The following is a 57,671-nucleotide window of genomic DNA, read 5'->3' on the forward strand; positions in this document are numbered from 1 at the left end:
AAAACCATCATTTAGCACTTGCTCCATGACACAGTTGCTCCTGTTGGAGAAAAGAAAAACTTAACCACCTGTCTCCGCCAAGGCTACGCCACGGCACGGCGGAGTGCACTGAGACACGGAGAAAAAGCATAAATGGTTATTCCCACATTCCCTCAGTCCTCTAGCGAAGCGGGGTTCCTCCTGTCTTGGCCTGAGCAATCTCGAAGGGTTCAAAGCGTTTTCCTAAGGACCTGCTTTCAGTTTTTTGCGTAATTCTGCGCATTTCGTAGTTAAACAATTTTCTTAGAAGTTTCTTAACCACGAATCAGAAGGTAGGGACTGGTCGCCGAGTCCGATATGCTGAAAGCTTGGTTCGTGCATTACCAATCAACTTAAAAGATGCCAAGCTGGGGCTTCCGCCTCCTAAGACATGCGGCGCGACGTATCCGCCTAATTCAAATACTGCGAAACAAGTGGCGTTCCCGGGGGGAATGCAGTTTCCAGGCGCCGTTGAATAGGAGTTCGACAAAACTACCCTTTCGAAGCTAAAACACAGCTTTTCAAACAATATGCCCCATAAACTGCTCCTATCACTTTTTTTTCTCCTAACACCTTTCGCTGTGGCACAGCAGCGCGAAGCCTGGACGACTTCGAATATCCACGGTTCACCCGAGCCCCCTCCTCCTTATGTAGCTGAAGCTGTCTGGCCGCATATCACGTTTGACGATCCGCTCGACATGACCTTACTCGATTCGGAGGACAGACTCTTTATCACCGAACGCGACGGGAAGGTGTTGTCCCTGCCAGCCGATCTTCGAGCTCGCCCCGACCAGGCTGATTTGATGTTCGATGCCCATGGAATGATCCCTGATTTACTGCGTCTGCTCGGTTTGGAGTTTCATCCGGATTTTGAAAACAATCGACAGCTTTACCTTTATTACGCGCTCAACACCACGACGAACAACAAGTTCGAGCTGGTGCTGAGTGAGTTCACCATGGATGCCGATTGGAAGCTGGTTCCCGGAAGCCAAAAGGTGTTTCTCCATTTTCCAGCCAGTGGACACACAGGCGGCGATATCCAGTTTGGACCTGACGGGATGCTCTACATACCCATCGGCGACCTGACCCCACCTTCTCCACCCGATGCCAATCTCTCGGGTCAAAATCTAAGCCACATCGCATCCAAGATTCTTCGTATCGATATCAATCGCGAGGACCCTGGACTGCCTTACCATATTCCGGAGGACAATCCGTTTGTGAATCTTCAGGGTGCTCGTCCGGAAATCTGGGCCTATGGGTTTCGCAATCCCTGGAAGCTGTCGTTTCATCCCAGTACCGGTGATCTCTGGGTTGGCGATGTCGGCTGGGAGATGTGGGAGATGGTATACCGCGTCGAAAAGGGTGGCAATTACGGTTGGTCCACCATGGAAGGTCCCATACCGACCAATGGAGGTCAGGACAACGGCCCCTCACCGATCAGTCCCCCGGTTGCTGCTTATGATCATGTTCAAGGGGCCTCGGTTACGGGCGGCTATTTCGTAACCAGTCCCCGCATACCCGAGCTCCAGGGAAAATACATCTATGGCGACTATGTAACCGGCAAAGTCTGGGCTCTGGATTGGAACGGCGAAAAGCTCGTCAGCAACCGAGAGATCGCCGATACGCGCCAAGCCATCGTCACCTTTGGTCAGGACAAGCAGGGAGACCTGCTTTTTGTAAAGCTTGCGCAAAAAACCAGTCTGCAACGCCTGGTGCCCAATCCTGCCAAAGACAGGTCGGATGATTTCCCGACCCAACTGAGTAAAACTGGAATCTTTACAAACGTTGCAACCGGGGATGCCGCCAAAGGTGTCTACGATTTCAAAATCCACTCCCCCATATGGCTCGACGGTTACGACGCTGACTACTGGGTGGCCATGCCAGATAAAACAGGCATTTCAACGCTACTGGATGAGCGTCGAGGTTCCCCGGTGTTTAATTACTCCAAACCCAAAGACATGGTGCTTGCCAAAACCATCCACAAAGACGGCCACAAAGTGGAAACCCAAATCCTGCACTTCGATGGTTACTGGAAAGGCTACAGTTACCAGTGGAATAAAAAACAAACCGATGCCACACTCGTCCGTAAGGAAGGCCTCGATACAACCGTTTCGGGCAAACCTTATCGCTTCCCCGGCCGCGATGAATGCATACGCTGCCATGGCAGTAATTTCAATCGACCCCTTGCCTTCTTTCCCGGTCAGATGAATCGCGATGGCCAATTGGAGAAATTCCAGTCGCTTGGAATTGTAGATGATGTATTTGTAGATATAGCCAAATCGCTCCCCCTCACCGATCCAAAAGATGAGACCCAACCCATAGAGCTGCGGGCCCGGTCCTGGCTTCACTCCAACTGTTCCCACTGCCACAAAGTTTCAGGGGGTTCGGGCCTAACCAATCAAATGAATTCAGCCGTGCCGACTTCCAGGATGGAACTTATAGGCTACCAACCCTATAAAGGTTATTTCGGGCTGGAAGGTGCACCGCAGATTGATCCCGGCGATCCCTACAACTCTATTCTGTACTACCGGATTGCCACCAAGGCCGCTGGACATATGCCGATGGTGGGAGCCAAGACGATTGATAAGGCTGGGGTTCAAGTCATTCATGACTGGATACTCTCGATGGATCCAATGGCAGAACGGACGAAACTCTCCACATCCCCCAAGAACGTCCAAGAGGCTCTCGCGCTCTACCACGCTATACAGTCTGGTGACTTGTCGGAGAAAAAAGCCAAACTAGCCATTGCCAATTGCATGAAATCCACCGACCCTTTTGTGATCAATCTCTTCGTTGGATTTGAATTTAATTAGACCCACCCTTTATGCCCCGAATACTCCTGATACTCCTGCTCCCCATCCTCACAACGCACGCCTGGTCTGCAGACCGTGAGGCGTGGACGACTTCAAAGATCGTGGGTTCGCCGGAACCGCCGTTGCCTTACAAGAGCGAAGCTATCTGGCCGCATATTACCTTTTCGGAAGCCGTGGACATCAGCTTATTGGATTCGGAGAAGCGATTATTTATCAGCGAAAGAAAAGGCAAGATCTGGTCCTTACCGGCAGACATGAATGCCAGTCCTGCGAAGGCGGATCTCTGCAGCAACTTGAATCTTATAGTTCCCAATCTGGGAGCTATATACGGGCTGACTTTCCATCCGAATTTCAAAGAGAACCGGCAGTGCTTTCTATTTTATACGATTAGTTCTCGTGGCGAAGATTCTGAATCCAGAGTTAGCAGATTCCTGCTGGATAAAGCCCTGAAACTCATCCCCACCAGCGAGGAAATAATCATTACGACAGGCGCGGGTGGTCACAATGGAGGGGACATGCATTTTGGTCCTGACGGCATGTTGTATTTTACCGTGGGCGATCTGGCTCCTCCCTCTCCGCCGGATCCGGAAAATGCCGGTCAGGACATGACTAACCTGGCCTCGACCCTTGTCCGCATTGATGTGGACCACCAGGACGCCGGCCTGGCTTACCGCATTCCGAAGGATAATCCATTTATCAATGAGGAAGGAGCACGCCCGGAAATCTGGGCCTACGGTTTTCGCAATCCCTGGAAATTTTGTTTCAAACCCGGCACGGACGAAATCTGGCTCGGCGATGTTGGTTGGGAAATTTGGGAAATGGTTCATCGCGTCCAAAAAGGTGGTAACTATGGCTGGTCGATTATGGAAGGCCCTGCGCCTCTCAAACCGGATCAGAAACAGGGACCCACGCCGATCTCTCCTCCCATCGCTTACTACCCGCACACGCTGGGTGCCTCCTCCACAGGCGGTTACTTTGTCACCAGCCCCAGGCTTCCCGAACTTCAAGGCGCATATATTTACGGCGACTATGTAACCGGTAAAGTCTGGGCATTGAATTGGGATGGCGAACGCGTCACCAGCAACCGCATTATCGCAGACACCCGGAAGCAAATCGTCAGCTTCGGTCAGGATAATAAAGGAGACCTGCTCTTTCTTGACTACCCGAATGATAACCGTCTCTACCGGCTGGTTCCCAACACGGAAGATCAAGAAATGGACAACTTCCCCAAACAACTGAGTGATACCGGCCTGTTTACCGAGTTAAGCAAGGAGACCCCGTCACCCGGCGTTTACCCTTTTTCAATCAATGCGCCTACCTGGCAGGATCGTTTTGAATCGAGGTATTGGATTGGCCTGCCGGGCAAAGGTCGCATGGACGGCGTTATTGCCATGCGCAACGAGCTTCCGTTACTCAGCTACGACAAACCCATCAATACCGTTTTAGCGAAAACCATCCACAAAGACGGGCACAAAGTGGAAACCCAGATCCTTCACTTCGATGGTTACTGGAAAGGCTATAGCTACCAATGGAATGATGCGCAAACAGATGCTCAGCTGGTGCAAAAGGATGGACTGGAAACAACGATCAAAGGTATGCCCTACCGCTTCCCCAGCCGGGATGAATGCGTGCGTTGCCACGGTAGTAACTTCCATCGCCCGCTGGCATTTCTACCGGGTCAGTTGAATAAAGGAAATCAACTTAAACAGCTCCTTGAGCTAGGACTCGTTAATGAAACATTTAAAACGATGGCGGCCAGAGAATTGCTGGTTAATCCCTATGACGAAAGCAGATCGATCGAACAAAGAGCACGCTCCTGGATCCATTCCAACTGCTCCTTCTGCCATCGTGTTTCCGGAGGTGCAGGCGTTACTTCGATGATGAATGCGACCGTGCCCAACGACCGTATGCGCCTGCTCCATTCCACACCCGAAAAGGGAATGTTTGGTATGAACGAAGGACATCTCATAGACCCGGGAAATCCTTACAACTCCATCCTTTACTATCGCATCGCGACAAGGGCTGCCGGGCACATGCCGATGTTTGGGGCAAAAACCATGGACAAGGAAGGCATTCAGGTGGTGCACGACTGGATACGATCCCTCAATGCTGCCGCTCCTGTTCCCAAGTCAACCCTCGCACCTCAAAATGTGGAAGATGCATTGGCACTTTACCATCGGATCCAGTCCGGTGAGCTGTCCAGAGAGGAAGCAGAAAAAGCAGTGGCAGCGTGTTTGAAATCGACCGACCCCTTTGTGATCAATTTGTTTGCGGGGTTTGAGATGAATTAAACCTCATTCGAGTTCCGTATAAATCGAATGAAGCGTATCCCGGTCCTAGATTTTCGCTGGGTTGACTAAAGAGCATTAATCGTAATTTTCATTGTATGGCACTCAATGTACTCGGAACTGATTTAATCTCATGCAGCGAATCACCCAGAACCGGGTTTTTCAGAACAGGGAAATGTGATACCTGCGCAGAAGATGTGGGGATGCACACGATTTGCGTTCAGGTAAATGACGAATTCCTGAAATTCAGTGCTGAGCACGGAAACGATTTGTCTACCCCTATGCCGGAATACCAGTTCCCGGGTCTGGTAGCCGGTGACTTTTGGTGCCTTTGCCTCGGACGTTGGATCGAGGCGCATCAAGCCGGGGTCACCGCCAAGGTAAAACTGGAAGCGACGCATATCTCGGTCACGGAATTTGTAGACGTAGAGGTGCTCCAGGCATCGGCGGTTTAAAAATAGGACAGCACTGGCTTTCCTTCCAGTTTCTCAGCACAAAACGGGTGTTCACAATTATTGGCGTCGGACCCATGCTATTTTAAAACTCGAATCTGGGCTTTCCAAAAAGAAATCACCAACTAAGGTTTTTCCCATGAAACGGATACCCCAATCTCATTTTCTTCGCTGTCTTCGGATACCCTTATGCGCATTTCTTTTTATGATTAGTCAACTCGTTGCTCAAGAAGACCCCTACATCTGGATGGAGGAGGTCGAAAGCGAGAAGGCACTGGCCTGGGCCAAGGAAATAAGTGATTCCACGACGGCTGAGTTGGAGGCGGTGCCTGAGTTCAGCGACATTCAGGAAACGCTTATTGAAATTTATAACTCCAAAGACCGGATTCCTGATCCCGCCTTTCGCGGAAATTGGATCTATAATTTCTGGCAAGATCCCGACCATGTTCGTGGGATCTGGCGAAGAACTACGCTTGAAAGTTTCAAACAAATCTCACCCGAGTGGGAAACAGTCCTGGATATTGATGCGCTGGCAAAAGCTGAGGAAGAGAATTGGGTGTGGAAGGGAGCCACATTCCTACAACCGGAAGGCCGTCATGGCATGGTAGAATTGTCCCGCGGCGGGGCGGACGCAACGGTGATTCGTGAATTCGATGCGGTGGATAAAGCTTTCGTCAAAGATGGTTTCTACCTGGAAGAAGCAAAGTCGAGGGTTTCCTGGTACAATGAAAACACTTTACACGTAGGCACGAATTTTGGCGAAGGCTCTTTGACGGATTCCGGTTATCCAAGAATTACCAAACTATGGAAACGCGGCAAACCACTGAAGAAAGCCTCCACGGTTTTCGAGGGTTCTGTTGGGGATGTGGCGGTAGGTAGCTACAGTGCGCATACGCCCGAAGGCCGATTCGACCTGGTGTATGTCACACCAGAGTTTTTCAAAGGCACCAATTACATCAAACTGGGCAAACGACTAGTAAAACTGGATATTCCAGACGATGCGAAACTCGAAGGTATTTATAAAGAAAAGCTGCTGATCTATCTGCGTTCCGATTGGACCCTGAGTGGCAACACCTATCAGGGAGACTCCCTCCTGGCAATTCAACTGGACCGCTTTCTGCAAGGGAACCGGAGTTTCGATATTCTCTTCGAACCCAAGCAACGAGTGGCCTTCAACCAGATAGCCACCACGAGGGACCACCTCATTTATTCGACCTTGGACAATGTGAGAAGCCGCCTTTATCGCTTGAAATATTCCGATGGTTTGTGGATTGAAGACGAAATTGAACTACCTGGACTAGGAACGGTTAGTCTCGGAAGCACCAATGAGTCGAACAACAGCTTCTTTTTCACCTATACCGATTTCAAGACTCCTTCCAGCCTCTACCTGGTGGAAGACGGCGGAAAGCCCCAAAAGCTAAAGACCTCACCTTCGTGGTTTGACGCCAGCGGGGTGACGGTGGTGCAGAATGAAGCCGCCTCCAAAGACGGCACGAAGATTCCTTACTTTCTGGTTACACCTCAAGGCTTCAAAGCCGATGGCAACCACCCGACTCTGCTCTACGCCTATGGAGGATTTGAAATATCTCAAAAGCCTCAATACTCGGGCTCCAATGGGACAGCCTGGATTGAAAGAGGTGGAGTTTATGTACTGGCCAATATCCGCGGAGGCGGTGAATTCGGGCCCAAGTGGCACCGCGCGGCGATGCAGGAAAATCACCAGAACAACTTCGACGACCTGATCGCGGTGGCAGAAGATCTGATTGCCCGCAAAATTACTTCGCCCGAACATCTCGGAATTCAGGGAGGCTCCCAGGGCGGATTACTTGTGAGCGGAGCTTTCACCCAACGCCCGGACTTATTCAATGCGGTTGTGAGCGCTGTCCCACTGGTTGACATGAAGCGCTTCAATAAGCTGTTGGCTGGTGCCAGCTGGATGGCTGAATATGGGAATCCGGATACAGACGACTGGGAGTACATGAAACTTTGGTCCCCCTACCAAAACCTGGATCCCAAGAAAGACTACCCCAAGGTTTACTATTGGACTAACACCCGCGACGACCGTGTCCATCCGGCCCATGCACGAAAAATGGTTGCACGCATGCAGGAATACGGGAAGCCGGTTTATTATTATGAAAACACGGAAGGTGGACACGGCGGTGGTGCCAACCTGAACCAACGAGCTTACACCGCGGCCTTGTCCTATGCGTATCTCTGGATGATGTTGCGGTGATCCACCTCGGGTATCCATTGAAATTCAAATTTGCCTACGAAAGCATGAATTGCTTTCTTGTGTAGGAGCTTCTTTAGCTGCGATTGTTATACGATATCATCCGGTTCGCAGCTAAAGCAGCTCCTACATTTTTCACCCTAAAATATCCAATGAAAATTCTCCGTTTAAAGCTCCTGCTCTTTCTTCTACCCTGCTCCTTTCTTCTTGCTGATTCCCGCCCCAACATACTGTGGATCATTATCGATGACATGTCGGCGAATTTCTCTTCCTACGGGGAGACGTTGATAACAACGCCACATGTCGACAAGTTGGCCGAGAATGGAGTCAAATTTACCAAGGCCTTTGTTACGGCACCGGTATGCTCCACCAACCGTTCGGCCTTCATAACAGGGATGTATCAGACCTCGATTGGGGCCCATCAACACCGGAGCGGACGCGGGGAACTCAAGATTAACCTTCCAAATGGAATACGTCCTATTCCTGAGCTATTTCAAGAGGCTGGTTATTATACTGCGATCACGGGTTGGCCCAGCAAGAGCCGCACTACGATTGGAAAAACCGACTACAATTTTGAATGGGATAAAGCCATGTACGAGGGAGCCGATTGGTCCAAACGAAAGGAGGGTCAGCCATTCTTTGCACAAGTGCAGCTACCCGGAGGCAAGCATCGGGGTGGCGACCTCGAAGGCAGCAGGAAGTTCGTAGCACAGTTTGAAAAGTTGATTGGAAAAAAGACGAACCCGAAAGACGTAAGCTTGCCTCCCTACTATCCCAGAGATCCGGCTCTGCTGGAGGACTGGGCGGCTTACCTGGATACGGTTCGCTACACCGACCACTTTGTCGGAGAAATAGTTCAACGCCTTAAAGACGAAGGAGACTATGAGAACACCGTGGTGCTTTTTATGACCGACCACGGGATAAGCCATGCGCGGGGAAAACAATTCATGTACGAAGAAGGACTGCATGTGCCTCTCGTGGTTGCTGGTCCGGGCATCAAGCCTGGACAGGTTCGAGACGACCTGGTCGAGCACATAGACATCGCTGCCCTCTCGTTGGGATTGGCGGGAATTGATATTCCAAACTACATGCAGGCGAAAGATATCTTAAGCAAAAGTTACAAGAAACGGTCTGTCATTTTTGCGGCCAGAGACCGCTGCGACGAGACCGTGGAGCACCTGAGAGCCGTCCGTAGCGATCGTTACAAATACATTCGCAACTTTCTTGACCAGCGGCCGCATATGCAACCCAACCGCTACAAAGATAAAAAAGACATCGTAATAGCTTTGAGGACAGCCCATGAAAACGGTTCCCTGACTGAGGTGCAGGATAGAATCTTTAATCCGACCCGCCCGAAGGAAGAACTCTACGATTTGAAAAACGACCCGTTCGAAATCAACAATCTAGCAGACGACCCCAAGCATCAAAACCGCTTATTAAAATTCAGAAAACAATTGGAAAGCTGGATGAAAGAAACCAATGACCACGGTCCCGAATCCGAGGCGATGTACGACAGCGACATGGCGGTCTACACAAATTCCAGGAATGAAGATCCGGAGGCCGGAGAAACCCTCGTTCGCAATATCGCTACGATGAAACAGTGGGCCGCAGAAGGTAAGTAGTTCCATCCTTCATGTATACTCCTCCTGCATTTAAGATCGATGACCCCGAATTGATCCGGAGCTTTATTAAAGAAAATAGTTTTGGGATTTTGGTTTCGTCTGTCGACGGTTCGTCGATTCAAGAAACTCATACGCCTTTTCTCCAATCTCCCGGAAACGATTTTTTATTGGGCCATGTTGCCAGAGCCAATGACCACTGGCGTGATTGGAACAAGAACCCCAAGGTGAAGGTTATTTTTCATGGGCCGCATTGCTACGTCTCACCGACGTTTTATAAAAGTGATTTCAATGTGCCAACCTGGAATTACAGCACGGTTTCCATATCTGGCACCATTGAGATCACAGACTCTCTCCAAGAACAGAAGGCATTCATGCATGCCTTGGTCGACGCAAATGAATCGGCGTTTTCAGAGCCCTGGTTTCTCGACGAAGGCAATGAGAAGCTTATGAAGCTTTTTTCAGCCGTAGTATTTTTCAAGGTGCGTATCCATGAAACAACGGCTAAGTTTAAATTGAACCAAAACAAGTCCGAAGAGGACCAACGGGCGGTTATAGAAAAACTGGAAGTCAGCGGGTCACCCTTTGAACAGGCAGTCGCTCGTTTAATGAAAGGGGAATAAATAGGCGACTATTTTACGATTCTCATTTTGCCAGTCGCAACGCCTGATAAATCCTGTCCTTGAGCGCCGTTCTCTCAAACTTCATCTTCTCGATTTCTATATCGGAGATGGGCAGTTGCTTTTCTTCGAGTCTGCGAATTCGATTATCCAATGAATCATGTTGTTCCACCAATTCCTTGAATCGCTCATCCTTCGTGGAAAGCGCTTCAAGCTGGGCGTGGTATTCAGGGAATTCACGGTCGATATCGTGGTGTTCTCCTAACATAGGTATATATTTTTTATGGTTAATTCGAGAAAGATTACCTCAAAAAGGAAGCTCAAAATGTAATAAATCTCCAGTGACTGCGCCAGCTTTAATAATCGCTAATGAGCTCTATAAGTAGAATAAATAGCCTAAAACAACTGCCAAGCAGATCCGGGGTGAAAACTCGGAGTTTCAACGCCTTTGACAAAGTAAATTACCGACCACACCATTTAGTTTGGTGGGGACACAGTTTTCTCAATGTAGGCTTCAATCTGAGACCTTAGAAGTTCCAAAGGAAGACCCCCGTTTTCAAGAACCGCGTCGTGAAAATCGCGGATATCGAATTTGTCGCCCAATGTTTTCTCTGTGTGCGCACGAAGCTCCCAAATAGTCATTTCGCCCATTTTGTAAGCAAGGGCTTGTCCCGGCCAGGCAATGTAACGATCCACCTCGGTACCAATCTCGTGAAGCGACAAAGCCGTATTCGCTGCGAGGAAATCGACCGCCCGTTGTCTGCTCCAGCCAAAGGCGTGAATCCCCGTATCCACCACAAGGCGACAGGCCCGCCACATCTCATAGGATAGTCGACCAAAATGCTCATAAGGCGTTTTATACATTCCCATTTCAACTCCGAGTTTTTCGCTGTACAGGCCCCACCCTTCACCGAATGCGTGCGGATAGTATTGAGTCCTGAACTCCGGAGCGTCTTCGATTTCGTAGGCCAGGGATATTTGTAAATGATGCCCCGGGACACCCTCATGCAAGGACAAGGCCGTGAGTTGATACAGAGGCCGGGTCTCCAGAGCGTAGGTGTTCACCCAGTATTGCCCGCCTCTGCTACTTCCTGGCGGCGCACCCGAATATCGTCCAGCGGTGTAATTCGCCTCCAACTCCTTTGGCACCGGTTCCACCGAATACGGCTGCCTCGGTAGCTTTCCAAAAAAAGCCGGTAATTTTCCATCCGTTTGTTTGGCGATCCAGGCGGCCTGTTTAAGCAATTCATCACCCGTCTTGGGATAAAACTGTGGATCCGTTCTGAGGAATTTTAGAAACGCATCAAAGGAACCTTCGAACTCAAGACCCTCGATAATTGTGTCCATTTCTTTTCGAATGCGCCCTACTTCCTCCAGCCCTTTTTGGTGGATTGATTCCGCGGTAGCATCCTTCAAAGTCGTGTAGTAGCGAACAAGAGCCGCATAGTAATGTTTCCCATCTGGCTGAGCACTGGCACCCAGGGTTTGCCGGGCTCCAGGGATGTATTCCTCGCGCATAAACCGAACCAGCGCCTGATGTGCCGGAATGACTTCGTTTATTAACAGCGTCCTTCCAGCGTTTCTCAAAGACTTGGCGAGGGGTTCATCCATGAAACTCGGCATGGCAGCGAAAGGAGCATAGAACGGGTGTTCTTCGACATGCTCTTCTGCCAACGCTTCAAAGGAGGGAAGGACGTTATTCAAAATAGCTTGAGGCTGAGTAAACCCCACCTTCAACCCGGCACGCATGCTTTCGACATTCTGCTGATAATACCCAGGCAGAGCCTGTAGGCGATTCAGATAGTTTCGATAATCCTTTTCATTCTTGAACGGAGTCGCGCTCAGCACGTAACCGAAGTTATTATGAAATCCCGAGTCGGAAACAAACGGAATCCGCCACCCTTCAAATGCGTGCAGCTCAATCGCCTGATCCAGAATAAAGGCAAGTATACCTGCGGATGTGCGATCATTGGCAGAGACTTCCGAAAGGTCTAGAAGGTCCAACTGTGTTTTAAACTGCACTCTCTGCTCCAAGAGTTTCTTCTGTGAAGCAGGTGATACATCCGGAACCCGGTCATTGTAATCCCGGATACCGGAGCCGGTAGCGGAAAACGGATCGTGCTTCATTTCCGAAGCCCAATAGTCTTCAAATAATTGTTTTAGTTCATCAGTCGCGGCAGAGGACAAATTCACCACGCTGAAGGAAAACACAACAGTTGTAGCGCAGAGTATACCAAGGAATCGAAAAGTCATGATATGGGCGAGAATCCTCATGGACATGAGTCCATCTTCTCGTAATCGAGATGTCCGATTTGTAAAAGTGGATGAACTGGTTTTGAGAAGTACATGGTCAATGGGGAAAACTGTTTTACTTGTGGAGATCTATGAGGCTGAACGCAAAAAGGATGTACAAACTTGATTCATTCTTCTTTCTTTTTCTTAAACCACCAGTCTCCGCCAAGGCTACGCCACGGCACGGCTGATGGCACTGATAGGCACTGATTTTTCTGTTCGAATCATCCGGATCGTATCTGTGTAAATCTGAGTAATCTGTGGTTGATATTCTTTTCTCCAACTACTCTGAACACCTACTGAACCAATACTTTCGGTTGAGGAAGATCAGGGTGAGATTTATAAAAGGTTTCCAGTTCCGGGGTCGGGTACTGAAACAGTTGTTGGTAGGCGATCATGAGTTCGGGCGGATATGGTTTTGGTTTTTTCCCACTTTTAAAAAACTGCATTTCTTTGGCGATGGCGTTTTTCACCATACCGCCCTTACCATCAACCCCGAGGTAATTCATGTTCAAACCAAGGCCATTGAAAATGACCGGATCGGAAATGGGATGCGCTAGATCGCCCATGTTAAAACCTCTCTTTTTATCGCCCAATGATTTTCCGTGAAACACTACATGGAATAAGCCGGCTTTCTTATCCTTCAACACGCATTCAATTCCGTTGGTGGTTTCATCCAGGATTTTTTGTAATCTATCACCTAGAAGCGTTCCCTGAATTTTTTGATAGTCCGGAATCTCCATTTTGACATAAAACGAAAATTGTGTGCCTACGCTTCTGGCGGCCTGAACAAGGGTATTTAAACGGGTGTTGTGGTGATCATGATCGATAAATATGTGTCCACTTTGTGGGGTCAGTCCTTCTACAGCTTTGACCTTTTCAGGATCGGCCGCAGCGATTGCGGAAGAGATGGCCTCCGCCTCGGATTGGGTTTTCACACCATCCACATACACGACAAAATTTTGCCAGGAAGGCGTGGCGGCCGACAACATAAGAAAGGGAGTCAAAAAGAGAATCATTAGAATTTGCAGGCGAATAAATAGTCTCATCCGAACACGCTATCTTTGTGGTTCTTCTTATCAAACTCTAAACGTTCAGGTACCCGCCAATGATTGATTAAGGTCGCAGATTCGGCAGCAAGCTACCTCCTACACTTCGATTTTAGACTCATTGATGTAGGAGGTAGCTTGCTGCCGAATTCTTTAGAATATCTCTTTTGGCAACCATTCAGATTCTCCCGGTAAAAGCCTAAAGGATCCGATCGGACTTCTCGAAAGGATTGATACCCATTCTGATTTGGAAGGTATGCGCAATACTCATGGCGACGGCTTTCGCTTGTTCCGCTTTCGGCCCGGAAAATAGTTGATCTATCGTTTCTATAAAAAGCCCGACCCAACGTTCAAAATGTCCATAATCCACCGGAAGGTCCATGTGTTTAGAGATGGGGTTCCCCTGGTATTCCTTTTTTCCAAACAGCATAGTTCCCCAGAAGGCATACATGGTGGGAAGATGTTTCGACCAATCTCCGACCCGTTCATTGAATACAGGACCAAGCAGTTCGTCCTTTCGAATGGATTCGTAGAAAGAATCCACCAAAAGGCGAATGTCAGGGTCACCAGTGATATCAGTTAAAGAGGATGAGCTTGTGGACATAAAGTTGGAATCAATTTATCAGCTACACAAAACACCCTCTGGGATATTCTGCAAGGAGCGTGGTTAAATAATTCCCGATTACAATTGAGGCTCCAATGTTTGAATCGCCTCCTTGAACAATCCTAAAGCGGAGTTTCGCTGTTCATCTGTTTGGTAAACACCGTTAGTGTCATAAAAAGAAATGCGATCCCTAAAGGAAGCTATCAGGACTTCGGCATCCTCTGAAGATTGTACGGGCTGATCCCCTACTATTACTCGGACGACTCCAGCGTGTGCCATAGCGTCAAATTTCTGGGCTTTAATTTCAGCACCTCTTCCCCAAGCAGATAACCAACCGCTTTCAGTTACTTTCACATCGGCCTCAATTGACCATCGGTGAACATCTGCCATCGCTCTCTTCCGAATAGTCAGGTCGAGATCACGACCATCTTGAACCACCACCAACTGCCTTAAGAGAAGCGGAGAATGCAATACCGCTCGTACCGTAACAACTCCTCCTCCAGCCGACAGGTGAAGAACATCTCCCATTTTTAAATCATTAACTTGGAAATCAATCAATGGCCCACCGGAAATAAAAGACCGGCCGGCTTTCAAGGCCTCCTTGAAGCTATTGAAGCTTATAGCTCCACCGGTATTAACATAGGTTCGTATCGATCCGAACATCGGTTGCCAATCATCACGCAAGGGCGAATTCGGAAGATCGGTTCCAGCCACCATCGGCAAGAAGATGCCGCAATTCATGAGACGGTACCAGTTCTCGGTATTATAAATAAATCCATTACTGATTTCCCAGAAGTCAACGGCGCCCAACACCGCGTCCGCCACGGATGTGGAATTCCTGCCGAGCGTTCCGCCGTGGGCCACACCAGCCAATCCGTTACGTGCTCGAGTCAGTGTTAATACATCAAACAAGGGCGGATAGTTTTCCATAACCGCTGGTGTCCCCATGCCTCCTGTAGAATAGGGAAGAATGATTTCATTGAGCCCCAACAAATTAATGTGTCCCTGCTGGCTATCGCGGTACTCCTGGCCAGGAATTAATATCTGATTTCCATCCGTTCCTTGCCCCTTCTCACCGTACTTGAATTGACGCGACCAAACTCCTGGAGTCATTCCACCTTTCAGGACCATGAAATGCCCAGCCTCAAGGCCATCGGCCTGAAACATGGAAAACCACAAAGGATCATCCTCAGGACCCAAGCGATCATAGTGCAGATGCTCATCTATGGCAATCCATCCGTCTTCCTTTAAATTCACCCAACGCTCGAGCTCCACAGTCAACTCCGTAGTTTCGCTGAAAATTTCAACTGATTGTTTCGCCACCCGATATTCAAATCCCTTGGCTACAGAAACAGATACTGTGCGGGCATCACGAGGAACACTGACTCGAACGGGCCCTGTTCCTTTGGCGAACTGCACCGTAGACCGTTGATTTTTGCTCAGATGAATGGAGGTAAATGAGATACCCTGGTCATCGATCCATTCCGGATTGAACGACTCACCATCCACTTCGAGGCTGAACCTCGCCGGAAGATTCTGACCGGTGGAGCGGTCAACGATGTTGAGAACCAACTTGGGAAGGCTCGGCTCTTCTCCAACGTTAAAACTATGGGTTATCGGGAGGTGCTGGTGAGCTTCTAACCAGGTCGTCAGAATTAGAAACAACAACACTCCTGAAGGAGCGTACCCAAACGAAGTCCATTTCGAAAAGTTCATGAAACGTCTCATAGCTCTATTATTCCTAAGTCAATAACCAACCAGCAAGCCCAATCAACTGGCGAAACAAATACGTTGAGAATTTAGCAACCATTCCCAAGGCTTTGAATTTCTACCCTATTATGACACATACTCGATCGCTTCTTCTCTTGATATGCCTGTTTGCAAGTTCAGCGATAGGCGCTGCTTCAAAACCCAATTTCGTCTTTGTTCTGGCCGACGATGCCAGCCACTTCGACCTAGGTTGTTACGGAGGTCAGGCCCACACACCGGCTATGGACGCGCTGGCTACGCAGGGAATGCGCTTCACGCAATGCTACCAGTCTTCACCGACCTGCTCCCCTACCCGCCACAATATTTATACCGGCCAAAGCCCTTTCAAAACCGGAGCCTACCCAAACCACACCTTCGCCACTCCCGGGACGAAAAGTATTGTTCACTACCTCAAACCATTGGGCTATCGGATAGCGCTAAGCGGGAAAACACACATAAAACCAGAATCGGTTTTTCCATTTGAATATTTGAGCAAGGGAATCAATCCCGATTTTGCTGCGATTGAAACCTTCATCGCTGAATGTAAATCAAACAGCACTCCGTTCTGCCTCTTCGTAACTTCGAACGAACCTCATGCTCCCTGGGACAAGGGTGACCCCAGCCGATACAAGGCGGACGAGTTGAAGCTACCCTATACCTTTGTCGACACACCCGAAACGCGCGATGCGATGACACGCTACCTGGCGGAGCTCACCTACTTTGATGGCCAGGTAGGACAAGCGCTAGGATTATTGGACAAATACAAGCTGGCTGACAACACGCTCTTCATTGCCACCACCGAACAGGGCTGGAGTCTGCCCTTTGCAAAATGGACGCTCTACGATGCCGGACTACACACCGGATTTATTGTGCGCTGGCCGGGGATGGTAAAAGCCGGTTCTATCTGCGACTCGCTCATCGAGTATTCCGATGTGGTTCCAACCTTCGTGGAAGCGGCAGGCGGACGTCCCGATCCTATCCTCGACGGCAAGAGCCTAGTTCCACTACTCAGACAACAAACAACGGTGCACAAGGATTACATTTTCTCCCAGGCAACCACTCGAGGTATCATCAATGCGCCGGAGTATTTTGGCATCCGATCGATCCGGTCACAAAAATACAAATACATCTGGAATTTCACGCCGGAAGTTCGCTACGAGAATGTAGTCACCATCGAAGAAGACACCAAGTGGGGAGAAGCCCAGGTATTCAATTCCTGGAAACGTGCAGCCAAAACCGACCCCAGTGCCGCAGAAAAAGTAAGACGCTACCACTATCGACTGGGAGAAGAACTCTACGACCTGGATCAAGATCCAAACGAATGGCGCAACCTGGCTGATACGCCTGAGTATGCCAAAGTAAAAAACGAGCTTCGAACTTTGCTCCTCGCCAATATGGAAGCCGTAGGAGACGAAGGACAGAAAACGGAACTGGCAGCTGATTCACGCAGCGCCAAAGTCTTAAATGAAAATTAGAAGCATACGTATGAAACGCCAAAAGACGATATTAAGGCTTTCATAGAATAAGGAAATTTACTGTATTCATACCAACTCTTTCAAAACCCTAAGAAATATGGCTGACCAAAATATCGAAAAACAACGCGAGATGATTCTCGCGGCGGAAAAACAAGGCAAAGGCGCCACCTACAAAACCTACATAAGATTATCCGGTCCTGGTTGGTTGCAAAGCGCCATCACCTTGGGCGGTGGTTCCCTGGCAGGGAGCCTGTATTTGGGAATCATTGGTGGATATGAGCTGATGTGGCTTCAACCTTTGATGATGATCTTCGGTATCGTGATGTTGAGTGCTATCGGTTATGTAGTCCTTTCTACCGGAGAACGGCCTTTAGCCGCCTTAAACAACCACGTAAATCCGGTTTTGGGCTACGGTTGGGCGATTGCGACCCTGATGGCCAACATGGTTTGGGCGATGCCGCAATTTTCACTGGGAACTGCCGCCCTTCAACAAAATCTGGGAATCTTTGATTTTGAAAGCGGCAAATATGTCTGCGCGATCCTGTTGTTTGTCGTCGGCGCGTTTGTTGTTTGGTTGTACGATGCCAGCGCAAAAGGTTATAAGATATTCGATATTGCCCTGAAAGTTATGGTGGGAATCGTGGTTTTAAGTTTCTTCATGGTGGTATTTGCCCTCACCTTCAGCGGCACTGGGCTACCGTGGGGTAAAATCCTCAGCGGATTTATTCCAAACCCGGGACTACTGTTTGAACCTGCCTCCTCACTTCAAGGATTGGTAGCCGGTTCATCAGCACCCGAATACTGGTCCTCAGAACTAGTATCGCAACAACGGGACCGCATGGTCGCAGCGGCAGCAACAGCCGTTGGTATCAACATGACCTTCCTACTTCCTTATTCGCTCCTTAAACGAGGCTGGAATAAGGATTTTCGTGGCCTCGCCCGGTTTGACCTGGCTACAGCGCTTTTCATTCCTTTTCTCCTGGCGACCAGTTGTGTGGTCATTGCGGCAGCGTCACAATTTCATGCCAATCCGGAGCCCGGGCTTATTCAGGTCCATTCTGCGAATGCGGTGGAGGTGTCGGCCAAGCTCCAAGCCGCCTATGAAGGTAACTTGACAAAGATGCTCGGTGCAACCGGCAGCGAAGCAAGCACTGTCATTATGGGAGCACTTCCAGAAGCTGACCGTATCCTGGCGGCCACGCTCATACAACGTGATGCCTTTGCACTCGCCAATTCCTTGGAGAACCTTGCTGGCCCAGGTATAGCACAGGTCGTTTTTGGAGTCGGTGTCGTCGGCATGGCAATTTCCACTATTATCATTTTGATGCTCATCAATGGATTCGTCATATGCGAACTCGCAGGTAAACCTACCACAGGGAAACTCTATTATGTCGGCTGCATGCTGGCAGGGTTGGCGGGTGCGTTAGGTGCATTGTTTCTGTGGTCGGGAAAAGCCCAATTCTATTTAGCTGTGCCTACCAGCCGCTTTGGCATGGTACTTCTACCTATCGCTTACATCGCCTTTTTCTTCCTGATGAATAACAAGAAGCTTCTTGGCGATGCGATGCCCAGAGGCGCTGCCCGTGTCTGGTGGAACGTATTGATGGCTTTCGCAGTGCTGCTTGCATTGGTGGGCGCTTCGATTTCGATCCTCAATGATAAAGCCATGATTCCTGGAACTGGGATATCGGTGAAGAGCATCGGACTGACTCTGCTGGCCATACTTTTCGTTTGGGCAGTCATCATCCACTTCAAGCGGAAGGCGAATGGCCAAACGGCCAGTAGTTAAAAAAGGATTCTTCCGGCATCGAGTGAAGTATCACGGAAGTTTCTTAACTAATTTCCTAACAACGTTCCTTTCAGTCACTTGATCCGCCATTGGCGGAACAGGATCGATACGCGAACAGGCATTTTTCGATTTCATCCTGTTTTGGCAAAACCAAATCCTGTTACCGACCTGTCTCGGGTGCAATTTTATCTGCTGGGAGTATTCGGCCTCTTGGACGAGCGAACAGCTCAATCCAATTTTCCCTGCAACCGAGATGGGTAGGGCGACTGCGTCCTCGCAGTGCCGTGTATTTCCGGGACGTTCGGCGGCGGTGCCTGCCTTCGCGCAAGGCTACGGCATGGTGCGACGGGGACGCACCCGCCCTACCTGAATCAGCGACTATTTTTTATAAATAGGCTCTCTTAAAGAGCTTTCCAAAGATCTAAAAACAATAGAATCCATTTAGAAAAAAGCGCTTGGTGCTGCTCGGTTACCTAGAATTTTTCCCGATTCACTTTCGCCAACGATTGTTCCCAGCCAGGAAACTGTTGCTGAAAATCTGCCGGCGGAACAGCGATCAATTCGAGTGCTTTCTTGGTGATCGGATGATTCAGCTTCAACCGATAGGCGTGAAGCATGGTACGTTCCGGTAGAATCTGGAGCTCGGCACGGCTTGGTCGGTAACCATAGATTTCGTCAGCAAGAATGGGGAAACCTAACTCGGAAAGATGGACGCGGATCTGATGGGTCCGGCCACTGTGTAACTGACATCGCAAAAGTGAAATGGGGCCTGGGGCTTCGCCTAAAAACTCCCAATCGGTGTGAGCCGGTTTACCGTCTTCACGAATAGTCATCTTGTGGCGATGATTTTGATTGCGGCCAATGGGTAGTTCAATGGACCCGGAAAGTCGGTCGGGAACTCCCAAGACCAAGGCCAGGTATTCTTTAGAGAGTTTGCGATTTGCAAACGCGTAAGTGAGGCCTCGGTGTGCCAGATCGGACTTGGCGACTACCATGATTCCGGATGTTTCTCGATCAAGCCGATGAACGATGCCAGGGCGTTCCACTCCACCTATGCCACTTAACCCACCTCTACAGTGATGAAGAAGCGCATGAACAAGCGTATCTTGTCCAGTGCCGGCACCAGGATGGACGATCATGCCGGAAGGTTTATCCAAGGCCAACATATGCTCATCTTCGTAGATGATGGTGAGGGGGATATCCTGGGGAGTCAGGTCCAGCGGTTTTATATCAGGAAGTTGAAAGGAAACGACGTCGCCTCCCTTCAATTTTGCGGACTTGGAAATAACCTGATTGTTTAATTTTACCAACCCCTCCTCAAAGGCTTTTTGAATAAGCATTCGACTAAGATCGGGCATTTTACCGCTGATCCATTTATCCGCCCGGATTTTACCTGTACCGGACTCAACTTCTATGGTTTGGATCATCAGCTGGTCGAACTAAAGAGTGAGCTTAACTTCGTCCAATTCCGAAATCCATCTTTGTCGTGTTGAGTCATCAACCAAAGCAAGCTCGAAACCGTTGCGCACGACTTGTACTACTTCCTGCTTTGAGAAGTTTAGCTGTGACATGAGCAAATCATACTCATGCACAAGATCGTTTCCGAAAACGGCGGGATCATCGGTGCTGACCGTAAGTTTTACACCGGCGTCAAACAGTTTACGGAGAGGATGATTCCTGGAGTCATCCACCGATCTTAGTTTCACGTTACTGACCGGACACATATCCAGCGCGATATCTTCATCAAGCAGGCGTTGAAGGGTTGTTGGATCGTAGGCTGCACCGATACCATGCTGGATGCGTTTAGTGCCAAGGAGATCCAAAGCAGCATTCACGTCTTTGGCCCCTTCAAATTCACCGGCATGGCTTTTAGTAAACTTACCAGCATCGCGAACCTTTCTCCACAGATCTCCGGCCCAGGGTTCCCAGGCAATTGTTTCGTGACCGTGCATATCTATGCCGGCGAGACCTTCCCAATTGGGAATATCGTCCATCACCTCTATCAAATCCCCCCGATAATGATTGCGGAGCATACCCATAAAAATCCTGACCTCCAGACCTTCGGGTACTGCCGACCTGATCGCATCGATAATATCGGGTCCAGAACATCCGATTACTTCCAGGATGCCCAAGTGAAAGCTGGTTTCAACATAGCGTACGTTTTGGTCAAGATGACGTTGAAAGACGCGTTTAGCCGATTCATGGTAGCGTTCCGGGGAGGTATAGTAACACCCTGCGTAATGCAGGACTTCGTTCTCAAACTGCGTGAACGAGTCGTATTTAAAATCAGCCGCCCAGGCATCAGGAATTTTATCGAACTCTCCAGGAAAGGTTTCCTTCAATAACTCCCACGGCACAGCCCCTTCTATGTGAAGGTGCGTCTCAGTCTTCGGCAACGATTGGACAAAGTCTGCAATAGAAGTTTCTACAGGAGCTCGAGACATACTGCTTCAGTCCGTTTCCAACAGATAGTCGGGATTCAATTTTTGAAGATCCTTGGGAAGAAATAGACCGTCCTTGCGGATCAGCTCCCCATCGAACCAAATCTCGCCTCCTCCAAACTCAGGAGTTTGAATACAAACCATATCCCAATGCACTTGCGAGCGGTTGCCGTTGTCAGCCTCTCCATAGGCCTGACCAGGAGTGAAATGAAAGGAGCCGGCGATCTTCTCATCAAATAGAATATCTCTCATTGCCCGGGCGATGTGGGGGTTAAAGGCCAAAGAAAATTCGCCTATGAAGCGAGCGCCCGCATCCGTATCCAAAATCTCATTTAAACGGCGCGTATCCGAGCTTGTGGCTTTGACGATTTTGCCCTGCTCAAATTCGACTCGAACATTGTCGAACGAGGAACCTTGGTAAACAGTCGGCGCGTTGTATTGAAGGACTCCTTCTACCGAGTTTTTAATGGGGCAAGAAAACACTTCGCCATCTGGAATATTCCGTAAACCACCACAGGTAACCGCACCTATACCTTTAATTGAAAATCTCAGATCAGTGCCCTCCCCTTTTATGTGCACCTGATCCGTTGTTTCCATAAGGGATTTGAGCGAATCCATACCTTCAGTCATTCGTCCGTAATCCATGGTGCATACGCGAAAATAGAAATCTTCAAATGCTTGTGTGCTCATTTGCGCTTGTTGGGCCATGGCGGATGTAGGCCAACGAAGTACTACCCAACGCGTCTTTTGCACCCGATAGTCCTGGACCGGCCTGTAATGCTTTAGCGCCGTCTGCAATCTATCACCTGGCACGTCGGAGGTTTCAAAAATATTGTGAGCTCCCCGCAATGCGATGTACACATCAATCCCCTGCATCTGCTCCATCTTGATCGAAGAATCGTAGGCGTATTGATCAGCCGTAGCTCCCATCAGAAGTTCACGGGTGACCGTTGCATGGTAATTTGAAACAAAAGGAATACCACCGCGATCACGCACTTCACGAATCAGAGCGATCACCATTTCATCCGGCACGTCGAACGATTCTATAAGCACCTTATCTCCAGTACCTACTTGCGTGGAATGACCCGTTAATACTTTAGCCAAATCAAAAAAGCGTGTGTCCATAATTGAATCTTAAATTATCAGGAAACCACTAACCTCGACGAATCTCACTTCCGTTGAATCGAACGCGAAATGAATAAACACGTTTACTCAAGTATTCAATCTCACCGGTCTTGAGATTAACCTTTGATGGAGAATCGACTTTTCGAACATCAATCGAGGTGTGATAGCCTCGCTCGGAAAATATATCCAACAGGATTTGAAGCGCCAACGGGTCGTGAAAGGAAGCATCCTCAGAGTTTATCAATGCCATACCAGAAATAGCATGTCTTATGATAATGGGCATAAACTTTTCATAAATATGCTGAGCAACCTTCTCAAACAATTCCTTGTGATTATCCGCATAGTCATCCAGGCGTTTAACCAAATCCTGACGCGCGTGCCGCACAATCTCCTCCGCAATGGGGATCACTCGCAGACGGTCAAAGGTACGCTCGCCGAGTTCAAGCGAACTTTGGTAGCGCATTTCGCGGACGATACGTTCCTTTACTTCCTGGATCGTACCATGCGCATTAATATAGTGGTAGTGGAAAATCTGCTGCAGATCTTTGAGCGCTTCGTAAGTGCCCTCCTTAAAGGTACGGTACCTTCGGCGAGCCGTATTTTCATCGAAGTCGGTTAAGCGTTCTTCTTTAAGTTGCCCTACTCCTGAAGCTCTAACTTTTTCATTATGCTCCCGCGTTTGTCGGCCACGTCGAATTTGACGAGTAACACTCTCTCCTTCATCCACAAACAACACCATGATATGAAAAATAGATTTCCGGAAATGTTGCCTTAGGTCGGTATGATAAAACTGGGTGCGTAGTTCACGGAGTTTTTGATATAACAACTTCAAACACTCGACCTGAACTTTGGTACGAGGAAATCCATCCACAACCGTTCCACTCTCGTAGCGGGGTTCTAACAGTTCATCGAAGACCAGAGTCAGCACTTCCCGGTCTCCGACCATATTTCCCGCATCTTTCATCTTCAACGCCTGCGGACTGGTAAGCAGGTCGCTCACCACGACAGGGCCGTCGGTAAGGTCCCGGAAGCCCATGATAAAACCCGTTTGCGTACCCTTCCCCGAACCTGGAGCACCATTGAGCCAGATCAGCTCTTTGGGGAAACGAAGGTTTTCGCGTCCGTGTTTACTCTCCAGTTGGTTCCAAACTGAGTTAAAGATGATTTGTGCATCCTTAACCTCGAGATCCTGCGTTTTAGATGGGTTGGGTAGATTCGGCATTAACAGGGTTCTTTTTGAAGAATAGTTACGAGAGGAAAGCAACTAAAAGCTTTTCAATTAACTCGCCACTTGACCGTTTTTAGATTGTCGGAATGAAAGTTCGGTTTTGTTTTCTGGAAAACAGATGCGTGAAACAGCCTTCTCGAAATCCTTGTCACCTGATAATATTTCAATTTCGAGGCGTAAATAATACAGCGGAATCGTTTTAGGAAAGTCCTTGTGGATGCGAACCGCATCTTTTTCGGTGGTCACTAAAAACTCCAAACCTTCCTTCTCAGCCTGCTCGAACAAGTGTTCCAGCTCAGCGTCGGTAAATCGATGGTGATCAAGGAATCTGCGGGTATACATTACTTGAGCTCCATTTTGGCGAAGAAAACCTTCAAAACTATAATGATCGGCAATGGCGCTAAATGCTCCGATTCGCTTTCCATCCATTTCAGACAGCGGACGCTTTTCACCGGTATCCAAACGTTGCAGGTATTTGGGTCGGTGAGCACACTCGATGATATCGACGGTTGGATTATTCTTTCGAATCAGAGCTTCGAGCTCGGGGTCCGGCACACCGTTAGATTTGGTCAGGAACACAAAAGAAGCTCGTTTTAAGTGTTTGATAGGTTCTCTAAGGATTCCCCGCGGAAGTAATTGCCCATTCCCGAACGGCTTGGTCTTGTCGACGAGCAACAAGTTCAGCCTACCTTTTAGCGGCAGGTATTGAAACCCATCATCCAGGATAAGCGTATCTACACCGTATTTCCGAATAGCGAAAGAACCAGCATTCACCCGGTTCTTATCTACAAATACCATTACTCCCGGCAAATTGCTCGCGAGCATAAAGGGCTCGTCCCCGGCTTCTTCGGAATTCAGCAACACGGTTTTCCCGTCACTCACTACCTTGGGCGGAGGATCGCCCCTATGAGAGATCCGGCGAGCCCAGCGTTTCCAAAACGGAATGGGCTTACTCTTATATCCCCGGCTAAGTATGGCGACTTTTCGCCCTCTGGAAGCTAAAGATCGGGCAAATTTCTCAACGACCGGGGTCTTTCCCGTGCCACCTACCGTGAGATTCCCAACCACAACCACCAAGCAGCCCAAATGCCGTGTTCGGAAAATCCGGTGCTCGTATAACCAAAGTCTTAATTGAACTAATCCGTTCATCAAAACGGACAATGGCTTCAAAAAAGCGGCAAAGATGGTAGCACCTCTACCTTCTCTACGGTCCATTATTACATCTTCCGCGAATTGAGCAAAGCGTTCCAGAGATTGATTAATACGCGTAAAGAGGCGTTTTAGCATAGAACTAAAGAAGATCCAGATGGACGGGAAAATGAGAAGAAAGGAGGTTTCTCTTATGGTGAAAAAACCTCAAGAACTAAATCATTCTTCCTTCCCTTCGAGGAAAAGCTCTTTATTGGAGGATAATCGAAAGAAACCGTATTTTTTGCCCAACTGACCAACTCCGTGATTGACGAAGCATTGCCTACTAACCTTTTTAAGTAATTTTTTGTGCCGGATTATTCCGGATTGAAATCCTCCCAAAGAACCAGAAAGCCAATTTACTGTGAGCGTTAGACTTTATATTCCGGGTCCTGTAGAAGTGTCTGAAGAGACTCTCAAAGCCATGGGTACACCCATGATCGGACATCGCAGTCCAGAATTCGTCGAGCTTTACCAATCGATTCAACCCGATCTCCAAAAGCTCTTCTACACTAAAGACCCTGTTTATATAAGTACGAGCAGTGCCTGGGGTCTCATGGAAGGATCTTTGAGAAACGTGGTTCAAAAAGGTGTGCTCAATTGCATGTCAGGTGCCTTTTCCGATAAGTGGTTCGATGTAAGCCAGCGGTGCGGTAAAAAAGCGAAAGCCCTGCAATACGAATGGGGTATTGCCATCAAACCAGAGGACATTCGTCGTGAATTGGAAACGGGCGAATTCGATGCCATAACGCTCATTCATAACGAAACTTCAACAGGCACCATGAATCCGTTGGAGGAGATCATGGAGGTGCTACGCGATTTCCCTGATGTTATTTCAATAATAGATACAGTGAGTTCGTTTACTGTATTACCTATCGAAAAAGATCGGCTTGGAATTGATGTGATTCTTACGGGATCACAGAAAGCATTAGCACTGCCACCAGGTATGGCTCTGTTGTCTGTGAGCCAGAAAGCCCTGGATCGAGCCGCCAAGGTTCCCGATCGCGGCTATTATTTCGATTTCCACGAATTCCAAGCCAACCACGAGAAAGGGATGACTCCCAGCACACCGGTCATTTCACACATATTCGCCCTTAAACAGCAGTTGGGCACTATCAACGCCGAGGGACTGGAGAACCGTTATGCACGCCATCTCCGATTGAATAACCTGGTGCGCGACTGGGTAAAAGAAAAGGGCCTCAGCCTCTTCCCCGAAGCAGGCTATGAAGCGGTTTCCCTTTGTTGCGTGAGTAACGCAGATGGCGTATTGGATATTCCCGCGATGAATAAATACTTGCGTAATAACCATAATGCCCAAATGGACCAGGGTTATGGGAAGATTAAGGCAAAAACATTTCGAATTAACAATATGGGCAATGAAACCGAAGCCAGTATCAAAGAATACCTCGGGCTTCTTGACCAAGCAATTGCAGCAACATGAACCACTTTTTATTCCCCTTAATTAACCTATGAAGAGCCTCATCATCGCGGAAAAACCAAGTGTAGCCCGAGACCTGGCAGCAGCCTTGGGGAAAGTGCCTAAAAATGGCGACTGGTATGAAAACGATGAGTACGTCATCAGCTCCGCAATAGGTCACCTCGTTGAGCTGTTCATGCCAGAGGACATCGACACGAAACTGAAATTTTGGAGCCTGAAGAGCCTCCCCATCGTTCCGGACAAATTTGAATTAAAGCCAATCACCCGGACCAAGGCCAAATACCAGGAGCTGAAGAAGCTACTGGGGCGCAAAGATGTTGATTTGGTTATCAACGCTTGTGATGCCGGGCGTGAAGGAGAGCTCATCTTCACCTACATCATAGATCTCGCCAAATGCAAGAAGCCTGTCAAACGCCTGTGGCTTTCCTCCATGACCGTAACAGCGATCAAGGAAGCATTTAAAAACCTGCGTGACGGTGAAGCGATGTTGCCACTGCAACACGCAGCTCGTTGCCGCAGTGAGTCCGATTGGTTAATTGGCATAAACGGCACTCGCGCCATCACCAAGCGCATGTTTGGTTCACGGGCAGGCCAGGTTGCGACGGTGGGTCGGGTGCAGACTCCTACGCTGGCGATTATCATGGAACGTGAGCTTGAAATCAGGAATTTCATACCGCGCGACTTCTGGCGAATCACGGGAAACTTCGGAATCTCTGAAGGTCAATACGAAGGCGTTTATCAAAAACCGAATTGGAATAAATCCGATGACGGACTCGATAAGGTTGATCGCATCTGGGACGCTCCAACCGCCGAACAAATTGTCGAGGCGGTTAAACAATCTCCGGTCGCCGAGGTTACTGAAAAGAAAAAGCGAACCAGTCAGATAGCTCCGCGCTTATTTGACCTGACCTCATTGCAACGGGAAGCAAACAATCGTTTTGGATTTGGGGCAGCACGCACCTTATCGCTAGCCCAGGCATTGTATGAGCGTCACAAGATGCTCACCTACCCCAGAACCGACTCCAAAGCACTTCCAGAGGATTATATTCCAACCGTTAAGGACACGCTTGCGAATCTCTCGGGAGAATTCCAGGGGCATGCCCAGAAAGCCCTGCAAAACAATTGGATCAAGCCGGATAAACGTATCTTTAATAACGCGCAAATCAGTGATCACTTTGCGATCATCCCAACGAATGCTCCTGCCAAGAGTTTGAATGCGGATGAGGCGAAATTATACGATATGATTGTCCGACGTTTTATCGCGGTATTCTATCCCGCCGCCGAGTTCGATGTAACAACCCGATTGTCCGTTGCCGCCCAGCATACCTTTAAAACCGAGGGTAAAGTATTGGCCTTTCCGGGATGGCTTTCTATTTATGGGAAAAGTGGAGAAGGCAGTGATAATTTACCTGCATTAAGTGCAGCCGACGGAAATCCTGCTTCTGCCAAAATAGTTTCCATAGATCTCAAAAAAGAATCAACCAAACCACCTCCACGTTATTCAGAAGCGACTTTGCTTTCTGCAATGGAGGGTGCCGGAAAGCTTCTGGATGATGAAGAATTGGTCGAAGCCATGAAGGAAAAAGGGCTGGGAACACCAGCTACCCGTGCCCAGATTATTGAGCACCTTTATGCGTTGAAATACATGGAGCGAGACGGGAAGGAAATCATTCCAACCGGCAAAGCTGAGAACCTTTTAAATTTCCTGGTAGCGCTCAAAGCCGAAACCCTAACGAGTCCTTCCTTAACAGGAGAATGGGAGCACCGCCTTCACCAAATCGAAGAAGGAACCCTTTCGCGCGAAGACTTCATGAAAGCGATCGCTGATCAAACCAAGGCGATTGTGGAAAGTGTCAAAAATTTCGGAGACGACGAAGAATCTTCATCCGAAATCGAGGTTGTAAGCCCAACCGACAACGAGAAGATGATGGAAAATTTCCGTTCCTATAAGTCCAAGGACGGGGCAGTCACCATATATAAAGTTATTGGAAACAGAAAGCTGACCCTCGAGGAACTCGATGAACTTCTAAAAGAAAAGAAGATTGGCCCACTCGAAGGATTTCGCTCGAAAGCGGGAAAACCCTATGTAGCCACCCTCGTTTTGTCAGACGAATGGGAAGTTAAATTCCAATTCGAAAACAGAAATGAAGATGAGGAATCAGGCGAGCCGCTAAACTTTGAAGAACTTCCAGTTGTAGGAACCTGTCCTGTTAACAACACTCCCGTGTTTGAGACGCCTAATGTTTATGGTTGCCGCGAGCGGCTTGAAAACGGCAACGGCGAAAACAAGGGATTCCGGATGAGTAAGAAGATCCTGGACCAGGAGATCTCGTCCGAGCAGGTAAAAAAGCTACTTGCAGAAGGAAAAACTGACAAACTGGACAAATTTATTTCCAAGCGAACCAAAAAACCATTTGCAGCATTTTTAGTTTTAAAGAAAAATGGTTCAGTTGGATTTGAATTTCCTCCACGACCGCCCAAGAAAAAAGCGGAAGAAAAACCGGCTAATACTACTGAATAGGCTGGTTCCTTTGACACCAATTATCGAATTTTAACCAGACCAACGATAACTCACAAAAACAGGCCAGAACATGCCCATTGCAACACCTAAACAATTCGCAGCAATGCTGGATGCAGCCCAAGAAGGCGGCTATGCATACCCAGCCATTAACTGCACATCCATCACGACTCTGAACGCGGCTTTCAAAGCATTTGCCGACAACAAATCGGATGGGATCATCCAATTCTCAACTGGAGCCGGACAGTTCGCCTCTGGTCTAAATCACGGTGACGCAGCCTATGGCTGTATCATTCTTGCAGAAGCAGCTCACCGCTTGGCTGAGCAGTACGATGTGCTCGTGGCTCTAAACACAGACCACTGCCAACCAGAAAAAGCAGCGAGCTTCTTGAAACCGCTTATCGCAGCAACCGCCCTAAGACGTGCGAAGGGAGAAAACAATCTTTTCCAAAATCACATGCTGGATGCCTCAGGCCTTCCACTGACAGATAATATGACGATCTCCCAGGAATACCTTAAACTTTGCGTTGAGAATGAAATCATACTGGAAGTTGAAGCCGGCGTTGTAGGTGGAGAAGAGGATGGAGCGTCTGGATCCGATGATACTCCTGAAGAGCACCTTTACACCACGGCAGAAGACATGGTCGCAGTGCATGAAGCCCTGGCCTCCATCGGCCGGTTTACCTTCGCAGCAACCTTCGGAAATGTTCACGGCCACTACAAACCTGGTGCCGTAAAATTACGCCCGGATATTCTTAAAGAAGGACAGGCAGCGGTAACCAGCAAGTATGGTTCCGAAGCAGAGTTTGACCTCGTCTTCCATGGTGGGTCAGGAAGCAAATTGAGCGAAATCCGGGAGACTCTCGATTACGGCGTCATCAAGATGAACATCGATACCGATACGCAGTACGCATTTACACGCCCGATTGTAGATCACATGTTTAAGAACTATGACGGAGTCATGATGATTGATGGCGAAATAGGAAATAAGAAAGCCTATGATCCTCGTGGTTACCTGAAAAAAGGAGAAGCAGCAATGGCAGCTCGAATCGGCCGCGGATGTGAAGACTTGCTTTCCGTTGGAAAGACGATTTTCGGCCAGGTATAATCTTCAAAAGAATTTTTTTTTCAAACCGGTCTCAAAATTGAGGCCGGTTTTTTTCTGGTCTTTTTTAAGGATACATCTGTCATTCAGGTATGGTTAATTCGAAGGCCATCCTGTCGGTTAACCGACTTACTATAGAACGGGACACCTATATCCTCGATCAAATCGATTGGACGGTCCAAAAGGGCGAAAACTGGGTAATCCTCGGACCCAATGGCTCAGGCAAGACATCCCTGCTCAAGTCGATTGTCGGCTATTTTCCGCCTACAAGTGGATCCATTTCTGTTTTAGGTAAAGTATTCGGAAGCAGTAACTGGGCAGAGTTACGTTTAAGAATCGGACTAGTTTCAACCGCCATACAACAGCGTATCGAAGCGAGCGAACCCGCGGTGGATGTAGTTGTTTCCGGGAAATATGCGCAGGTGAACTATTGGGGGCGCATTTACAAAAAAGACAGGCAACGTGCATTGGATTTCATGGACCTCCTTGGTTGCCGATATCTCGAAGGCAAAACCTGGATGACTTTCTCCCAAGGAGAAAAACAAAAACTGCTAATCGCTCGAGCTATGATGGCAAAGCTTGAAGTGCTTATTCTGGATGAACCGTGTGCCGGGCTTGATCCGGTCGCGCGGGAAAATTTCCTGGATTCCATCCAGCAATTGGCGACCGAACGACCTGAATTGCCCATCATACTGGTGACTCACCATGTAGAAGAAATCACACCGGCATTCACCAACGCACTTATCCTGAAGGAAGGAAGAGTTATAGCTCAGGGATTGATAAAGAAAACTCTCACCTCTGCTAACTTATCGGCGGCATTTTCATCCAAGCTAACTCTCAGAACATCAGGAAATCGCTTCGGTTTAAAATTCGATAGTTCGCAACCTGACTAGTAGCACAAAACAGGCTGCTCATATTAAGTCGCCATATTTTGAAAAATCCCAATCAAGGGTAAGAACAGTGCAATCACAATGGTCCCTACAATGATTGCCATAAAAACAATCATGATAGGTTCCAGAGACGAGGTTAGCGCAGAAACGGTATTATCGAGATCGTCTTCGTAGCTATTGGCTACACGTTCAAGCATTTCAGGAACCTTCCCTGTCTCCTCCCCTACTTCGATCATTCCACAAAGCATGTCAGGAAAATTCTTAGCTTGGCTAAGCGGTCTTGAAATCGGATCGCCATCTCTTACCCGGATATAGGTGGATTGAAGCTCACGCTGAAATACTCTATTTCCAACTACAGCGCTGGTGATCGACAAGGCTTCGAGTAAAGGAACGGCGCTTCTGAGCAAAGTACCCAAAGTCCTGGCAAATCTTGTTAACGCATTAATACGTACCAGTTCTCCAAATACTGGAATGCGGAGCTTCAATGCATCTAAAAAATAACGACCACTCTCCATCGAACTTAAAGCTTTCATGCCAAGAATTCCGACAAGCACCAGTAGCAAAATTATTAAACTGTTCGATTGCACAAATTTACTGAGATCCAGAATAACCTGTGTCAGAGCAGGTAACGAAGCCCCACGCAGAAAGTCTTCGTAAATGGCCTGAAACCGGGGAACTACAAAAACCATCAGAGCACCTAAGATAATAATGGCTAGAGTCATCACCACGGCGGGATACATCAAAGCCGCGATAATTTTGCCCTGCGTTTTCTGAGATTTCTCCATAAAGGTTGCCAGGCGACTCAGTACTTGATCGACCAAACCACTTGCTTCACCAGCGCGAACCATGTGGTAATACAAATCGTTAAACACCTTCGGATAATGTGCGAGCCCATCAGAAAGAGAATTACCCGCCCTTACATTTTGAGCCAACTCCTGGATGATTTGACGAAACGCTTTGCTCTTCTGCTGTCGCTCCAGGATCTCGAGACTACGAACGAGTGCAACGCCTGACTCCAACATGGTTGCGAGTTGACGGGTGAACTGGGTCAGGGATCTTTTATTAACACCACTTCCGAGAATTGCGCGGGTTCTTCGGGTGCCGAGAGGCGCATTACGTTTGAGTTTGGGTTTTAGCAGGCTCACAGATCCAAGTAAAAAACTATACTTGCACTATGGCAGGACAGAATCACTAGACCATCTTAAAATCGGTGCCGCACTTTTGAAAAAAACCCGATTAGACGAACCCCTGGCGACTTAGGGATTCCTCTCAATTTAAGAAGCTCAAGTATAGTTGAGAACTTCCTCAACGGTAGTGAGTCCCGCTTCGATGGATTCAACACCAGCCTGCCGCAGCGTACGCATTCCAAGTTCGATTGACCGTTTCTTGAGCAACATGGCAGGTGAATTAGAAAGGATCATCTCCCGTAAACTATCATCGATATTCATCAGTTCAAAAAGACCTTTACGACCACGATAACCAAGTTGATGACACTCAGAACAGGTACCTGGTTTATAAAAAGGGCCAGCAGTGGATTGCGGATCAGAGTAAAGTTGTTTTACCAGTTCAGAATCTGGCGTGTATTTCGTTTTGCAACTTGGGCAAAGGGTCCTGACTAATCTTTGGGCTAAAACTGCTTCCAGAGACGAAGCAATTAAATACGGTTCCATGCCCATGTCCACGAGCCTGGTGATCGCGCCGCAGGCATCATTGGTGTGCAAGGTTGTAAGTACCAGATGTCCGGTTTGAGCGGCTTGCACCGAAATCTTCGCCGTTTCCAGATCTCTGATTTCACCGACCATTAAAATATCGGGATCTTGCCTTAAAAACGACCTTAGGGCATGCGCAAAGGTCAAGTGAATCGACGGATTTACAGCAAGCTGCATTATGCCATCGATCTCATATTCGATAGGATCCTCCGCTGTCAGGATTTTGCGTTCATCTCGATTAAGTATTTTAAGGCAGCTATAAAGCGTGGTCGTTTTCCCACTACCTGTAGGTCCGGTAACTATAAAGACACCATTCGGGCGAGTAATTATTTCCTGGATATCCACGAACACTTTTTGTGGCATCCCCAGGCTGTTTAAATCCAGATTTACTACAGCCTTATCCAGCACCCGTAGAACAACGCTCTCTCCGTGTTGTGTTGGTAAGGTCGAAACACGAAGATCAATAGGTCGTGCATCCAGGGTCATTCGTATTCTCCCATCCTGAGGTACCCGCTTTTCGGCTATATTTAAATTAGCCAGCACCTTTACCCGAGAAATCACAAGCAAGGCCAAATTTACAGGGGATGGGGACATTTCATAAAGCGAGCCATCGACCCGGTAGCGAATCCTGAACACATCTTCAAAAGGTTCGAAGTGTATGTCAGAAGCTTTATCTCGAATAGCCTGCTCCAACACCAGGTTTACGAAACGAATAACAGGGGCCTCTTCTGATAACGCTTTAAGATCGCGCTCGGTGAGCTCGCATTCGTTTTCCGTCATTTTTTTGAGCGCAGCTATTGCGTCTTCAACAGATGTGGATTCTGGCCCATAGACGCTTTCGATCAAGTTTTTGACCACAGAAGGGTCAGCAACAACCAAAGTTATGTCGCGATTCAAGCTAAACGATAAGTCTTCAACTATGGCATTATTGAAGGGATCAACCGCTAACAGCTGAAGTTGAAAACCCTCCTGCTTATAAGGCAAAACACCATACATATGCGCCAATCGGGCCTCCAGCTGATCCGAGAGATTGGCTTCAATTTCCAAAGGAACCTTATCAACATAGGGCCAGGATAAATACGCTGCAACTTGAGACAACAACTGCTCAGTTGAGATGAAACCTAGATCGATTACTGTTTGCGCAAGCGGTTTTTGCGTTCGCTCCTGTTCGTGAACGGTGGACTCGAATTGCTCTGCGCTTAGTTCGGTCGAATGTTTGAGGATGTCGGCTATAGCCGCGTTGTGATCAGGAAACATGCAAATGGGTACTAAGCCATTTGAAGATTCGCTCCCATTTGTGCAAGTTTATCACGCATTTCGCTCGCATTTTGAGACTTTTCAATAGCTATTTCAGCTGGAATCAAGTCCCGATTATAAAGCGATAGCAGATGCTGGTCCAAGGACACCATCCCGTAACTTGCACCGGTCTGAATTTCCGAATTGATCCGATACGTTTTATTATCGCGAAGAAGTGCGGCAATCGAGGTGGTATTAACCATTATCTCGAAACCAGCGACTCGACCTCCACCGATCTTTGGACAAAGAACCTGGGATATTACGGCGACAATGGATGAAGCCAGCTGTGTGCGGATCTGGTCTTTAGCAGTATCCGGAAAGGCATCTACAATACGATCGACGGTTCGTGCAGCACCAGTGGTATGCAAGGTAGCGAACACAAGGTGACCCGTTTCAGCGGCAGATACAGCAGCTCCAATGGTTTCCAAATCTCTCATTTCCCCTACCAGAATAGTGTCAGGATCTTGCCTCAGCGCACCACGAATGGCAGAAGAAAAGCTGGATACATCAATTCCCACTTCCCGTTGTGTAACAATACATTTCTTATGGTCGTGGTAGTATTCAATAGGATCTTCAATGGTTATAATGTGACCACTATGATTCTCATTCATGTAGTTAATCATGGAAGCCAGGGTGGTTGATTTACCAGACCCGGTTGGTCCAGTTACCAAAATGAGGCCACGGGGTCGCTTAAGGAGGTCTTTAACAACACTTGGAAATCCAATTTCTTCCAGGCTGAACAAGTCTGTAGGGATTTGACGAAGAACCATGCCGAATTTTCCACGGGCTTTCATCACGCTTACACGAAAACGAGCCAGACCCATAAATGAGAATCCGAAATCGCAACCGCCCTTGGACTTCACTTCCTGAAGACGATCCTGGGATGTAATGGCCATAACTAAAGCCTCAGTATCGTCGCCATCAAGTATTTCACCCTCGACGGGAATCATTTCCCCGTGAAGTCGTAACGTTGGAGCTTGCCCTACCTGGATATGAAGGTCGGAAGCGCCCTCTTCTACGGCGAGGCTCAACAATTCATTCATTTCGTAGCTCATAATAAATAAGTTTTTGGGAGATTAATGGGATGTAGCTGAAAGTATTTCACTGATGGTTGTTTGCCCTCGTATGGCTTTCCTCAAACCATCTTCGCGCATGGTTCGCATTCCCTGTTCACGGGCAAGCGAGCGAATGTCAGCAAGAGAACCATTCGAGTATATAAGAGACTCCATTTCGGGAGTGATGGTCATTATTTCAAAAATTCCTATACGCCCACGATAGCCGGTTCCCCGACAAGCTGAACAACCATGGCCTTCACGCCACTCTGTGTGCTCCGCTTCTTCTAACATGGCTTCAATGGAAGCAAGATCGACTGCACTCGGTGACACCGGCTCACTACACTCAGAGCAGACACGACGAACAAGCCGCTGAGCCATGATTGCTCGAACCGAGCTGGATATTAAAAAGGGCGCAACTCCCAAATCACGAAGACGAGAGACAGCACTGGGTGCATCGTTCGTGTGAAGTGTGCTAAAAACCAGGTGACCGGTTAGAGAGGCATTGATCGCAATTTCAACGGTCTCAAGATCACGAATTTCTCCAACCATAATAATGTTGGGAGCCTGACGAAGCATAGCACGCAACCCCGCAGAAAAAGTCATTCCGATCTCACTGCGAACTTGAACCTGATTAATTCCGGATAATTGGTATTCAACAGGATCCTCGACGGTAATAATCTTCCGGTCCGATTTGTTCAACTGATTCAAGAACGAATATAAGGTGGTTGATTTGCCAGACCCGGTTGGTCCGGTAACCAGTACAATTCCATCGGGCTTTGAAATTACCTCTTCCAGAAGTTTTTTATCATCGTCCCAGAAACCCAGCTCCGAAAGTTCAAGACGTAGGGTTTCCTTATCTAAAACCCGCATCACTATGGCCTCGCCGTGGGCACTCGGAACGGAGGATACACGAAAATCCACAAGACGACCGTGAAGGTCCATCTGGATCCGCCCGTCTTGGGGCAAACGCTTTTCAGCAATACTCATTTGAGACATCAGTTTTATTCGGGAGATAATCGCGGGTTGTAGGCGCTTCGGTGGATTTTCTGTCTCCTGAAGCACACCATCTACCCTGAATCGAATTCGAAAGCGTTTCTCCAAAGGCTCAAGGTGAATGTCGGACGCACCACGTTTTAACGCTTCTTTGATAATCAAATGGACATATTGTACGATTGCCCCGTCCTCAGAACTCGAGTTCACCGTGGAAGGCTTGGCCGAAGGTTCTATATCCTGAGATTCAGAAATTTCTCGGTAAATGGGTTTAAACGACTCTTTCCCCTCCGGGGAAAACCGGTTAATTGCGTTCAACAGCGACTTTTTGGAGCAAAGAAACGCTTGAAGATCCAGACCCAAACTTGAGGAAATATCGTCCAATTGATCCATCTTTAAAGGATCGAAAATGGCGGCTTTGCATTCAGAGGGTGTGCGATCAAACAGTATGATCCCTTTCTCAATTAAGAACTGCCGATCAAAAGGGTCACAATTTATTTGATTGGATTCGAGTTCTTCTGGATCAACAAGTGGCAGACTAAACTCCTTTGCCAGCAAACCAAGAACGACCTCCTCAGTGGTATGACCTGCTGCGATAAGGCAATCTATCAATGATTCTCCGGGACCAATTGAGCCTTTTAGTGAATCAAGGATTTCTGGAACGACTACACCTTTTTCAACAAGCAGTTGTAGTGAGATTTCGTCCCTACTGTTCACAAACTAAATCAAATACTAACGATTAACCTGCATCAAGAACTCAACATTGGTGGCAGTCTTTTTCATTCGGTTGATCAACATCTCCATAGCTTCTGTAGCCGGAATACCTTTCATCGCACGACGCAAGGCGTAGATTCGAGGCAACTCGTCCTTATGGTAAAGAAGCTCCTCTTTTCGCGTTCCACTTTTCTCGAGATTGATGGCTGGAAAAATCCGTTTATCTGAAAGCGTCCGATCCAATTGTAATTCCATGTTACCGGTGCCTTTGAACTCTTCGTAGACCACCTCATCCATTTTACTACCGGTTTCAACCAAGGCCGTACCCATAATGGTAAGACTTCCACCGCCTTCGATATTTCGGGCTGAACCAAAGAATCGTTTTGGTTTTTGCAAGGCCCCTGCTTCCACACCACCAGACAAAATCTTACCACTATTCGGCATAGTAGTATTATAGCCACGTGCCAAACGGGTAATTGAATCCAGCAAAATGATAACATGACGCCCGACTTCAACCATACGCCTTGCTTTCTCAATAACCATTTCAGCGACATGAACATGGTTTTCAGCGGCTTCATCAAAGGTTGAGGCAATTACTTCACCCTTAACCATTCTGCGAAAATCCGTTACTTCCTCTGGACGTTCATCTATGAGTAAAACGATCAAATCTGATTCGGGATTATTAGCTGCCAAGGAGTTTGCCAAGCCCTGAAGAATTATTGTTTTACCTGTTCTGGGTGGAGCTACAATAAGTCCACGTTGACCAAAACCGATCGGGGTTAGTGCATCCACCACACGCATGGAAACATCCTGCTTTTTAATATCCCCTACCGGTGTCTCTAATATGATTCTTTCAGTCGGATAATAGGGAATTAAATCCTCAAACGGCGTCACATGCTGAATCTCTTCGGGTTTCAATCCAGAGGCGGTAAAAATGTCTACAACATAACCACAGCCTTCACCTTCCTGGGGAAGAACTTGGACATCCACCATATGGCCAGACTTTAATCCGAATTGTTTGATAAAGCAGTTGGGAACGAAAAAATCCTGAGGTTGAGGCACATAGTTGTTATGTTCGTGAACAATAAATGCTCCTTCCTCTTCAGTCACCCAAAGCAGACCGGTGTCCAGTATTTGTCGTTTCAGCTCACACGCCTTCTTGATAAGGAGTTCGATGAGCATTCTCCGATTTGGCGCTGTGGTTAATTCGACTCCCAACGCTTCAACTGCCTGCACCAATTCAAGCAGAGGTATCTGGTAGAAATCGTTCAATTTAATAGGATCTCCACCTGAAACGTTTTCAGCTGCTCGCAACTTTAATCCTGCCAGATTCGCAATGACCTCGTCTTCAAGAAGCGTACCAATCACGGGTAACGTTAATGAATCAGCTACCCTACGTTTCTTTTGATGCTGGGGCCGTTTCTTGGCGTGCTTTTTCTGCTGATTTTGATGATTCGGGTGGTTGGGGTGATTATGTTTCGGCTGCTTTTTCTTAAATTTGCCTCGTTGCCCATCGTTCCGGGGATTTTGTCTATTGTGTTGGTGCCTCCCTTGATTGTTATTATTGTTCGACTCCTGCCTTGGCTCGTTTGAGCTTTCAGGGCTACCTTGGGAATTGGACGTTTTGGGCTCAGCTACTTCATTGGGATCAAAAGAAAAAGAAACCTCATTTCCTGGATCAAAGGTGTCGTCCTTGGGATTTGAAACCTTGCTGCGTTCGTTTGTCCGGCTGTCATTTGAGTCGTTACTGACCTCCTTCTGCTTCTGGTCAGCCGTTTCGACCTTTCGAACCGCTTTTTTCGCGGCCTTACGTGGAGCTCGTTTAGGAGCTGGTTTATCGCTCGATTTAGAGGAGTCAGCCGCAGGAAGGCTGCTTGGAGTGGGTGTGTCTTCTTCGGACATAATCAAGTGTCAGTCTACCATGGACTAACAATGTGGAATAAATTTTAAAAGTGTTGGTGTAGGAAAATATTCAATATCGGAGGCCTTGCTCCTTACGTCGCCGGACACTTGGTAAGTGTTAGATATGCGCCAAAACGAAATCAGGAGTTCAATTTATCAAAGAGGAGTTTTACCTGCTTCTCGAGAAACTCAAAAGAACCGTCGTTTAGAATCACGAAATCTGCCCTGGAGATTTTATCAATTTGAGGAAGTTGTAATGCATTTCGCTTTTCAACTTCTTCGGGACTGAAACCGCGTTTCTTCAGTCGAGCAACTCTTAACGAGTAACAAGATACAACCGATATCGAACAATCCACATCTTTTTCAAGGTTTTTTTCAAAGAGTAGTGGTATTTCGGCAATCCAAAGGGCATTTGGGTCTTGTGCGACCTTTTTCAACCGATGGGCATGCACTAAAGGATGCAAGTGCCTTTCGAGCCATTGAAGCTCGTCCGGATTGCTAAATACCCGAGAACCCAGTGCTTTTCGATCAACAACACCATCGGAATCAAACACGGATTGGCCGAGGCGATTCTTGAGTTTTTCCAGGAAACCGGTGTTATTAGTATAAATTTCCGCAACGGTGGCATCCGCATCGATAATGGATGCTCCCAATTGTTTAAAACAGTTTGAGACGCTAGACTTTCCGCTTCCAATACTGCCAGTAAGGCCAACTAACATAAAATCAGCCTTAGCGAATGCAGATCGAGGGTCCAGACACTTTTAAGTTTCCAATTCGGTTAATTTTAATACGGTTAATACAGCCTCCAGTATTATTAAATTCATGCTCGCTACAGTTAGTTCAGCCACTCTTCTAGGTATTCAAGCCCAATTAGTCCAAGTGGAGGTCAATACAGGTGAGGAAGGGGAGCCGAAGCTGTTTATGGTCGGCCTTCCTGACATGGCGGTAAAAGAATCTCAAAACCGCGTCTTTTCAGCTCTGGCGAATTCTGGATTTAAAATGAGCCGAACTCGAACGACCATAAACCTGGCTCCAGGTGATGTGCGTAAAGAAGGCCCCATTTACGACCTACCCATTGCAATTGGGTTACTACTCGCGACCCGACAAATCAATGCGGCTAAAGTCGACGATTTCCTGATCGCAGGAGAGCTCAGTCTTTCTGGCGCAACGAGGCCGGTCAAAGGAGGGTTGGCGATCGCCTTATTGGCAAGAAAGCTAGGTAAAAGAGGCGTTGTCCTCCCATATCCATCCAGTCAGGAAGCAGCATTGGTTGAAGGCATTGATGTGATCGAGGTGAGCTCACTTGACCAGACAGTGAGATTTTTGCAGGGCGAACTAGACCTGGTTGCCAAAAGCACACAATCCGTCCTCAACACGCTAGAGCATCAAGAAAATCATATCGGCGATTTCTCTGAAATAAAGGGTCAGCACATGGTGAGAAGAGCCATCGAAGTCGCGGTCGCAGGTGGTCACAATATTTTACTCATTGGTCCCCCAGGTTCCGGTAAGTCGATGATGGCAAAACGGATTCCCACCATTATGCCTGAGCCAACCTTGGAGGAGTTTTTAGAAATCCTCAGTGTGCATTCCGTGGCAGGTAACACATTAAAGGGTCCGGTAAACCGTTTTCAACGTCCTTACAGATCCCCGCATCATACCATCAGTGATGTCGGTCTTTTAGGAGGAGGATCTATTCCTGGACCAGGAGAAGTTTCATTGGCCCACAACGGAGTACTCTTTCTCGATGAATTACCTGAATTCAAACGCTCCGCCCTCGAAGTTTTAAGACAGCCACTTGAAGACGGAGTTGTGTCCATTTCGAGAAGTGCAGGAAAAATAACCCTCCCCTGTAGATTCATGCTGGTTGCAGCCATGAACCCGACCCCTTGCGGTTACCTGGGTGATGAATGCACTGACAGCCCTGCACAAATCCAGCGTTACCGTTCGAAAATAAGCGGCCCGCTTCTCGACCGGATCGACCTGCATGTAGAAGCTCCTGCGTTATCCATTGATGAATTAAGAAATTCCAAACCTGGGGAGGACTCAAAATCAATTAGAGACCGCATCGCTCAAGCTCGAGGAATACAGCGCCAGCGTTTTAAGGGAGGCTCCGTTCCTTGCAACGCAAGAATGGAACAAAAACATATTCGAGAACATTGCCACCTGGACCAAGCTATGGGCGACACATTGCAGCAAGCCATGGAGCAGCTAAAGCTCAGCGCTCGAGCCTATGATCGAATTTTAAAAGTTGCCCGAACCATAGCAGACCTATCGGAGCAAAAAGCCATACACATGCAACACCTGCTGGAAGCCATTCAATACCGCAGTCTTGACAGAGATGTGCTCTACTAGTTTAGGGTTCGGTATTACCTTCTCGCCAAGATAGTTCTTGAAAGAGTGTAATAGAAAATCCTTCATCCGGGTTAATAAATTTATGCGTCCTATTACGGCAATCATTGCATTATTACTTGTGATCACAGGTTGCAACAAAGGCCCCACTCTCGCCGAGAAAAGTATAGCCTCTCAGAGTTTGCACGTGGGTAACGGACAAGAACCACAGGAGCTGGATCCACACATCATTACGGGTATAACCGAAATAAAAATCCTCAGCGCATTGTATGAGGGATTAACAGGGCAGGATCCTCATAATCTAAACCCAACTCCGGCAGCGGCAGAGTCGTGGGACATTTCGGAAGACGGAAAATCCTATACGTTTAATCTTCGGAACGGATTAACCTGGAGCAATGGTGACCCGCTAAGCGCCGGGGATTTTGAATACGCATTTCAGCGCATATTAACACCTCGTGTAGCCGCTTCCAACGCCTACCTTTTGTTTGTCATAAAGAACGCGAAAAACTTTCACAATGAAACCATCGCCTGGGATCAAGTGGGAGTTAAAACCATCGATGATAAAACACTCATTATTGAACTGGAAAATCCCACTCCTTATTTCCTCAAGTTGCTCGCCCATCCAGCCTGGTATCCGCTTCACAAAGAATCGCTTTCAAAAACAGGAGACCCTTTCGGACGTGCAACCGGTTGGACGCATTCTGAAAGCTTCATCTCAAACGGTCCTTTCACATTGTCGGCCTGGAAGGTGAATGAATTCGTTCACGTTACCAGAAACGAAAAATACTGGGATAATTTACAGTCCCGATTGAATGAAATATTCTTCTATCCGACAGAAAGTCGTGAAGCGGAGGAACGCTCTTTTCGCGCAGGACAACTTCACGTAACTGAAGCCGTACCGGTATCCAAGGTTGGTTTTTACCGGGATCGGAATGAAACAACTCTCCAGATTGATCCGTATTTGGGCACGTATTACCTCCAGCTAAATACCCGAAAGCCTCCACTGTCTGATCCAAGAGTTCGCAGAGCCTTAAGCCTGGTGATCGATAGATCCATGATCGTGAATCAAATCACACAAGGCATGCAACAACCGGCCTGGCATTTCACACCTCCTGGAGCTGGTGGATACGATCCCGGTATTTCCTTTGAAAAGGATATTGAACAAGCAACGACTCTACTCAGCGATGCAGGTTTTCCTGGAGGAACCGGATTTCCGGAACTCACTTACCTCTACAATACTTCAGAAAATAACAAAGCCATCGCAGTGGTTCTTCAGCAGATGTGGAAAGCATCACTGGGCATACAGGTCGAACTCATAAATCAAGAATTGAAGGTGGTAAATCAGAGTCGAGAATCCGGGGAGTTCGACATCCTTAAAAGCTCCTGGATTGGTGACTATGACGATCCCGGTAGTTTCCTGGATGTGTGGACATCTGAATCAGGCAACAATTTTACCGGTTGGTCATCGGCCGCCTACGACGGTTTGGTCGGTAAATCACGAACAAGTAGTTCAACCGATGATCGATTCAATTATTTTAAAACGGCGGAAGAACTATTGATAAAAGAACAGCCGATCCTCCCACTTTATTTTTATACGAGCGTCTATCTTAAACACCCGGCGATAAGAGGTTATTACCCAACCCTTCTAAATTACCACCCGTGGAAACATGTGTATTTAGAAGCGCCGGTTAAATAGTACCAAAAACAGTGGTCTACTTCATTTGCCGGAGTGCCTCATAGCAGGCGATGCCAACAGAGGTAGCCAAATTCAATGAGCGTAAAATGTTATTTGAATGAGGAATGGTAATTCGATTTTCCGCACCGATCTTTTCATGCAACCAAGCCGGAGCGCCATGTCCCTCGTTGCCAAACACCAGTCCGTCCTCATCTTGAAAATCCGCATCCCAATAAGAACGATCCGACTTTGTAGTAAACAACCACAGGCGTTTTGGAGCCTTGGGACAGTTTAAGAAATCCGTCCAATTTTTGTGAACGCACAAGTCCAGTTTATCCCAATAGTCCATACCGCTTCGTTTCAGATGCTTTTCTGATAATTCAAAGCCGAGTGGTTCGATCAGATGGAGACGAGCTTTTGTTATGGCTGCGGTGCGTCCAACATTTCCGGTATTCTGAGGAATCTCCGGACAATATAAGATCAAGTGTAACACGTTAACCTATGACCGTTATTCCATCGTTGTCCGCCAACAATTCATAGGAATGAAAATCAATGGAGCTTTGTTTAAATTCCAACTCCATGGCAGCTAACACTTTCTCACTGTCTGCCTTCCGGGCAACGCAAAGAACGCTGCTTCCACTTCCACTCAACCATCCGGTTAAAGCGCCCGCGGTGATTCCGGATTCAATAGCTTCTTTACTCTTGGGGATCTTTGGCAGCCGGTAAGGCTGATGAATATGATCAATCCGGCAGGCTGAGAGATATTCGTAATTAGCGGACGCAAATGCTGCCACCAAAAAAGCTAACGAATTCAAACTGCTAACCACTTTTGAAAATTCAATCTGTGAAGGCAGGCTCCCTCGCGAATCGTCTGTTTTTATTTCCAATTCAGGAGAAACCACAACAAAGACCAACGAATCGGAGACCTCAAATTTTTGAGTACCCAGGTAACGATTTGAATCAGGGCAGAAACGTGCAACCGTAAACCCTCCCAAGATGGTGGCCGAAGCATTATCGGGATGCCCTTCGATTCGGGAAATTAATTCAACCTGCTCTTCTATTGATAAGGGTGAGCCACAGAGATGGTTAATTCCTGCAAGAAATCCGCCACGAAGAATCACACTGGAACCCAATCCTCGGGCAATAGGTACTTCGGAATCGATGTTGAAACCAAATCCATTGGGCTCAGTACCGGTTTGCTTGAAAAATGCCTGAGCGACTTGCTGGACAGCGGCGATGGCTTCCTTGGGAAAATTCTTTGAGTCGCCGTTGTAATCGATCTGATCGTTATTCGTTCGGGTAACTGTAACGGTACCATATAAACTAAGAGCCAATCCCAAGGTATCGAATCCTGGCCCGCAGTTGGAGGTGCTTGCCGGTACTCGGATGACAACTTTATCACACATCATAAGAAGAAACTAACGATTTTTAAGTGCGCGGTCTATTTCACGCATCTGCACCTTCTTTTTTAGATCCTGACGTTTATCGTAAAGCTTTTTCCCTACGCAAAGAGCGATTTCCACTTTTATCAATCCATGGCTCATATAAAGCCGAATGGGAATAAGTGTTTTACCCTGCATTTCCAATGCACCACGAATCTTATTAATTTCTCTTCTTTTGAGTAAAAGCTTCCGAGGACGTCGCGGATCGTGATTATTGAAATTCCCAAACGCATACTCAGCAATATGAGCATGATAAAGAAAAACCTCTTCTTTCTGGACACGACAAAACGCTTCGTTGATCTGAGCTTTGCTGTTCCGAATCGATTTTACTTCGGTTCCTCGCAACACTAGGCCGGCTTCAAACTTCTCGCCAATTTCGTAGTTCCGGAATGCCTTTGCATTTCGGACTTCAGAAAATCGTTCCTTGCCTTTGTTTTTATTGGACATAGCTGGATGGTCAGCACTTCAGAAGGCCCTACCCGACAAAGGAAACAGAAACTATGTGGAATCGAAAGGTCTAATCGTCGCCCAAAACGTAGCTGATTTTGCCTTCGATGATTTCCTTAAGTGCGATATCCTCAGGATCGAGTCTCTCAAGAGATTCGATCAGAGGTTTCTGGCCGAACTTCAACTGTTTAACACGGCGGGATACCAAATTAACCAGGATGTTTGGATCCGGAATTAGTTTGTTGGCTTCTTTTAAGTAATCGTCTCTCACGGGAGGTCTCTGGTTTTGATAAATAGGTCAGTTAATCACAGTATCTTTAGATCCAAATACCGCTCATCGGATGCCCGGATTTAAAGAAGTTCGCTAACTTGGAAGGTAAAGTGACCTTTGGCAATGGGTTTTTTAGGAATAGTTTTCCTTATTTTAACTCAATATTGGAAAGCTGATTGGTAGATAACAAAGTTTCCGCAATCAGACAAATCCCCTGGATAAATAGAAAGATGGGTTCGGATATCTCCTTAAGAGTAGCTATTCCTGCAATAACTCATATTCTATTCGAATCAAAAGCCCCATCTACCAGAGGCTGACCCACTTTGCAAAAAAGCCTCTATTTCTTAAAGTTTCTACTTGAAAGCATTTGCAAAACGAGCCAACTTTCCGCCCTTCAACACCCAATTAGAGATATGACTCAGCACAATTCCTTTAAAGCAGCCGGTGGCGCTACAAAAAATAGAACAGTTCTCAAACGTTTCGAGAGGATTGATCTGCTCAGAAAACGCAAGGAATGGAAAGATGGTCAACGCGTAGTTGGTCTTAAAAAGACCAAACCGGAGGAGTAAACCAACTCAGGTTCAACCAATTTCAACCCTTCCAGAAATGGAAGGGTTTTTTTGTGTCCTGAAAGTTGGTGATCTTTGAGCTTCATTCCAATTGTTCCGCAATTAGAAAAGAAAGTATCACATAGCACGGTCCAAAAACCATGAGCCTGAGATGCGACTATTTGAAAGTTGATTTGGAAGCATCAACTACTGCCTGGATGTCAAAATTGCTTTTGTCCTCCGGAAACTCATGATCGACCAGATACCATTCTTCGGTAAATGAAACCCGTTCACCCGGAGCAATGGTTTCAAGGGGTCCTATCGGTTCCAACTCCGTCGTGGTTAAAGTGTCACGGAAATTTTCCACATACCAAATGGAGATAGTCATCGGGACTCGTTCTCCATATAATTTGTTCGGGAATACCGGATACTTTTTCACGAATAAAAGATCATTGGGCATAAGGTAGGAAAACCATCCTTCCATCGAATCCATGGCCAATTTGGGATGTTTCGGAGCACCAGAAATAACGAGACAGTTGTCGCGGATGCTGATCGATGCATTCTCCGGCACCATGTTTATCCGGTTTTCCGGTTCGTACATCACATAGTGGTTTTTGTACCGGGACCACTCCGACAGAGGAATCACAACGATGCCCCCACCCTTCCCAAAAGTTCTACTCCAGTGATTGTGTCGACGGGTTTCCTTGCTGAAATTGATCAGAGTCTGTTTGCAGCTCAAATGAGAACCTTTACTAGACAAGGAAAATGTCCGGACCACTTGAATTCCGATGCTTTCCTTCCTAACGCTAGTGAGAGTCGCCTGTCGACTTCCTGTTATTTCTGACACCCAGGCGCCTAACCAAATGTCATCCCGTTTGGGCGCAATTCCCTCCAAACCAAAGTCGAATCTTCCAGCACCACTGAAAATGCGTTTTTCGGAGTCGGGATCATAATGATAACCCTCCTCTCCGGGAATAATCTCCAGGGCTTCTTTGCCACGCAATTGGTAGGACATTATTTTGCCTCCTACAGCAGGCGTAAGGATGACCGTGCAATCGTCATTCGAAAGCTCGATAGAGTCGTCGTATCCAAAGTATTCAATTACCCGAGCCCCAGGAGCTCCATTACTTGAGTTTGACAAAATGAATAGTAGAGCGAACCCAGTGACGATAGTTAGGAGTTTAAATTGCATGCCGAAAAGATTGCTAAAATGACCTTAGAGGTAAACCGCATAATAATGAAATAATCTTCCTCCAAAAGACGGATGGCCGTTATTGAATAAGAGCAACGACCAGCATAAATATTTATAAAACAGCACCTACGCCATACCGCATCCCGGGACGTTAACGCACCCCGCAGCAAGCGTCGTAATGCGCCTTGATATTGAACCGCTCGGTGCTCAACAGCTCGGGTCCACCGCCACGAGCTCCACTCCCGGAACAGGTGTAAATGTAATCCTGATACTTCCCGATTCCTGTTCCATGCCGACCCGTGGCAAGAACTGGCCAGACGATCCATTTCTGCGATTTGGCATCGAACACTTCCACCTCGTTGTGAGCCGGTGATTTCCTCTCGGTTTCCCCGCCAACTACCATCAGCATGCTTTCGTAAACAAACACAGAATTTCCCGCCCGAGGAGTCGGCAAATCCAGCTGAGGTGAGGGAAGCGTACTCCAGATTTCTGTTTTTAGATCGAATACATCTACCTCCTTGATGGTCAGTTCAAACACCTGTCCCGTACTGTGGGAACTTCTTCTGCCAGCCAAAGCGTACAGTTTATCGCCCACCACTGCAGCCTGGAAATGGTCACGGGCTCTCGGGGCGTCGGGCAGCTTTCTCCATTTTCCAGTATTTGGATCGTATTCATCAACCCAGTTCACCCAACCGTCCGAGTGCCCATTCTGGATACCCGCAACGATGTAAAATTTATCATTGTAAATAACGACCCCAGCAGACCCGCGAATACGATCGGCGGGAATGGGATCTCCTTTCGCCCACGTGTCGGTCTTAGGATTGTAGGTATAGATATTGGGCAGCCCAACTTCATTGGGATACGGGCCTGTCATGGCACCGATAAAATATATCAGACCTTTATAATACACGGGTTGAAAATGATGAATCTCAACAGGCGGTGCGGAGCCATGCGTCCAGGTATTTGTTTCCGGATCGAGAATATCAACCGGCTGGATCTTCCTACCACCGGAGAGATAAAACTTTCCTTCGTATTCCACAAACGCCGCTTCATGCCTCTGATGAAGCTCGCCCTGGGTCTCTACCAACTGCCAGGTCTCCGAGGCGTCGAGAAGACTGGTAATAATTAGAAACAGAAAGATCGATCGTTTTAGAGGTGAAAAAAACCTTTTAAACATTTTCGGAAGTTTGAGTTAGAGAGTGGAAGGTGGATACAAAAACTAGTGACTGGTGAAATTTGCTTTTTCACCAGGGGTTGGAGAATTATTAAAATGACCACGTTTCAATACCGCTTCGATACCGCCATTGGCTTCAATGAGGGCGGCTTGCGAAGCCTTGGCTTCCTGATCTACCAACGCAGGATCCAGGATTTCATGTAACTTCGTTTTCATGCGCTTTTCCACCTCTGAGTAGTCAGAGTGATTATGCAAATCGCAGTTTTCCAGTGGATCTGTTTTGAGGTCGTACAACTCTGGCGGGTCGTTGTGATAATGAATATATTTATACCGGCCATCGCAGATCATAAAGATGCCATGATGAAAATGCAGGGCATGATACTCGCTAAAAACATATCTTTGTTCCGGAGACTCAGCCAACAAATCAGGCAAAGCTTTTCCGGGTCGACCGTCTTCGGGATCTCGCTCAATCCCGAAGTTTTTAACGAAGGTCGGATACAGGTCCACGAGGGAGACAGGAATATTGGAAACCTGGCCTTTCGGATAGTCAGGACCCGCGGCAAGGAACGGAATCCCGGCCGACTCTTCGTACATGGTGAATTTCCCAAACAGGCCACGCGACCCTCTGCTTTCGCCATGATCCGTGGAATAAACAATATTGGTGCTATCCTCCAATCCCAGCTCGGATATCGCGTTCAGCACTTTTCCAATATTTTCATCCAGATTGGAAATACTGGCTGTATAGGCGCGATTCATATTCATGATTTGCTCCTCAGTGAACGGCTCTTCTTGACCATGCAAATGTCGCAGAACTTTCAATGCGGGATGACCGTTCCAATCTTCCTGCTTCATCTGTGGCGGACGAGGCAGCTCTTTATCGGCGTAATAATCAAACCATTTGGGCGGAGCGATGTAAGGGGGATGTGGACAAACAAACGAAACCCAAAGAACCCAAGGTTTTCCATTTTGTGCGGCAACCCGACTCTTCAACCAATCTATCGCTTGCGTGGCGATCCGGGCATCATACTCCAGGTAAGTGGATGTTCCCGATCCGGCACCTTTAATTTCATTTCGCTTATCTCGAACTTCCGCTCGTTCATCGCGAATACATCCATGCAAATCACCGCCTTCATAAACATACAAGGTATCGATCTCTTCGGTAAACCCATTGTCATCTTCGGCGCAGCGGAAATGCAGCTTCCCGATAACGGTTACATCAACATCGTTCTTTCGTAAAACATGGTGCCAGCTTTCGTTTTCCCCGTGATACGGATGTGCATTGTCCCAGTTTCCAATTTGGTGCACAAAGCGACCCGTGGCCAAACTCGCCCGCTCAGGAACACAAATCGGACAATTCGTATACGCTCTATCAAAGGCGGTTCCTCGGGCGGCCAGGGCATCCAGATTAGGCGTTTGAAACACGGGGTTTTTCCTGCCAACAAAGTCCTTGTTATGCTGGTCGGAGAATATGAATAGAAAATTATTGGGTCGATCGCTCATTAAAGTGGTTTTATTAAAAAACAGGTCGGGGTTGTTGAAGAACTAAACTTGCTTATGGAGAACAGAAATAACAACCAGAACCTGACATTTACTCAAAGGATAAATACGATCTCACCGTCTCCCAGTATGAAGGGTACTCGATAATTGAATTATGGGCAGCTTCCTTAATAAGAACCCACTCAACTTCACCCTGCCAATTGTCAGCCAGTTTTCGGGAATGATGTTGCGGAATTATGGTATCGTTTTCTGCTATAAGAAAAAGTGCTGGTTTTGAAACATCCTTTGCAGCCTTCAAAGAATCGAAGCGATCCTTGATCAACAAAGCTATGGGTGCCCACGGATAGATCCCCTGCCCTACGGCTGCAATGCTATCGTAGGGAGTGATTAAAATTAAACGATCCACATTTCGCTGACCGGCGACCTGAACGGCCACTCCGCTCCCAAGGCTTCGCCCTATCAAAACAATCGAATCGAAACGATCTTCAACACTGTCAAAAATTGCCAGGGCATCCTCGACGATACTCTTCTCAGTCGGCGCACCGTCGCTATCACCATATCCCCTATAATTCATCAGCAAGGTCGCAACAGATGGAAGCATTTTGAATTGCCCAATATTTTGAGACGCTTCATCCGCATTGCCTCCGTAGTATATGAGGAGTTTTTTGTTGTGCGGATTAATCAGCCAACCGCGAAGAACATTTCCATCACGGTTCAGTTCGTACTCAAACGCGGTGTTCTCCTTTACGTGGTCCCAATCACGATCCAGACCTTGCGGAAAATAAAGAATCTTTCGTTGGTTCACATACAAATACGCCACCATCACACAAAAGGCGGCCGCCACAATTCCAACTATGACTAAAAAAACTTTCACTTCGAAATACAGTTTTTTGAAATTTCTCTTCCAGACACCTGAACACTGACACAGCTCATCTCACTGAAACTTCCTACAACCATCTTCGAGTCAGACTATACGATTGAGCGGTCGGCCCATACTTCGGCGCAGTTGCCATATGCAAAGCCAGGGGGACCACATCCTCGGGAAGCTTCTGATATTCGTGGGCACCCCCAAGAGAATCCAACAACTTGCGCTCTGGCTCTTGGCCTTCGGCCAGTTTCGTGTGAACGATACCCGGGATAAGTTCGTTCACGGTTATGTTAAAGGTGATAAGTTCTTCAGCAAGCATGCGGGTAAAATGCCAGAGTCCGGCTTTGGCAGCGCAGTAGGCGGCGATTCGATTGTGCCCCTTATGTCCGGTTCCTGACCCCATGATAATAATCTTGCCTTCCCCTCGAACCTTTAGATGAGGAATGACCGCTTGGGCCGTGTAAAAAGCACTGTTTAAATTCACTTCAATGGTGTCTCTCCATATTTGTGGATCAGCCTCCATAATTGAATTACTCTCAAGACATCCCCCTGCATTCATGAAAACCAGGTCCAAACCGCCAAAGGTTTCAGCTGTTAGATCCACCATGCGCTTAACCGCGGCAGGATCGGTAATGTCGCAGACAATCGAAATCGCCTCTCCGCCGGCCTGGTTAATTTCAAAGGCGACAGCATCTATCTGAGCTGCTGTTCTAGCCGTTACACAAACCCGGGCACCTGCTGCCGCATAACCCTTAACAATCGCACGACCAATGCCTTTTCCTGATCCCGTTACTATGGCGACTTTTCCTTCAAGCGGTTTATCAGTCATAACTATTCGAAATATCCATTTTTATCTTAGCGGCAACGATACATTTAAACATGGTTTTTGGCGAGATTCAGATGTTGATCTTGATGACCGAGAGGCGAAGGAATGCACATCGGTGCATGACTGAGGCGGGAGCGAAGGATAAGTCGGCATGTGGACCCGAGGATGAGAGCAGGCGTCTGGCCGAAAAATTAACTCTGTAAAATGAATCCAAACATTGTAGTTCATTATTTGAAACCTCTTGTTCTCATCCGGCCAAAATCCTTGTTTACCGTTGTAACTGAGCACCGAGCTGCTGTTGGTAAATGAGAAAGTCCGTGTTGGAAGGCTCTAATTCGATGGCTCGGCTAATGCAGCCCATCGCTTTTTGAGGTTCCTGCATATAGGCATAGATCATGGCGAGGTTATACCACCAGCGGGCCTGGTTCGGATCGAGACCCACAGCCTGAACGAACGCCTTTTCCGCACCTGAGTAATCACCACTTTCCGCCAGGAGTAACCCCTCGGAGTAGGCGAGCAAAGCGATCTCAGGACCAATCTTCCGGGCTTCAGCTAAAATACTCAGTGCTCCCCTGATGTCACCTGCACGGGAAAGCAGGATAGCAGCGTCGTAGTACAAATAAGGATTTTCCTTATCGAAGGAAACAGCCTGCAGGGTAAGTTTTTTGGCCAGAGGAAAATCTCCCTGGACCAACGCAAGTTCTGCTCGACGTAGCGACCCACCCGGACGGTCCGCATTCATTTCTGCGTAGGCTTCCCATTCCTGAAATGCCGGAACAGTTGGATCGAATTGAGACATCAAAGCCTCGGCAGCCCGATTTCTGACAAGGAGTGCCTCATCCTTAAGCGCGGCCTGCAAAGTCTCCAATTGCTCCTGACGCTGGGACAACACAGTTAACGATGCTTCTCTCAACATCGGAGACTCGTGTTTAAAATTTTCCTGAGCCAATTCAACCACCGATTCATCTTGCGCATTTTGAGCAAGCAGACGCATCCAGGTAGTTTTCCAGTATACATTTTCTTCAGCGGCCAAAATCGACTTCACTGCAGCCAGACTATCTGGCAAACCTTGATGAGCTTCCGTGAGAGTTTTTGCCCGGTTCTGAACGTGGCTACGCCTTGTAGAATCACCATACCAATTGTTTACATGCTCCAACGCCCACTCGGTTGTCTGATCTGAGTGACAGGTACTACAGGTGTTGGGCACACCAAAATCGATCGTGAGCTGAGGATCCGGACTGGAAAACCCGTGATCTCTTCTCGAATCTCTACCCATATAAACCCGCTCCGGCATATGACACTCAATGCAGCTGTTTCCCGCGCTCCCTTCCTTGTGGTGAGAATGAGCAATCGGATCGATTAATATGGACTCATTCGCCCCGGTAGCGTGACAACGCATACACAAGGCATTGTTTTGAACCGGCAAAATCGGCTCGCCCGAATGAGCATTATGGCAATCCATGCAGGTGATTCCTTTATGCCCCATCCGACTCATCATAAAAGACGCGTAGACATAATCTTCCTCCAACGCTTGGCCATCGGGGAAGTATGCTCCAGGCGCATCCGGCAATGTAAGACGATAATGATTAAAGAAACGTTCGCCCGCATGAAATCCATTCGCGGTCAATTCCTCTCGGCGCGCATGGCAGGTAGCACAATTTTCCATGCTTATCTGTAAATTAGCCGGTGTTGCAGGTGTCACATAGTTTCCCGATCGGGCGGCTTTAACATGCTCTTCCATTCCGGAATGACATTGAACGCAACTCACGGTTTGCATCAGCCAAGTACTCTTGTACTCGTTTTTATGCATATCGTAATTTTTCTCAAAATCGGTCATGTGACAATAGGCACAATTCGTATTCCAATTCATACCCTGCTGTGACCAGTGCCCCCACTCTGTCGGTCGACGATCCTCATCTCCGAATACATTAAACCATTCCTTCTTGCTCGGATCCCAAGTCAGGGCCTGGGTCTGCAAACGTCCTTTCGAAGTCGGAACAAGGTATTGCCGAATCGGTGTTTCACCAATGACACCGATTACCGGAGAGTCGTGCCCTTCAGGCATAGTCGATGGCGCATTTTTCTGAGCAATGGTGAACACATCGCCTTCGGCGGTTAAATCGTACTCGAACCCAGCTTCATCCTTAACCGGCGAAACCGAAAACGCGGCTGCATCGATTTCCGGGTCAATCAAGCGATTCGCGATGGCATGGTGACTTTTCAACCAATCATCATGCGTTGCCGTATGACACTCAGCACACACCTTCGGACTCGCCCACGCTAAATCATTGGGCCTGAACGATTCCGGGAAAAGTTCAGCCAACTCGGAATCCGTCTTTAAAATCAATGGCTCCTCCACCTTCTTTGAAGAACAACCGACCTGCATCAATAGGCAGCAGCCACCGGCAAAAAATAAACCAACTCTAAGAAAATAAGAAACTAGTAGCATAAGCAGACAGGACGGACCTCCATCCCCAAACCAGCACTCCAACAAACTCCCCCATCCCTGAAAAGGAAAATAGCTGCTAAGAATTCTGCACAAAGCGAAACCGTACGAAGCAACGGCCGTCGATTAGATTCAAACTGGCGGTCCGGTAGCCTTCAACGTCGGGATCCGTCATTACCACGCCGTCTGAAGTCCAATTGACGAGGTCTTTGCTGATTTCGACGAAGTAAGTGACGTCTTCACGTCCGCCGAAGAAAACATAAGCCGCCTGATCGCTTATCACAATCGGTTCCGGGGAACGGTACTGACCCAAAGGTAGATCCAGCGCGTAGTAAGCCAACAACGGCAGTCCTGTATTCAGTGGGTCGTTAACGAGTTCGGATTCATGGTGTAGATTTTGGTCAATTAACCAAAAAGTTGCAGCGGATGGTTGTTGAATACTTTGGGTCGGCAACCCTCCCCAATTGGGCTCCGTAAAACCTGTCTTTCCTTCAAAATAATATATCTTAGCCGATGGACTTACCTGATTAAATGCTTGGCTTCCCAACTGAGGAGCGTCACCAAAAAAGTAAATACGTTCCAAGCCCGGGCAATTTTCAAAAACATGTTCACCGATAGAAGACACATTAGGGGGTATCTTAAATCCAGTCAGACTAAAACAGTTCCAAAACGCGCGAATATCTATGGATTCCAATTTGTCAGGAAGATCTATGGCAGACAAGTTTCCACAATTAAAGAATGCCCAACCACCAAGGCTCGTTACCCCCTCCGGAATTATCATTTTTGTGAGGTTAGTGCATCTTGCGAAAGTGTATAATCCTATCGATGTCAGGCTGCCGGATAAAGAGACGCGTTCCAAATTGTAACAACCATTGAAAACGTAGCCACCCAATTCCTTCACCGAATCGGGAATTGAAATTGAAGTAAAGTTGACACAATTTTCAAAAGCCGCAGCTCCTATGGAAGTGATTTGTTCCGGGACCTCAAAGGCAGTAAATCCAGAGCAGCCCTCAAAAGTAGAGGCAAGAATGGATGTTATCCGGCTAGGAATCTCCAAGGTTTGTAGACTTTCACATCCTTTAAAAGCTCCTTCGCCCAAGTATGATAAATGGTCTGGTAATTCAATGAATTCCAACGCTGAACATCCCGAAAAAGCAGAGGCTTCAATTCTAGAGATGTTTGGGTGTAACTCAATTCTGCGATTCCGATGCATCCCCCAAAAGTGCTTGCACGTATCACCGTTACGCCTTGGGGAATGTTTATCGATTGAAGCGAATGGCAACCCAAAAAAGCGGCTTTCCCTATCTCAGTAACAGTCGCTGGAATATCGAGGGCTAGTAAATTTCGGCAACCTTTAAACGTCTCTTCCTGGATTGTTTTGAGAATCCCTGGTAACGATACAGTGGCCAATTCCTGGCACTCCATAAACACCTGTCGACCAAGATAGTCCAGGCGGTCAGGTAAATCCACTTGTTCGAGATTCAAGCAAAAGCTAAAGGCACCATCTCCAATGAAATTAACGAGGTTCGGAACTACCACACTCGTAAGTTCCCTGCACTCACGAAACGCCTCCCGACCGATACGTTCGACTGATTCAGGGATAGTAATTGCGCTTAGTTTCCAGCAGTTGTAAAAGACTTCATCTCCCAGATTTTTTATTCCTTCCGGGATCGATAGGTTCATTAATTCGAAACAGTCCCGAAAAATACCTTCTCCGAGAATGGTCAATGTATCTGGAAGGCTTATAGACGTGAGTTTAGAGCATCCAGAAAATGCGTAATCCTCGATCTCACTTAGGCCGAGAGGAAATTGAACTGTTGTTAATTGGGAAAACCTGAATGCCGCTTGTCTAATGCGAGTGACAGTTTCGGGAATCTGATAGTCTTCAGGTAGTTTTCCTGGAGGATACTGAATGAGTTATGTCTCGCTCTTGGAGAAGATAAACGACTGTTTCGGAAAGCACCTTCACCAATGGTAATTACGCTATCCGGAATGGTGAGTAAGGTTAAACGACAATTATCGAAGGCAAAATCTCCGATAGCGGAAACCGGATAACCGTTGATGCTTTCGGGGATAACAATCGGTCCGGATATTTCTTCGTTAAAATCCAGAATCGTAACATTTCCAGCAACCAAACTGTAGGTAAATTCTCCATATTGCTCAGCTCTGACTCCTGACGGACTATATAGAATCAATGCTAGAATTATTATTACCGGAAAAGTCCGAATACTAATTTGCATGGTAGAAAAAAGGGAAAATACAGCTGACTATTTTATCGCGAAAATATTTGAGATTTTTAGCTCAGCAAGATTAAACGGCGTAGGTTGCCTGTACATATGCTATGTTCATTATTCCTGCACAAATCGATACCGAACAATTCAGCTCAGGGCGCGCTGATTTACTGCGGGGTGTTTTTAACTATTATCCCATTAATAACCACTCCGGTGCAATGGGTGGTGTACTCAAATGGATCGCCATCAAACAAGGCGAGATCCGCGTCCTTGCCCACGGAGATGGAGCCAACACGATCGTCAATCTCGAGGATCTCTGCAGCGCTGATCGTAATGGAGCTTAAGGCAGCTTCAAACGGTAGTCCGTAGGAGGAAGCCATGGCTGCTTCGAATAATACAACCCGCGTTTTTGGAACGTAGGATTCGAAACCACTTTGCAAGGCGAAGGGTATACCTTCGCGATCGAGAATGGCAGCCATTTCCATGGTCATGTTTTCGGAGTCACCTCCTGCCCGCATCATCGTAGGATGAACGATTACCGGAACGCCTGCCTCTTTAATATCGTCAATAATGAGGTGCGCTTCGCTGGCACCGTCCAGAATCAATCGAAATCCAAATTCCCTGGCCAGGCGCAGTGCGGCGCCAATGTCCTGATGTCTATGCGCCGTAATCAGCAGAGGGATATTTCCCTGAAGGACTTCGCCCAGTGCTTCCAATCGAAGATCACGCGCGGGTTCCTTGCCTTCTTCAGCCGAGTCCAGTTTCTTGAGATATTCTCCCGTCTTGATAAGCTCGGCCCGAAGCAAGGCGATGGTCTTTGCACGAGTCCCAGGAGACTTTTTTTCATCCCGGTTGATACCGTCTTCTCCCAGAGATCCGGTGATCATGGCAAACGGTTTGATGACGTTACCGCTGATATTCTGTTGCACCGTTTTGAGTATCATCGTTTGACCGGAGATCAACGATCCTGGTCCATGCCCGGTATGAACGGTGGTAACACCGAGGTTTCGTATCCAGTCAACAAGTTCGTCGCGACCATTGTAGGCGTCGATTGCACGAAGCTCCGGTTGAATGGGCGAAGACTTCTCCACCTGTTCCTGATCGTGAGCCTGGTTAAGCATTCCTGAAAGTCCGACAGTTGTATGGGCATCAATCAAACCCGGGGTTACAACGACGGCCTCAATGGTTGGCCAACCATTCGGGATATTGACATCTGCAGCAGAACCGACCTCGAGAAACTTACCTTCGTCGATCAAGATTACACCATTGGAAATGGCCTCTCCATCCATCGTGTAAATGGTTTCTGCCTTTACGGCCAATTCTGCGGAGAGAACACTGTTTCCTAACAATGCCCCAATTGAAAATATCCTTAAAAATGTAATTCGATTCATCGACTAATCCTCCAAATGTTCATAGCAACATAGTTGCAGGGTTCTAGGTGTGCCGGCTCCGTAACCGCCGTTGGCCCAAAGCCGGTCCTGCGGCTCATCCAGGTCAAAAACCTTTTTTCCTTCAACCCAGGTTTCTTCGATCCGGGTGTAAACACTAAGCGGATCCCCAGAGAGAATGATAAAGTCCGCATCCTTTCCAACGGTGAGTGATCCCGTTCGATCTCCCATATCGAGCATGACCGCACCAGCCATAGTCATTCCATACAGCGCTCCCTCTCGTGACATTCCCGCCCGGACGGCAAAAGCGGCAGATCGCAAAAACCACCGAGAATCGGTAACACCATCGTCGGTGTGAAAACCGGTGAGCACGCCTCGCTTTTCCAGCTCCGCTCCATTTCTCCAATCGATATCCCGCGCTTCCAACTTTCCTCCAGGACTATCCAGATAGATGATCGAACAAGGCACATTGGCCGCAGCGATTTCATCAGCAACTTTCCAGGCTTCACTGACATGTTGTAAAACAAGTCGAAAACCAAACTCCTCTTTCAAACGCAGGACGGTAATAATATCGTCGTGCCGATGAGTGTGGTGATGAACGACCCGTTTCCCTTCAAGCACTTCGACCAATGCATCCAAACCCAGATCGCGATCGGGAGGATCCTTTTCAGGGTCATCCGCCGCAGCCTTCAGCTTGGCTTGATACTCCTGCGCCTTGAT

46 protein-coding genes (1 of these 46 running past the window's edge) are annotated in these 57,671 nt (G+C 47.7%); 15 read left to right on the forward strand and 31 right to left on the reverse strand.

Features of this window, described 5'->3' with window-relative positions; genetic code table 11:
• Positions 1–599 precede the first annotated feature (599 nt).
• The 6 genes from O3C43_08910 (at position 600) to O3C43_08935 (ending at position 10,043) form a co-directional block, all read left to right on the forward strand.
• Positions 600–2,831 carry a PQQ-dependent sugar dehydrogenase gene (locus O3C43_08910; GenBank protein ID MDA1066608.1) on the forward strand — a complete coding sequence of 744 codons (2,232 nt, stop codon included), beginning with the start codon at positions 600–602 and terminating at the stop codon, positions 2,829–2,831.
• A gap of 11 nt (positions 2,832–2,842) precedes the next feature.
• A complete protein-coding gene (locus O3C43_08915) occupies positions 2,843–5,122 on the forward strand; it encodes a PQQ-dependent sugar dehydrogenase (GenBank protein MDA1066609.1) in 2,280 nt (759 codons plus the stop codon).
• A gap of 95 nt (positions 5,123–5,217) precedes the next feature.
• Complete coding sequence (locus O3C43_08920) at positions 5,218–5,574, forward strand: DUF2237 domain-containing protein (GenBank protein ID MDA1066610.1); 357 nt, start codon at positions 5,218–5,220, stop codon at positions 5,572–5,574.
• Between the two features lie 202 nt (positions 5,575–5,776).
• Positions 5,777–7,804: a prolyl oligopeptidase family serine peptidase gene (locus O3C43_08925; GenBank protein MDA1066611.1), complete on the forward strand. Its 2,028-nt coding sequence runs from the start codon at positions 5,777–5,779 to the stop codon at positions 7,802–7,804.
• Positions 7,805–7,953: 149 nt separating this feature from the next.
• Positions 7,954–9,423: a sulfatase gene (locus O3C43_08930; GenBank protein ID MDA1066612.1), complete on the forward strand. Its 1,470-nt coding sequence runs from the start codon at positions 7,954–7,956 to the stop codon at positions 9,421–9,423.
• Between the two features lie 11 nt (positions 9,424–9,434).
• Complete coding sequence (locus O3C43_08935) at positions 9,435–10,043, forward strand: FMN-binding negative transcriptional regulator (protein MDA1066613.1); 609 nt, start codon at positions 9,435–9,437, stop codon at positions 10,041–10,043.
• Between the two features lie 22 nt (positions 10,044–10,065).
• Here O3C43_08935 and O3C43_08940 read toward each other — a convergent pair whose 3' ends face one another.
• The 5 genes from O3C43_08940 to O3C43_08960 form a co-directional block, all read right to left on the reverse strand.
• Complete coding sequence (locus O3C43_08940; GenBank protein MDA1066614.1) at positions 10,066–10,308, reverse strand: DUF465 domain-containing protein; 243 nt, start codon at positions 10,306–10,308, stop codon at positions 10,066–10,068.
• 209 nt (positions 10,309–10,517) lie between these two features.
• Positions 10,518–12,293 (reverse strand): DUF885 domain-containing protein, encoded by a 1,776-nt coding sequence (locus tag O3C43_08945; GenBank protein MDA1066615.1) that lies wholly within the window; start codon positions 12,291–12,293, stop codon positions 10,518–10,520.
• A 335-nt stretch (positions 12,294–12,628) separates the two neighbouring features.
• Entirely contained in the window at positions 12,629–13,381 is a 753-nt protein-coding gene (locus O3C43_08950; protein ID MDA1066616.1) for a hypothetical protein, read from the reverse strand.
• Positions 13,382–13,580: 199 nt separating this feature from the next.
• A complete protein-coding gene (locus O3C43_08955) occupies positions 13,581–13,985 on the reverse strand; it encodes a group III truncated hemoglobin (GenBank protein ID MDA1066617.1) in 405 nt (134 codons plus the stop codon).
• 78 nt (positions 13,986–14,063) lie between these two features.
• The gene (locus O3C43_08960; GenBank protein ID MDA1066618.1) at positions 14,064–15,701 is read right to left on the reverse strand and encodes a CehA/McbA family metallohydrolase; all 1,638 of its coding nucleotides are present in this window, start codon (positions 15,699–15,701) and stop codon (positions 14,064–14,066) included.
• Positions 15,702–15,823: 122 nt separating this feature from the next.
• Between O3C43_08960 and O3C43_08965 the strand changes: the two genes are divergently transcribed.
• Together O3C43_08965 and O3C43_08970 are read left to right on the forward strand one after the other, a co-directional pair.
• On the forward strand, positions 15,824–17,209 hold the full coding sequence (locus tag O3C43_08965) for a sulfatase (protein ID MDA1066619.1): 1,386 nt from the start codon (positions 15,824–15,826) through the stop codon (positions 17,207–17,209).
• 97 nt (positions 17,210–17,306) lie between these two features.
• Entirely contained in the window at positions 17,307–18,998 is a 1,692-nt protein-coding gene (locus tag O3C43_08970; GenBank protein MDA1066620.1) for a divalent metal cation transporter, read from the forward strand.
• 473 nt (positions 18,999–19,471) lie between these two features.
• Here the strand turns inward: O3C43_08970 and O3C43_08975 are convergent, their stop codons facing one another.
• From O3C43_08975 to lpxK, 5 genes are read right to left on the reverse strand one after another with little or no spacing between them, the layout of a single operon-like run.
• Complete coding sequence (locus O3C43_08975; GenBank protein MDA1066621.1) at positions 19,472–20,425, reverse strand: RluA family pseudouridine synthase; 954 nt, start codon at positions 20,423–20,425, stop codon at positions 19,472–19,474.
• Positions 20,426–20,437: 12 nt separating this feature from the next.
• Complete coding sequence (locus O3C43_08980) at positions 20,438–21,442, reverse strand: adenosine deaminase (GenBank protein MDA1066622.1); 1,005 nt, start codon at positions 21,440–21,442, stop codon at positions 20,438–20,440.
• A 6-nt stretch (positions 21,443–21,448) separates the two neighbouring features.
• Positions 21,449–22,564, reverse strand: coding sequence for an aminopeptidase (locus O3C43_08985; protein MDA1066623.1), 1,116 nt, complete (start codon positions 22,562–22,564; stop codon positions 21,449–21,451).
• Between the two features lie 28 nt (positions 22,565–22,592).
• Positions 22,593–23,786, reverse strand: a complete 1,194-nt coding sequence (locus O3C43_08990; protein MDA1066624.1) for a nucleoside monophosphate kinase — start codon at positions 23,784–23,786, stop codon at positions 22,593–22,595.
• A gap of 57 nt (positions 23,787–23,843) precedes the next feature.
• Positions 23,844–25,079: a tetraacyldisaccharide 4'-kinase gene (gene lpxK, locus O3C43_08995; GenBank protein MDA1066625.1), complete on the reverse strand. Its 1,236-nt coding sequence runs from the start codon at positions 25,077–25,079 to the stop codon at positions 23,844–23,846.
• A gap of 265 nt (positions 25,080–25,344) precedes the next feature.
• Here lpxK and O3C43_09000 point away from each other — a divergent pair, with 265 nt between their 5' ends.
• The 4 genes from O3C43_09000 to O3C43_09015 all read left to right on the forward strand — a co-directional run bounded on the left by O3C43_09000 (position 25,345) and on the right by O3C43_09015 (position 30,934).
• Positions 25,345–26,421 (forward strand): alanine--glyoxylate aminotransferase family protein, encoded by a 1,077-nt coding sequence (locus O3C43_09000; GenBank protein ID MDA1066626.1) that lies wholly within the window; start codon positions 25,345–25,347, stop codon positions 26,419–26,421.
• Between the two features lie 28 nt (positions 26,422–26,449).
• Positions 26,450–28,939, forward strand: coding sequence for a DNA topoisomerase III (locus O3C43_09005; GenBank protein ID MDA1066627.1), 2,490 nt, complete (start codon positions 26,450–26,452; stop codon positions 28,937–28,939).
• A 70-nt stretch (positions 28,940–29,009) separates the two neighbouring features.
• A complete protein-coding gene (fbaA, locus tag O3C43_09010) occupies positions 29,010–30,044 on the forward strand; it encodes a class II fructose-bisphosphate aldolase (GenBank protein ID MDA1066628.1) in 1,035 nt (344 codons plus the stop codon).
• Positions 30,045–30,133: 89 nt separating this feature from the next.
• Positions 30,134–30,934 carry an ATP-binding cassette domain-containing protein gene (locus O3C43_09015; GenBank protein ID MDA1066629.1) on the forward strand — a complete coding sequence of 267 codons (801 nt, stop codon included), beginning with the start codon at positions 30,134–30,136 and terminating at the stop codon, positions 30,932–30,934.
• Positions 30,935–30,957: 23 nt separating this feature from the next.
• Here the strand turns inward: O3C43_09015 and O3C43_09020 are convergent, their stop codons facing one another.
• From O3C43_09020 to coaE, 6 genes are all read right to left on the reverse strand, one after another.
• Positions 30,958–32,076 carry a type II secretion system F family protein gene (locus tag O3C43_09020; GenBank protein ID MDA1066630.1) on the reverse strand — a complete coding sequence of 373 codons (1,119 nt, stop codon included), beginning with the start codon at positions 32,074–32,076 and terminating at the stop codon, positions 30,958–30,960.
• A gap of 138 nt (positions 32,077–32,214) precedes the next feature.
• Positions 32,215–33,897, reverse strand: a complete 1,683-nt coding sequence (locus O3C43_09025; GenBank protein ID MDA1066631.1) for a GspE/PulE family protein — start codon at positions 33,895–33,897, stop codon at positions 32,215–32,217.
• 11 nt (positions 33,898–33,908) lie between these two features.
• A complete protein-coding gene (locus tag O3C43_09030) occupies positions 33,909–34,991 on the reverse strand; it encodes a type IV pilus twitching motility protein PilT (protein MDA1066632.1) in 1,083 nt (360 codons plus the stop codon).
• Between the two features lie 21 nt (positions 34,992–35,012).
• The gene (locus O3C43_09035; GenBank protein MDA1066633.1) at positions 35,013–36,698 is read right to left on the reverse strand and encodes an ATPase, T2SS/T4P/T4SS family; all 1,686 of its coding nucleotides are present in this window, start codon (positions 36,696–36,698) and stop codon (positions 35,013–35,015) included.
• Between the two features lie 15 nt (positions 36,699–36,713).
• Positions 36,714–38,597: a transcription termination factor Rho gene (rho, locus tag O3C43_09040; GenBank protein MDA1066634.1), complete on the reverse strand. Its 1,884-nt coding sequence runs from the start codon at positions 38,595–38,597 to the stop codon at positions 36,714–36,716.
• 140 nt (positions 38,598–38,737) lie between these two features.
• Positions 38,738–39,316 carry a dephospho-CoA kinase gene (gene coaE / locus O3C43_09045; GenBank protein ID MDA1066635.1) on the reverse strand — a complete coding sequence of 193 codons (579 nt, stop codon included), beginning with the start codon at positions 39,314–39,316 and terminating at the stop codon, positions 38,738–38,740.
• A 103-nt stretch (positions 39,317–39,419) separates the two neighbouring features.
• Between coaE and O3C43_09050 the strand changes: the two genes are divergently transcribed.
• Both O3C43_09050 and O3C43_09055 read left to right on the forward strand, forming a co-directional pair.
• A complete protein-coding gene (locus tag O3C43_09050) occupies positions 39,420–40,949 on the forward strand; it encodes a YifB family Mg chelatase-like AAA ATPase (GenBank protein ID MDA1066636.1) in 1,530 nt (509 codons plus the stop codon).
• Positions 40,950–41,031: 82 nt separating this feature from the next.
• Entirely contained in the window at positions 41,032–42,642 is a 1,611-nt protein-coding gene (locus tag O3C43_09055) for a peptide ABC transporter substrate-binding protein (GenBank protein ID MDA1066637.1), read from the forward strand.
• A gap of 16 nt (positions 42,643–42,658) precedes the next feature.
• Here the strand turns inward: O3C43_09055 and O3C43_09060 are convergent, their stop codons facing one another.
• From O3C43_09060 to O3C43_09075, 4 genes are all read right to left on the reverse strand, one after another.
• Positions 42,659–43,114: a tRNA (cytidine(34)-2'-O)-methyltransferase gene (locus O3C43_09060; protein ID MDA1066638.1), complete on the reverse strand. Its 456-nt coding sequence runs from the start codon at positions 43,112–43,114 to the stop codon at positions 42,659–42,661.
• Position 43,115: 1 nt separating this feature from the next.
• Positions 43,116–44,030 carry a homoserine kinase gene (thrB, locus tag O3C43_09065; protein ID MDA1066639.1) on the reverse strand — a complete coding sequence of 305 codons (915 nt, stop codon included), beginning with the start codon at positions 44,028–44,030 and terminating at the stop codon, positions 43,116–43,118.
• A gap of 9 nt (positions 44,031–44,039) precedes the next feature.
• On the reverse strand, positions 44,040–44,510 hold the full coding sequence (gene smpB, locus O3C43_09070) for an SsrA-binding protein SmpB (GenBank protein ID MDA1066640.1): 471 nt from the start codon (positions 44,508–44,510) through the stop codon (positions 44,040–44,042).
• Positions 44,511–44,580: 70 nt separating this feature from the next.
• On the reverse strand, positions 44,581–44,781 hold the full coding sequence (locus O3C43_09075) for a DNA-directed RNA polymerase subunit omega (protein ID MDA1066641.1): 201 nt from the start codon (positions 44,779–44,781) through the stop codon (positions 44,581–44,583).
• A 413-nt stretch (positions 44,782–45,194) separates the two neighbouring features.
• On the opposite strand from O3C43_09075, the gene O3C43_09080 reads away from it, so the two are divergent.
• Positions 45,195–45,350 carry a small basic protein gene (locus tag O3C43_09080; protein MDA1066642.1) on the forward strand — a complete coding sequence of 52 codons (156 nt, stop codon included), beginning with the start codon at positions 45,195–45,197 and terminating at the stop codon, positions 45,348–45,350.
• 157 nt (positions 45,351–45,507) lie between these two features.
• Here O3C43_09080 and O3C43_09085 read toward each other — a convergent pair whose 3' ends face one another.
• The 11 genes from O3C43_09085 to O3C43_09135 form a co-directional block, all read right to left on the reverse strand.
• Positions 45,508–46,521 carry a hypothetical protein gene (locus tag O3C43_09085; GenBank protein MDA1066643.1) on the reverse strand — a complete coding sequence of 338 codons (1,014 nt, stop codon included), beginning with the start codon at positions 46,519–46,521 and terminating at the stop codon, positions 45,508–45,510.
• Positions 46,522–46,672: 151 nt separating this feature from the next.
• Positions 46,673–47,698 (reverse strand): galactose oxidase, encoded by a 1,026-nt coding sequence (locus O3C43_09090; GenBank protein MDA1066644.1) that lies wholly within the window; start codon positions 47,696–47,698, stop codon positions 46,673–46,675.
• 42 nt (positions 47,699–47,740) lie between these two features.
• Positions 47,741–49,195, reverse strand: coding sequence for a sulfatase-like hydrolase/transferase (locus O3C43_09095; GenBank protein ID MDA1066645.1), 1,455 nt, complete (start codon positions 49,193–49,195; stop codon positions 47,741–47,743).
• A gap of 88 nt (positions 49,196–49,283) precedes the next feature.
• Entirely contained in the window at positions 49,284–50,066 is a 783-nt protein-coding gene (locus O3C43_09100) for an alpha/beta hydrolase (GenBank protein ID MDA1066646.1), read from the reverse strand.
• A gap of 73 nt (positions 50,067–50,139) precedes the next feature.
• Positions 50,140–50,889, reverse strand: coding sequence for an SDR family NAD(P)-dependent oxidoreductase (locus O3C43_09105; GenBank protein ID MDA1066647.1), 750 nt, complete (start codon positions 50,887–50,889; stop codon positions 50,140–50,142).
• A gap of 265 nt (positions 50,890–51,154) precedes the next feature.
• Positions 51,155–53,335, reverse strand: coding sequence for an ammonia-forming cytochrome c nitrite reductase subunit c552 (locus O3C43_09110; protein MDA1066648.1), 2,181 nt, complete (start codon positions 53,333–53,335; stop codon positions 51,155–51,157).
• 76 nt (positions 53,336–53,411) lie between these two features.
• Complete coding sequence (locus O3C43_09115) at positions 53,412–54,233, reverse strand: leucine-rich repeat domain-containing protein (protein ID MDA1066649.1); 822 nt, start codon at positions 54,231–54,233, stop codon at positions 53,412–53,414.
• A gap of 134 nt (positions 54,234–54,367) precedes the next feature.
• Positions 54,368–55,186, reverse strand: a complete 819-nt coding sequence (locus O3C43_09120) for a leucine-rich repeat domain-containing protein (protein MDA1066650.1) — start codon at positions 55,184–55,186, stop codon at positions 54,368–54,370.
• Complete coding sequence (locus tag O3C43_09125; GenBank protein MDA1066651.1) at positions 55,153–55,572, reverse strand: leucine-rich repeat protein; 420 nt, start codon at positions 55,570–55,572, stop codon at positions 55,153–55,155. Before O3C43_09125 ends, O3C43_09120 begins: the two co-directional genes overlap by 34 nt.
• 158 nt (positions 55,573–55,730) lie before the next feature.
• Positions 55,731–56,954, reverse strand: coding sequence for an amidohydrolase family protein (locus O3C43_09130; GenBank protein MDA1066652.1), 1,224 nt, complete (start codon positions 56,952–56,954; stop codon positions 55,731–55,733).
• 3 nt (positions 56,955–56,957) lie between these two features.
• Positions 56,958–57,671 carry the 3' portion of an amidohydrolase family protein gene (locus tag O3C43_09135; GenBank protein MDA1066653.1) on the reverse strand. 618 nt of this gene lie beyond the right edge of the window, so the window shows 714 of its 1,332 coding nt (coding positions 619–1,332); its start codon lies beyond the right edge, outside the window; the stop codon is at positions 56,958–56,960.

The organism is Verrucomicrobiota bacterium (assembly GCA_027622555.1).
In the GTDB taxonomy this organism is placed as follows: domain Bacteria; phylum Verrucomicrobiota; class Verrucomicrobiia; order Opitutales; family UBA2995; genus UBA2995.

Coding starts and splice junctions, on each gene's coding strand:
- O3C43_08945 (MDA1066615.1), bottom strand. CDS start 12,293: ATGACTTTTCGATTCCTTGGTATACTCTGCGCTACAACTGTTGTGTTT.
- O3C43_08925 (MDA1066611.1), top strand. CDS start 5,777: ATGATTAGTCAACTCGTTGCTCAAGAAGACCCCTACATCTGGATGGAG.
- thrB (MDA1066639.1), bottom strand. CDS start 44,030: ATGATGTGTGATAAAGTTGTCATCCGAGTACCGGCAAGCACCTCCAAC.
- O3C43_09095 (MDA1066645.1), bottom strand. CDS start 49,195: ATGAGCGATCGACCCAATAATTTTCTATTCATATTCTCCGACCAGCAT.
- O3C43_09130 (MDA1066652.1), bottom strand. CDS start 56,954: ATGAATCGAATTACATTTTTAAGGATATTTTCAATTGGGGCATTGTTA.
- O3C43_09025 (MDA1066631.1), bottom strand. CDS start 33,897: ATGTTTCCTGATCACAACGCGGCTATAGCCGACATCCTCAAACATTCG.
- O3C43_09085 (MDA1066643.1), bottom strand. CDS start 46,521: ATGCAATTTAAACTCCTAACTATCGTCACTGGGTTCGCTCTACTATTC.
- fbaA (MDA1066628.1), top strand. CDS start 29,010: ATGCCCATTGCAACACCTAAACAATTCGCAGCAATGCTGGATGCAGCC.
- O3C43_08980 (MDA1066622.1), bottom strand. CDS start 21,442: ATGTCTCGAGCTCCTGTAGAAACTTCTATTGCAGACTTTGTCCAATCG.
- O3C43_08955 (MDA1066617.1), bottom strand. CDS start 13,985: ATGTCCACAAGCTCATCCTCTTTAACTGATATCACTGGTGACCCTGAC.
- O3C43_09030 (MDA1066632.1), bottom strand. CDS start 34,991: ATGAGCTACGAAATGAATGAATTGTTGAGCCTCGCCGTAGAAGAGGGC.
- O3C43_09105 (MDA1066647.1), bottom strand. CDS start 50,889: ATGACTGATAAACCGCTTGAAGGAAAAGTCGCCATAGTAACGGGATCA.
- O3C43_08965 (MDA1066619.1), top strand. CDS start 15,824: ATGACACATACTCGATCGCTTCTTCTCTTGATATGCCTGTTTGCAAGT.
- O3C43_08920 (MDA1066610.1), top strand. CDS start 5,218: ATGGCACTCAATGTACTCGGAACTGATTTAATCTCATGCAGCGAATCA.
- O3C43_09090 (MDA1066644.1), bottom strand. CDS start 47,698: ATGTTTAAAAGGTTTTTTTCACCTCTAAAACGATCGATCTTTCTGTTT.
- O3C43_08970 (MDA1066620.1), top strand. CDS start 17,307: ATGGCTGACCAAAATATCGAAAAACAACGCGAGATGATTCTCGCGGCG.
- O3C43_08915 (MDA1066609.1), top strand. CDS start 2,843: ATGCCCCGAATACTCCTGATACTCCTGCTCCCCATCCTCACAACGCAC.
- O3C43_09080 (MDA1066642.1), top strand. CDS start 45,195: ATGACTCAGCACAATTCCTTTAAAGCAGCCGGTGGCGCTACAAAAAAT.
- O3C43_08940 (MDA1066614.1), bottom strand. CDS start 10,308: ATGTTAGGAGAACACCACGATATCGACCGTGAATTCCCTGAATACCAC.
- lpxK (MDA1066625.1), bottom strand. CDS start 25,079: ATGCTAAAACGCCTCTTTACGCGTATTAATCAATCTCTGGAACGCTTT.
- O3C43_08975 (MDA1066621.1), bottom strand. CDS start 20,425: ATGATCCAAACCATAGAAGTTGAGTCCGGTACAGGTAAAATCCGGGCG.
- O3C43_08930 (MDA1066612.1), top strand. CDS start 7,954: ATGAAAATTCTCCGTTTAAAGCTCCTGCTCTTTCTTCTACCCTGCTCC.
- O3C43_08985 (MDA1066623.1), bottom strand. CDS start 22,564: ATGGACACACGCTTTTTTGATTTGGCTAAAGTATTAACGGGTCATTCC.
- O3C43_09015 (MDA1066629.1), top strand. CDS start 30,134: ATGGTTAATTCGAAGGCCATCCTGTCGGTTAACCGACTTACTATAGAA.
- O3C43_09050 (MDA1066636.1), top strand. CDS start 39,420: ATGCTCGCTACAGTTAGTTCAGCCACTCTTCTAGGTATTCAAGCCCAA.
- O3C43_08935 (MDA1066613.1), top strand. CDS start 9,435: ATGTATACTCCTCCTGCATTTAAGATCGATGACCCCGAATTGATCCGG.
- smpB (MDA1066640.1), bottom strand. CDS start 44,510: ATGTCCAATAAAAACAAAGGCAAGGAACGATTTTCTGAAGTCCGAAAT.
- O3C43_08950 (MDA1066616.1), bottom strand. CDS start 13,381: ATGAGACTATTTATTCGCCTGCAAATTCTAATGATTCTCTTTTTGACT.
- rho (MDA1066634.1), bottom strand. CDS start 38,597: ATGTCCGAAGAAGACACACCCACTCCAAGCAGCCTTCCTGCGGCTGAC.
- O3C43_09005 (MDA1066627.1), top strand. CDS start 26,450: ATGAAGAGCCTCATCATCGCGGAAAAACCAAGTGTAGCCCGAGACCTG.
- O3C43_09125 (MDA1066651.1), bottom strand. CDS start 55,572: ATGCAAATTAGTATTCGGACTTTTCCGGTAATAATAATTCTAGCATTG.
- O3C43_08960 (MDA1066618.1), bottom strand. CDS start 15,701: ATGAACTTTTCGAAATGGACTTCGTTTGGGTACGCTCCTTCAGGAGTG.
- O3C43_09055 (MDA1066637.1), top strand. CDS start 41,032: ATGCGTCCTATTACGGCAATCATTGCATTATTACTTGTGATCACAGGT.
- O3C43_08990 (MDA1066624.1), bottom strand. CDS start 23,786: ATGCCGAATCTACCCAACCCATCTAAAACGCAGGATCTCGAGGTTAAG.
- coaE (MDA1066635.1), bottom strand. CDS start 39,316: ATGTTAGTTGGCCTTACTGGCAGTATTGGAAGCGGAAAGTCTAGCGTC.
- O3C43_09110 (MDA1066648.1), bottom strand. CDS start 53,335: ATGCTACTAGTTTCTTATTTTCTTAGAGTTGGTTTATTTTTTGCCGGT.